At 43.0% G+C, this 48,853-nt stretch carries 50 protein-coding genes; 5 read left to right on the top strand and 45 right to left on the bottom strand.

Features of this window, described 5'->3' with window-relative positions:
• The first annotated feature begins 253 nt into the window (after positions 1-253).
• Entirely contained in the window at positions 254-664 is a 411-nt protein-coding gene (locus DXA54_RS22305; RefSeq protein ID WP_005868911.1) for a PcfK-like family protein, read from the top strand.
• Between the two features lies 1 nt (position 665).
• Entirely contained in the window at positions 666-1,913 is a 1,248-nt protein-coding gene (locus DXA54_RS22310; protein ID WP_005868910.1) for a PcfJ domain-containing protein, read from the top strand.
• Positions 1,914-2,012: 99 nt separating this feature from the next.
• On the opposite strand, the gene DXA54_RS22315 is transcribed toward DXA54_RS22310, so the two are convergent.
• The 25 genes from DXA54_RS22315 to DXA54_RS22435 all read right to left on the bottom strand — a co-directional run bounded on the left by DXA54_RS22315 (position 2,013) and on the right by DXA54_RS22435 (position 23,098).
• Positions 2,013-2,498, bottom strand: coding sequence for a hypothetical protein (locus DXA54_RS22315; RefSeq protein ID WP_005868909.1), 486 nt, complete (start codon positions 2,496-2,498; stop codon positions 2,013-2,015).
• A gap of 53 nt (positions 2,499-2,551) precedes the next feature.
• A complete protein-coding gene (locus DXA54_RS22320; protein ID WP_005868908.1) occupies positions 2,552-3,577 on the bottom strand; it encodes a toprim domain-containing protein in 1,026 nt (341 codons plus the stop codon).
• A 135-nt stretch (positions 3,578-3,712) separates the two neighbouring features.
• Positions 3,713-4,132: a hypothetical protein gene (locus DXA54_RS22325; RefSeq protein WP_005868906.1), complete on the bottom strand. Its 420-nt coding sequence runs from the start codon at positions 4,130-4,132 to the stop codon at positions 3,713-3,715.
• 22 nt (positions 4,133-4,154) lie between these two features.
• Positions 4,155-6,101 (bottom strand): type IV secretory system conjugative DNA transfer family protein, encoded by a 1,947-nt coding sequence (locus tag DXA54_RS22330; RefSeq protein WP_005868904.1) that lies wholly within the window; start codon positions 6,099-6,101, stop codon positions 4,155-4,157.
• 11 nt (positions 6,102-6,112) lie between these two features.
• The gene (locus DXA54_RS22335) at positions 6,113-6,496 is read right to left on the bottom strand and encodes a single-stranded DNA-binding protein (protein ID WP_007564694.1); all 384 of its coding nucleotides are present in this window, start codon (positions 6,494-6,496) and stop codon (positions 6,113-6,115) included.
• The gene (locus DXA54_RS22340; protein WP_005868899.1) at positions 6,474-7,667 is read right to left on the bottom strand and encodes an ArdC family protein; all 1,194 of its coding nucleotides are present in this window, start codon (positions 7,665-7,667) and stop codon (positions 6,474-6,476) included. Before DXA54_RS22340 ends, DXA54_RS22335 begins: the two co-directional genes overlap by 23 nt.
• 3 nt (positions 7,668-7,670) lie before the next feature.
• The gene (locus DXA54_RS22345; protein WP_005868897.1) at positions 7,671-7,856 is read right to left on the bottom strand and encodes a hypothetical protein; all 186 of its coding nucleotides are present in this window, start codon (positions 7,854-7,856) and stop codon (positions 7,671-7,673) included.
• Positions 7,857-7,874: 18 nt separating this feature from the next.
• The gene (locus DXA54_RS22350) at positions 7,875-9,347 is read right to left on the bottom strand and encodes a DUF3945 domain-containing protein (protein WP_005868895.1); all 1,473 of its coding nucleotides are present in this window, start codon (positions 9,345-9,347) and stop codon (positions 7,875-7,877) included.
• Positions 9,344-10,456, bottom strand: a complete 1,113-nt coding sequence (locus DXA54_RS22355) for a DUF4138 domain-containing protein (protein ID WP_005868893.1) — start codon at positions 10,454-10,456, stop codon at positions 9,344-9,346. The genes DXA54_RS22350 and DXA54_RS22355 overlap by 4 nt, the downstream gene beginning before the upstream one ends.
• Positions 10,457-10,468: 12 nt before the next feature.
• Positions 10,469-10,654: a hypothetical protein gene (locus DXA54_RS22360; RefSeq protein ID WP_007564699.1), complete on the bottom strand. Its 186-nt coding sequence runs from the start codon at positions 10,652-10,654 to the stop codon at positions 10,469-10,471.
• The gene (traM, locus tag DXA54_RS22365) at positions 10,651-11,934 is read right to left on the bottom strand and encodes a conjugative transposon protein TraM (protein WP_005868892.1); all 1,284 of its coding nucleotides are present in this window, start codon (positions 11,932-11,934) and stop codon (positions 10,651-10,653) included. Before traM ends, DXA54_RS22360 begins: the two co-directional genes overlap by 4 nt.
• Positions 11,921-12,619 carry a hypothetical protein gene (locus DXA54_RS22370; RefSeq protein ID WP_005868891.1) on the bottom strand — a complete coding sequence of 233 codons (699 nt, stop codon included), beginning with the start codon at positions 12,617-12,619 and terminating at the stop codon, positions 11,921-11,923. Before DXA54_RS22370 ends, traM begins: the two co-directional genes overlap by 14 nt.
• A 4-nt stretch (positions 12,620-12,623) precedes the next feature.
• Positions 12,624-13,679, bottom strand: coding sequence for a hypothetical protein (locus tag DXA54_RS22375; protein ID WP_005868890.1), 1,056 nt, complete (start codon positions 13,677-13,679; stop codon positions 12,624-12,626).
• Between the two features lie 6 nt (positions 13,680-13,685).
• The gene (locus DXA54_RS22380; protein ID WP_005868889.1) at positions 13,686-14,282 is read right to left on the bottom strand and encodes a hypothetical protein; all 597 of its coding nucleotides are present in this window, start codon (positions 14,280-14,282) and stop codon (positions 13,686-13,688) included.
• Positions 14,283-14,287: 5 nt separating this feature from the next.
• Entirely contained in the window at positions 14,288-14,509 is a 222-nt protein-coding gene (locus tag DXA54_RS22385; RefSeq protein ID WP_005868888.1) for a hypothetical protein, read from the bottom strand.
• On the bottom strand, positions 14,502-17,108 hold the full coding sequence (locus DXA54_RS22390) for a TraG family conjugative transposon ATPase (RefSeq protein WP_005868887.1): 2,607 nt from the start codon (positions 17,106-17,108) through the stop codon (positions 14,502-14,504). Before DXA54_RS22390 ends, DXA54_RS22385 begins: the two co-directional genes overlap by 8 nt.
• Positions 17,105-17,416, bottom strand: coding sequence for a hypothetical protein (locus DXA54_RS22395; protein ID WP_005868885.1), 312 nt, complete (start codon positions 17,414-17,416; stop codon positions 17,105-17,107). Before DXA54_RS22395 ends, DXA54_RS22390 begins: the two co-directional genes overlap by 4 nt.
• 12 nt (positions 17,417-17,428) lie before the next feature.
• Positions 17,429-17,773: a hypothetical protein gene (locus DXA54_RS22400; protein ID WP_005868883.1), complete on the bottom strand. Its 345-nt coding sequence runs from the start codon at positions 17,771-17,773 to the stop codon at positions 17,429-17,431.
• Between the two features lie 18 nt (positions 17,774-17,791).
• Complete coding sequence (locus DXA54_RS22405) at positions 17,792-18,136, bottom strand: hypothetical protein (protein WP_005868881.1); 345 nt, start codon at positions 18,134-18,136, stop codon at positions 17,792-17,794.
• Positions 18,133-18,345 (bottom strand): hypothetical protein, encoded by a 213-nt coding sequence (locus DXA54_RS22410; RefSeq protein WP_005868879.1) that lies wholly within the window; start codon positions 18,343-18,345, stop codon positions 18,133-18,135. The genes DXA54_RS22405 and DXA54_RS22410 overlap by 4 nt, the downstream gene beginning before the upstream one ends.
• Before the next feature lie 18 nt (positions 18,346-18,363).
• Positions 18,364-18,942 carry a conjugal transfer protein TraO gene (locus DXA54_RS22415; protein ID WP_005868877.1) on the bottom strand — a complete coding sequence of 193 codons (579 nt, stop codon included), beginning with the start codon at positions 18,940-18,942 and terminating at the stop codon, positions 18,364-18,366.
• 309 nt (positions 18,943-19,251) lie between these two features.
• Entirely contained in the window at positions 19,252-19,845 is a 594-nt protein-coding gene (locus DXA54_RS22420; RefSeq protein ID WP_005868875.1) for a Crp/Fnr family transcriptional regulator, read from the bottom strand.
• Positions 19,846-20,089: 244 nt separating this feature from the next.
• Positions 20,090-21,220, bottom strand: coding sequence for a hypothetical protein (locus tag DXA54_RS22425; protein WP_005868874.1), 1,131 nt, complete (start codon positions 21,218-21,220; stop codon positions 20,090-20,092).
• A 692-nt stretch (positions 21,221-21,912) separates the two neighbouring features.
• Positions 21,913-22,395, bottom strand: coding sequence for a DUF3408 domain-containing protein (locus tag DXA54_RS22430; RefSeq protein ID WP_005868873.1), 483 nt, complete (start codon positions 22,393-22,395; stop codon positions 21,913-21,915).
• A gap of 4 nt (positions 22,396-22,399) precedes the next feature.
• Positions 22,400-23,098: a ParA family protein gene (locus tag DXA54_RS22435; RefSeq protein WP_005868872.1), complete on the bottom strand. Its 699-nt coding sequence runs from the start codon at positions 23,096-23,098 to the stop codon at positions 22,400-22,402.
• Between the two features lie 403 nt (positions 23,099-23,501).
• On the opposite strand from DXA54_RS22435, the gene DXA54_RS22440 reads away from it, so the two are divergent.
• From DXA54_RS22440 to DXA54_RS22450, 3 genes are read left to right on the top strand one after another with little or no spacing between them, the layout of a single operon-like run.
• Positions 23,502-23,840 (top strand): plasmid mobilization protein, encoded by a 339-nt coding sequence (locus DXA54_RS22440; RefSeq protein WP_008770294.1) that lies wholly within the window; start codon positions 23,502-23,504, stop codon positions 23,838-23,840.
• Positions 23,837-25,237, top strand: coding sequence for a relaxase/mobilization nuclease domain-containing protein (locus DXA54_RS22445; RefSeq protein WP_005868870.1), 1,401 nt, complete (start codon positions 23,837-23,839; stop codon positions 25,235-25,237). The genes DXA54_RS22440 and DXA54_RS22445 overlap by 4 nt, the downstream gene beginning before the upstream one ends.
• Positions 25,238-25,264: 27 nt before the next feature.
• A complete protein-coding gene (locus DXA54_RS22450; RefSeq protein WP_005868869.1) occupies positions 25,265-26,248 on the top strand; it encodes a hypothetical protein in 984 nt (327 codons plus the stop codon).
• 44 nt (positions 26,249-26,292) lie between these two features.
• Here DXA54_RS22450 and DXA54_RS28275 read toward each other — a convergent pair whose 3' ends face one another.
• The 20 genes from DXA54_RS28275 to DXA54_RS22565 all read right to left on the bottom strand — a co-directional run bounded on the left by DXA54_RS28275 (position 26,293) and on the right by DXA54_RS22565 (position 48,685).
• Positions 26,293-26,448, bottom strand: coding sequence for a hypothetical protein (locus tag DXA54_RS28275; protein ID WP_005868867.1), 156 nt, complete (start codon positions 26,446-26,448; stop codon positions 26,293-26,295).
• A 611-nt stretch (positions 26,449-27,059) separates the two neighbouring features.
• Complete coding sequence (locus DXA54_RS22460) at positions 27,060-27,707, bottom strand: hypothetical protein (protein WP_005868866.1); 648 nt, start codon at positions 27,705-27,707, stop codon at positions 27,060-27,062.
• Positions 27,708-28,062: 355 nt separating this feature from the next.
• Complete coding sequence (locus tag DXA54_RS22470) at positions 28,063-29,403, bottom strand: sugar phosphate nucleotidyltransferase (protein WP_005868865.1); 1,341 nt, start codon at positions 29,401-29,403, stop codon at positions 28,063-28,065.
• A gap of 5 nt (positions 29,404-29,408) precedes the next feature.
• On the bottom strand, positions 29,409-30,545 hold the full coding sequence (locus DXA54_RS22475; protein ID WP_005868864.1) for a glycosyltransferase family 4 protein: 1,137 nt from the start codon (positions 30,543-30,545) through the stop codon (positions 29,409-29,411).
• Positions 30,542-31,120 carry an acyltransferase gene (locus DXA54_RS22480; protein WP_005868863.1) on the bottom strand — a complete coding sequence of 193 codons (579 nt, stop codon included), beginning with the start codon at positions 31,118-31,120 and terminating at the stop codon, positions 30,542-30,544. The genes DXA54_RS22475 and DXA54_RS22480 overlap by 4 nt, the downstream gene beginning before the upstream one ends.
• A complete protein-coding gene (locus DXA54_RS22485; protein ID WP_005868862.1) occupies positions 31,101-32,015 on the bottom strand; it encodes a glycosyltransferase family 2 protein in 915 nt (304 codons plus the stop codon). Before DXA54_RS22485 ends, DXA54_RS22480 begins: the two co-directional genes overlap by 20 nt.
• Before the next feature lie 27 nt (positions 32,016-32,042).
• Entirely contained in the window at positions 32,043-33,131 is a 1,089-nt protein-coding gene (locus tag DXA54_RS22490; protein WP_005868861.1) for an EpsG family protein, read from the bottom strand.
• The gene (locus DXA54_RS22495) at positions 33,128-34,228 is read right to left on the bottom strand and encodes a glycosyltransferase family 4 protein (RefSeq protein WP_005868860.1); all 1,101 of its coding nucleotides are present in this window, start codon (positions 34,226-34,228) and stop codon (positions 33,128-33,130) included. The genes DXA54_RS22490 and DXA54_RS22495 overlap by 4 nt, the downstream gene beginning before the upstream one ends.
• A complete protein-coding gene (locus DXA54_RS22500) occupies positions 34,215-35,117 on the bottom strand; it encodes a glycosyltransferase family 2 protein (protein WP_005868858.1) in 903 nt (300 codons plus the stop codon). Before DXA54_RS22500 ends, DXA54_RS22495 begins: the two co-directional genes overlap by 14 nt.
• 234 nt (positions 35,118-35,351) lie before the next feature.
• Complete coding sequence (locus DXA54_RS22505; RefSeq protein WP_005868857.1) at positions 35,352-36,527, bottom strand: glycosyltransferase family 4 protein; 1,176 nt, start codon at positions 36,525-36,527, stop codon at positions 35,352-35,354.
• A gap of 2 nt (positions 36,528-36,529) precedes the next feature.
• Entirely contained in the window at positions 36,530-37,864 is a 1,335-nt protein-coding gene (locus tag DXA54_RS22510) for a glycosyltransferase (RefSeq protein ID WP_005868855.1), read from the bottom strand.
• Positions 37,861-39,393: a lipopolysaccharide biosynthesis protein gene (locus DXA54_RS22515; protein WP_005868853.1), complete on the bottom strand. Its 1,533-nt coding sequence runs from the start codon at positions 39,391-39,393 to the stop codon at positions 37,861-37,863. The genes DXA54_RS22510 and DXA54_RS22515 overlap by 4 nt, the downstream gene beginning before the upstream one ends.
• A 564-nt stretch (positions 39,394-39,957) precedes the next feature.
• Positions 39,958-40,401, bottom strand: coding sequence for an acyltransferase family protein (locus DXA54_RS22525; RefSeq protein WP_005868848.1), 444 nt, complete (start codon positions 40,399-40,401; stop codon positions 39,958-39,960).
• On the bottom strand, positions 40,388-41,656 hold the full coding sequence (locus tag DXA54_RS22530) for a nucleotide sugar dehydrogenase (RefSeq protein WP_005868845.1): 1,269 nt from the start codon (positions 41,654-41,656) through the stop codon (positions 40,388-40,390). Before DXA54_RS22530 ends, DXA54_RS22525 begins: the two co-directional genes overlap by 14 nt.
• 22 nt (positions 41,657-41,678) lie before the next feature.
• Positions 41,679-42,656, bottom strand: a complete 978-nt coding sequence (locus DXA54_RS22535) for an SDR family oxidoreductase (protein ID WP_005868843.1) — start codon at positions 42,654-42,656, stop codon at positions 41,679-41,681.
• Positions 42,657-42,894: 238 nt separating this feature from the next.
• Positions 42,895-43,611 (bottom strand): tyrosine-protein phosphatase, encoded by a 717-nt coding sequence (locus DXA54_RS22545; RefSeq protein WP_005868841.1) that lies wholly within the window; start codon positions 43,609-43,611, stop codon positions 42,895-42,897.
• Between the two features lie 87 nt (positions 43,612-43,698).
• The gene (locus DXA54_RS22550) at positions 43,699-46,089 is read right to left on the bottom strand and encodes a GumC family protein (protein WP_008782414.1); all 2,391 of its coding nucleotides are present in this window, start codon (positions 46,087-46,089) and stop codon (positions 43,699-43,701) included.
• Positions 46,090-46,105: 16 nt separating this feature from the next.
• The gene (locus tag DXA54_RS22555) at positions 46,106-46,897 is read right to left on the bottom strand and encodes a polysaccharide biosynthesis/export family protein (protein WP_120080692.1); all 792 of its coding nucleotides are present in this window, start codon (positions 46,895-46,897) and stop codon (positions 46,106-46,108) included.
• Positions 46,898-46,910: 13 nt separating this feature from the next.
• The gene (locus tag DXA54_RS22560) at positions 46,911-48,032 is read right to left on the bottom strand and encodes an MraY family glycosyltransferase (protein ID WP_120080694.1); all 1,122 of its coding nucleotides are present in this window, start codon (positions 48,030-48,032) and stop codon (positions 46,911-46,913) included.
• A 74-nt stretch (positions 48,033-48,106) separates the two neighbouring features.
• A complete protein-coding gene (locus DXA54_RS22565) occupies positions 48,107-48,685 on the bottom strand; it encodes a UpxY family transcription antiterminator (RefSeq protein WP_005868833.1) in 579 nt (192 codons plus the stop codon).
• Between the last annotated feature and the right edge of the window lie 168 nt (positions 48,686-48,853).

Below are 48,853 nucleotides of genomic sequence, written 5' to 3' on the forward strand. Positions count from 1 at the left end.
AAAAGGTCTTTAAATCTAGCTGAAGCATAAAATTAGAAGTTTAACAAACTAAGTAGCAGAAGTATATGCAAATCATTCAATTTGTTTTTTCGGTCATCATCGCTCTTTGTGCAGTGGCTATGTTTGTCGGAGCGGTAATAACGCCAAGTCCGATAAAGGTTGTGTCGGTTACGTTGTTGGCTCTTATTTGCCTATTCTCCTTGTTTCTCGTGAAATTGGCTTATTGTGAAATGAAATCTAAAAATGATATACTATGAAAGTGTCAGAACAATTTAAAAGTACCATCAAGGCATACCTTGATAATATGGCAGCGGTGGATAGTCTGTTTGCTCCAGTCTATCAAAAACCTACAAAGAATATAGATAATTGCATTACCTATATTTTAAACCAAGTGAAGAAAAGCGGTTGCTGTGGTTTTAGTGATGATGAAATTTTTGGTATGGCGTTGCACTATTATCAGGAAGATAATATTGAGGTGGGTAGCCCATTGAAATGTAATGTAGTCGTAAATCATCATGTTGAATTGTCAGAGGAAGAAAAGAAAGCGGCTCGTGAGGCTGCTATCAAAAAATTGCAGGAGGAAGAATTGGCAAAGTTGAAGAAGCGTCAACAAGCTAAACGTGAGAACAACACCGAAGTACAAACCCAGTTAACTCTTTTTTGATATGAAACCCAAGACAAAATTACAAATGGAAATCGTGAATGGGAGCAGGAAGTTAGCTCCCGTTTCAGAGGCTCAAAAGCGTTATGCCTATAAACATTGCTTTGTGCATTATTTCAAGCGTGATGCAAAGGGGAATTGCTTTTGTTTGGATTGTGGGCATACATGGCGGGATAAGGAAGATAAGAAAAACTGTAAATGTCCTCATTGCGGTATGAACCTGAAATTGGAGAATAGCAGGAAAAGGACGGCTGTATATAAAGAATATTTTTGTGTGATTACTACATACAAGCAATATCAAGTTATCCGTTTTTTTATGGTGGACTGCCGGCTGAAAAAAGGGTCTCCGGCTAATTACTTTATAATTGAGGCGGTACAGTGTTGGATGAATAAAGAGGGCAAGACAGAAACGCTGTCTTTGCTGCGGGGCATGTCTATATTTTATTACGATGCATGGATATATGGAAGTTCTTTGGAATTGCGTAAGCGGAATGTGCATCATGACCGTATTTATGATATTTGCCCGGCAGTTATCTATCCGAGAATGAAAGTGATACCCGAACTTACGAGGAATGGATTTAAGGGTGCCTTTTATGATATTTGTCCGAGTTCCTTCTTTATGACATTATTAACTGATAATCGGATGGAGATATTATATAAGGCAGGGCAAATGAATTTGTTCTTGAGATTTTTAGAGAGAAAATACGGTATAGATAAGTATTGGACGTATGTAAAAATCTGTTTAAGACATGACTATGTGATACATGATGCGGACTTGTGGCTGGACTATGTGGATATGCTGATAGAAAATAAATTGGATGCGAGAAATCCTCATTATTTGTGTCCGTTGAATGTAGAAGAAGCGCATGATTGGGTGATGGGGAAATGTAAGAAAAAATATTCTGAAAAGGATGAAAAAGACTATATTGCTGCCAAATCACGTTTCTTTAATCTTTCGTTTGCGGATGGAAATATTATGGTTCGGGTATTGGAAAGCCTTTCGGACTTTTACAAAGAGGGAAAGTTGCTGCATCATTGTGTATTCAGCAACGCCTATTATAAGAGAGAAGATTCGTTGATAATGTCGGCAACGGTGGATGGAAGGCGCATGGAAACGGTGGAGTTTTCACTTAGCAGGATGGAGGTGTGCCAGTGTCGTGGAAAGTCTAACCAATTATCAGCCTATCATGACCGGATTCTGAATTTGGTACGGGATAATATACCGTTGATAAGGGAAAGGATGGTAGTGTAATGAATAGCCCACACATCTAAATGTGTGGGAGTTCTTTTTTGGAAGACGCCCAAAAAAGAACCCCAAAAAACGTTGTCGCTACACATCGTTACGCTCGGATTATTTGCTTGTCGGCTTTAGTTTGCCGATACATTTTTCCATGTCGGGGGACAATAGGAAAGAAGCCGTCTTTTTCTGCTGCACCCCTGAGTGTGGCTGGACGATGGCATACCTGCATTTTAATATCTTGCCGATAACTTCCGTACTGTCACGGTGCAGGTACATGGCTTTCATGGCATCCGTTGCTTTCAGGCTTTTTTCGGCTTCCATATAGGCGGAAAAGGACGGTTTGAATAAGGCACGGGGACTTTCCGCTTTCTGTATGACAGCGGATAATTGTGCGCTTTTGTTGTTCAGGTAGCACAGGCTGTCCGATACGGTGACGTCTTCTGTTTCCAACACTTCCAGTAGTTCGAACTTTAAATCCGTCCAGGTGCCGTGAGAATCTGTCTGAACCCATTCCGCAATGGCCTTCTCATAGCCGGGTTTGCTGCATGAGGAAAAGGCAATGAGCAGCATACAAAAAAATAAATGCTTGATATTCATATTGATCTGATTTTATAGGTTGTCGTATTATGTGATGGAGCAAATCTATGAGGTTACTGGCCGTCCTCCGTGGAGGAACAGATGCCACACGAGATTTTCAGATCATCGTTCCAATCCTTGTTTTCCGAAAGTTCGACGTTCTTCAGTTTCCGTACCTTGTTGCGGAGTTCATCGTTACTCAGGCTCTCGACATCAGTCGTATCGCCATGAAAGTAACGATGCAGCCATAGAGTGTACTTGTGCCCTTGTTTGTCGTTGTCAAAGATGCTCCGGAGCTCCTTTACCTGGTTCTTGTCAAGAATCAGGCGTAATAGCCTCATTTGTCCTTCCGTGAATGTCCCTTCCGTAGATACATATACAAGATTGAGGTCGTTTCCGGAATGGCGTAATTGATAGTGGGAGATACAGTCTATAAATGACTCCCCAATGTAGAGAATGTCTATCGGGCGGCTTTTGTCATGGTTGCTGGTCGCCAGACAGTCGAACTTGCCACCGATAATCCCTTTGAATGTTTCATTTCGTTGAGAAATGGCTTGCACACCGTTTTCATTGTACATCTTGATGCACACGTTGCGGTAAACACTCCCTTTGTTCTTTACCTCACGGATAAAGAAAGTGTCTTTGAAGAACCGGCTTTCAATGCTTTCTTTCAGGATACCTCTTTTCTGGAGATAATTGCCCTTGTAGGGTTGTAGCTGGCTCAAGTAGAATTGAAGTTCGTCCGCTCTCATGCTTGTGTTACCTACTTCATACCGGCTTTTTTCGGGTGTCGTGATGCGGTTGGTGTTGATGTAGTTCTGAAGGATCTCCCCCACCTCGCGCAAGGACGGCATTTTTCCGGTTGTTTCAAATAGATGTTCCTGCATCAGATCCATGATACTGCGGCCACGCACGCTGTCACTATGCACGTCCCAATAGGTGTATTGGTTCTGCGAGTTCCGCTTGATGACGATGGTATGCGTTCCGTTGCTCATTTTGGGACAGGAGTTGGAAGAGCCTTCCACGATTTTCCATCCTAGTTCCAGCAGGAAATCGGGCAGAGAAATGGTTGTTTTTATCTGATTGAAATCGACTTTCATAACGTTGACTGGATTAGTTGAATCTCATTTTATCTGAGCTTAGATTATAAATGAGAAAGATTATCTTTCATAAAGATAAGAAATATCATCTAAATATGGAAGAGAAAGTATATGTTTTTTGATTCGTCTGCATTTTTATTTCAAGGTACTGTAAACCAAATCAACAGTAGTGTCTATACCGGGAACGGCCTCCAACTGTTTGCTCTGGTTGAATACGCTTTCCCCGTCTTTTTTTATCTGCATGGTGATGATAGCACTCTCTTTTGAATAGAGAATGCCTTGCACGGTAATTTGGCTGACAGGCTTTTCCGTGCTGTATTCCGCTTTATCGGTGAAACTCTCATCTACGGAAGCTGCGGAGGTACCGGTGCGTTCGTTCCTGAATCTCACGCCGTCAAGATTATATATATGCACACTGCCTTTGGGTGAGGAACCGGTTACGGCTACGGTGATGTGATACATGCCGGCTTTGTCTGTTTCCGATTGGATTTCCTCTTTGTTGCATGAAGCGGCCAATAAGCAGGCTGCCGCTAATAATGAATGAATTTTTCTCATGGTAGGATTCTTTTGTTGAATGTTATCGGATGATTTTTTGTTCTGTCTTGTGTGTCCCGGTTGGCGGAACTGCTGACTTTTCTTTTAATTTGTCCTCTATCTTTTTGAGGATGGCGTTGACATCTTCAATGATTTTGATGTAGTTCTGCTGGATAATCTCTTCCAGGATTTCCAGTTCCATCTCTTCTTTGCCGTTGCCCAGTTTGACCGGTAAGGAGAAACGGGGTATCTCCTTCTCTTCAAAACGGCACATATCCATCTGCACGCTGAAGAATGGCGGCTTGCCTCCGGCAATCTTGCCAATGAAGTGTCCGGCTGCTTGTCCGGCAATGTCCCTTGCCTTTAAGACTTTTTCTTTTTGCAGGCTCTCCGTGACACTGTTATTGCCACCGGCTTGGTGTGAATAAGATTCTTGCGCTTCTTTCTTCTCCCCAAGCAAGTTCTCGATGTCTTTGGCGGTCTTCTCATTTCCGGTCATACCGTAAGCCTGCGTTCCGCAGGAGGCTTTCAGGATGTTGGCACTTTTCTCTCCATAGTCCCTGACCGCTTGGTTGAAGTCCTGAACGGCGAGAATGGTAGCGACATTGTGCTTCCGGGCGGTTCCGATGAAAGTGTCAATGCCTTGCAACAGGATGGTCGGAAATTCATCTACCATGAATATGCTGGTCGCTTTGCCGGGATTGTTCATCTGTGACATCAAGACGCTGCCGATGCAGGAAATAGCAGGGGAAACGGCTTCCTTGATGGTGGGCGCATTGCCTACGCATAACAGCGTTGGGTGTTCCTTGTTGGTTATATCCAAAGAGAACTCTTCTTCGGGAAGTGGCGACAACACCCAGAAGATGTATTTGTTGTTCAGGAGTACCAACGGAGTCTGTGCGGATGATACGGCTCCGGCTGTCTGCTGTTGTGCACCCAGTTTCCAGGCGGTCAGCATGGAGGACATGTTCAATGCGATTTCAGGATCTTCCGACAGCCAGTGGAATACTAGGTTGCTGTCAGAAAGGGCAAGGGCTATCACATGGGGCAGCGTACAGATACCAAGCTTCCTTTCCTTGAAACATTTATAGGCGATTGAATAGACGTAGTTGATGGCATTGTTGGCCCAAAAGTCGGTCTTTTCCTTCCAGCTTGCTTCCAGATTCTTCATCAGTGTCATGATGATATTGCGGATGAATAGCGATTCGTTTCCCTTTGACATGTATTGCGGAGAAAGTACGTTCACCCTGACCGTGCGTGACATATCCACAAAGTTGATATAGGCGAAACGGGGTGTTTCCATCCCCTTGTTCCGGAAATGTTCGATGCTTCCGTATGCGATACGTGAGAGGATGGGTGACTTGTCCTTGGTGGGATCACCCTCCCAATCGTACACGAATCCGGCATAGTTGCGCTCGGCGCACTGGTAGATGATTCCCTTGATCCAGCTCTCTGATTTACCGCTTCCCGGACCGCCGTCGATATAGACATTCTGCTGCGGCTTATGGATGACCAGCGGCCCGGAGGCGGTTTCAAAGCGGAAGTAGAAAGCCGATTCTTCCCGGCTTAACCCGAAAATGCTATCATCGGATTGGGCATGACGCCGGATGAAATAAGGCAGAGTCTTGATGACAAGCAGCGTGTACGCTACGAATAGAATGGGAAATACAAATAGGTTATACCACGCTGATAACCGGCTGAATCCGACAACCAGCATGGATGCCGTAACCAGTGTCATACTGGTGTAAACCCATTTCTTGTTTTCGTCTTTCACTTTGCCAACCGGAAAGAGAAAAGCGAGGCCTCCGATCAGGATAACGTAGAGAAACCGGAATAGGATATCCTTCTCCATCAGCCTTTCCCACATGGCCGGATTACGTAGTGGAGCGTATAATCCCGTAACGATAGCCCACTGAAACAGTACGGCTGTCCCGATGAGCGTGGATAGCAGGATCAGGATGAATGACAGGTCTTTCTTCTCTCTTTCCATGGCCGTTGCTGTTATTGGGGTTGTCCGGATGCCGTTCCGTCACCGCTCTCTTTTTTCTCTGCCTTTCCCAGTAACTCAATGCGTGAGACGGTCAGGCTGACGGATGGGATGTGGCTACCGTCATCCTTCTGGAATACATCGGCATACACATCGCCGCAGACATATACCTGTGTCCCTTTTTTCAGATACTCAAAGACTTTACTCTCGTAATTCACGAAACAGCATACCCATAGGGTCTGTTCCTCGTTGTTCACGTTCTTGTACTTGGTGGATACATGGAAGTTGAATCCTTTTCCGTTCTTGTTCTGCCGGGCATCCGCACCGACATAACCGATAATTTGTCCTGTAAACATAATGATGGTTTTTAAAAGTTTATAATCCGAGCTGTGGCTCATTCATATTTTTCATGGCTGGCTCCGCTTCCATGGAAGGCAGCGAAATGCCGAAAGTGCTGTGTAGCGTTTCAAGGTTGTCGGCTGTAGGATGGTTTGCCGCAACACTTTCCAATAACCGTGATGAAGGGGTAAAACCTTCGTTTTTCATCTGCTCCAATACCGGACGGTTGTCTTGCAGGACGGCCTGCGTGAACCGTTCCTCCGGTGTGAGGTACTGTTCCATCCGTGCGGTATGTTCCTGAATCATATTGCTGGCTTTTCCTACATCGGCAAGGATGTTGTAGATGAATTTGGGATCTTCTTTCAAGGCTCCCAGCCAGTTTTTTAGATACATGGCATTTTCTTCCCGGATATGGGTGGATATTCCCAGGCTTTGCCCGACGGTAGCGGAGGTGAGTTCGGCAACCAGTTCCTCTTTGGCATATTGCTTGTCTCCGAAAATCACGCCTTTTTCCCGGTTCAGATGCTCAGGTTCTCCAGTCGAGTGCGCCATCTCATGCAGTAGTGTGGAGTAGAAATTCTCTCCGTCCTTAAACTGCCCCTTCAGGGGTACGACGATATGGTTATCTTCTCCCCTTGCATGGTAAGCACTATTTCCTTCCTTGGAATAAATGGGGCAGATCCATTGCTGTTCCCGTACCATCGCATCAATCAGAGGCACGGTGAGCATCCCTTGCTCGTCCTTGATGGCCGGTATCTTGAATTGCTCCTTCAATGCTTCCCATTTCTCCGGTTTCGTTTCCTGAAGATTGGTCTGCTGTACGTTGAACACATTGTATGTCTTCAGAAACGGCGTGACCTTATATTCCTGCTGCTCGTTTTTATCCAGGTTCTTATATACGTCGAAAGGTATTTTCTTTCCGTTCTTGTCTCTTACTGAGAAATTCCAGTAAATGACTGGGAATGACTTTTCTCCTTTCAGTATGTTAAGGCCGTTGTCTTTGGCTTGCATGAAGGTCATATAGACCGGCAGGCTGTACTGCTCTTTTTCCGAAAGTAGAAACAACATGAAGGAATTTACTCCGTTGTAGGTTCTTCCCTCGATATTTTGCGGAAGTCCCCCACCCTTTATCCCGAACCAAGGCTTTTGCCAGTTGTCTTCCACCTGCTTTATCTTTTCGATCATCAGTTCGGCGAAACGCTGTAATGCTTTATCACTTGCTGTATCCATGATTTATTGGTATAGATTTCTGTTCTCGTAATCAAGCAGCCATTCTCTGGCCGTTTGGTTGTTTGTCTCTTGCTGCTTGGCAGCCATCTCTTCTTGATAGGCTTGTGCAAGCTCTTCCTGTGCAAGTAGAAACTCTAAGTCACTGATTTCTCCTGCAATGTTTTTCTGTACTAATTCATCGTAATCCATAATTCCTGATTTTTTAGGTTATAAGTCATTGAAAGCCCGGTTGATGGTGCTGGCTATCGGACGGGCCATTTCCTTGCTGTTGTCGGGTTTGGGTGTGCTGGCCAGTTTGACATCTCCCAGTGTCTTTGTGCTGCCTTCCATCCCGAAAATCTTTTGTACGGCTATCAGTGTGTTGGCTTGCACACCCGTTTCACGCATCCGGGTAAGGTCTTCTTGAGTGAGCCGGTACCCTTCTTTCTGTATCTCTTGGATGACATGAAAGTTGTCGGTCTGTGCGGCATCCAACAGACGTGCGGCCTGCCTTTCATGTTCGCCCTGTTCTTCCGGCTTGGTGCCGAACAGCTGGATGACTTCATGGGTTTGCCTTTCATCCAGACCGTGTTCCTTACCGATTCCTTTGATAAACTCTTCACTGGGTTTATATCCTTCCTCTTTGAGCTTCCCGATTTTTTCAAAGTCATGTTTGCCCACCGCTTCCTTAAACTCGGCTTCCATATTGCGCCCCTCTTCGTGTTTTTGCTCTTTTGCAGCTTCTATGTTGGCCGCATGGGCTTCCAGTTTGGGGGTCATGGCCTTGATCAGCTCTTGTGCCTTGCCGGGAGTGATACTCTGTATGTTCTGTATCATGACTCCTTTCCTGTCATCCGTCAGTTGGATGTCGGCAATGAAGTAGCCTTCCGGACTGTGCAGCAGCTTGTTCTCCAGTGCATGGCCGTTGGCGAGCAGGTATTTGTCGGCTTTGGTTAACTTGTAGCCGCCATATTCGCTGGTCTGCCCGATGATGTCGGGAATCTTGATTTCCTGGTTGGTGCGCAGGATGACGGAGTTCAGATCCCGGTCAACTTGCAGCAGGATGTCCTTCTTATTTACGGTGATGGGTACGATGTCACCGGCAAGCAGCTGTTCTTTCTCTTTCTTGCCCAACTTCTTTCCCAGCACCTTGTCCGGGATAACCAACGCCTCTTTGCGGTAGAATACGGAGATTCCGTCATCGTTGAAACGGAGCTTCCCCGGTTTGCCGTGTATCTCCATCAAATCAGACATGACACCCTTTTCCAGCTTGGTGCCTTTCCCGTCGAGGATGTTCCCTTGCTTGTAGGCGTATTCATAGAGCGACTGTCCGGTGTAGCATACCTTCAGGCGATGGTCGATGACGGTAAAGCCGTCCTTGTCATGTCCCTTCAGGTTCTCCCACCGCTTGATGCTGATGCCATCCTTCTCCAGCTCGGCGACATATTTAGGATCATTGGCACGTTCCTTGTCAAAAAGGGCGGATACACGTTCTTTTGATTGGTCACGAAGGCTTTCATCGTACTTTGCTCCGGCTTTTTCCCTGATTTCGCTTACGCTCATGCTCAGCTCTTCCCCGTCTTTGCGGAACCGGAAATATCCGTCCCGGTATTCGGTCTGATAGCCCAGTGATTCGGCGATGCCGCCGAACTGTCCCACGTTGTCGAACATATAGGTGTCTAATGCTTCTCTCAGTTTCATGGCTGTGGCTTGTATAAGGGTTCTGCGGAAAGGATGTATTCGTTCAACACGGCCAGCTTGATGTGCCGCCCGCCGTTTCGCTCGTAAATCTCGATCTCGAATACCTTATCATCGGGTATCGTGAATTTGTCGAAACCAAGTATCAGCCGGTTCCGGCTCTTGCCCTTGATTTTCGTATCAAAATCTTTCTGATAGATAGGTTCGATGGTCGTTTCTTGCTGGATGGCGTTCTTGCTCTTCTTTTGGTCACGCTGGAAACATTTGACAAACTCGATGTCGTAGTCGATGTATGATTTGTTTTTCAGGTCAAAGATGAAAAACATGAAGTCCTCATGCACATACAGATTGGCCATTGACAACTCAAACTTGTTCTCGATGACCCCCAGGCTGTAGATGTTGCGCTTCTTGGTGCGCAGCTCTTGGATGCATCTTTCCATTTCCTCGCTGTTCACATCCACATGGGCGGTATATTTGCGCTGGTCATCAAAATTGTAGGTGAATACGGAGGTATTGCCCCGTTTGATGGTGATGTGGTAAGTGTTCATGGCCTTATCCACCACAAACAGGTTGGAATATGCCACGGCATCTTTGGCGGTTGATACTTTCAACTGGTTGTTGTAGGCGGCCAGAGTGAAGGACACCTCGTTGCCGGGCGTTCCGTAAGCGATGTCCTCCGGAAAGAAGAACTCGGCCAGATGGAGGTCGCTGACTTCTGCCTGATAGTCATGGTGCTGCCATTTCCCGTTGTCCTCGTAAATGTTCGGGTACGAATCCGTGCCGCCTTCGGGAAGGTAGCGGATGTGATAGGTGTAAACGCTTCCGTCGATGCAGACTACGGTCAGGTTGGTCTCTTCGGTGAATCCTTCCGCTTGCGCCGAGAGCCTGACGATATGGGGCGCCTCTTCTACCCGGCTGGCCATGACAAGCTCCTGTTCGCCGATGGCGATATCAGATACTTGCACAGGAAATACCAGGTGTTTCACACAGTCGAAAGAGATAAAGATGTCTTTTTGGCTGATGGCTTGTTTCCGGGGAGTGCCGTTTTCCTGAGCGAAGAGCGGCAGACTGCACACAAAGCAGTAAAACAGTAGATAAATATATTTCTTCATGTTGTCGATATGTTAAACGGTTCTTGAAAAAAAGGCGGTGAATACGGTAATGCCCCATAGAAGAAGCAGGGTAATGCCGAAAGAAACGGTCAGCGGACGGATTTCTTTAAAGGCTCGTCCGTTCCGGCGTGATACGTAGATCCGATAGCCGAAAAAGACCGCTGACAGCGCAAGCAGGTAATTGAGAATGTCTATCATAATTTGTCTATCAATGTTTGAAGGGGATGATTTTTCTTGTTCGTTTTCTCTTGTTCCATTTGCTCATAGAGCTTCTGTAACTCCGCTTGCACGGCTTGCCTACGCAACTTCGATTCCTGACTCTCTTCTTGGATATACATTTCGTAGTTGGACTTGAGATGTACCTTCACTTGTGAGAGGCTCATGTTCAAGATTTGCTTGGCTACCTGGGTGGTGGCGTTGACTACGCTGGTCACTTCGCTGGCCATCGTGCCGATGGAAGAGAGCGGCATGTCAATGTTCTGTACAAGACCTTGTTCCATACGCTTGGCTGCACTGGCTTTCAGGTTATTGGGCAGGTTCAAACCTTCCATGGCATCATTGTCGAAGACAACCACCGATACGGGATTGAGGTTGTCTCCTACCTTCAGGTTGCTGACTACCACATCGAGGCGGTTGGCTCCCAAAGTGGCGATACCGTAAAACAGCGTGTTGGCCGGTATCTTCATGCCGGATAGGGTTACGTCCTGAAGCAACCGCATCCGTACCGTACTGCCCGTGACTACGGTCTGGTCGCCGTGGATGCAAGCCCTGAAGAGGTTGCTGTTTCCCGGTGCGGAGGTCGGTTGGCGGCGTACCCGCTTGCCGTTTTCGGCATGGTAGATCGGGCCTTTTTGCATCAGGCTGTCGGCGGATGGATGGCCGGAAGGGTTGGCAGCGGCTTTCTCCGTTTTTCCCTCTTGGTCATAATTGACAATCCGTTCATACATGCGCTTGCGGTATTTGTCGGATTCTTCCAGTTCCTTGCGGATGCGTGAGTTCTTCTTGGCTTCCCGGATAATCTCGTTGAGCGCCTGCTCGTCCTCCAGTCCGTCCAGTTGGCTTTCCAGCTGATGAGAGAAGCGTCCGTTCCGGCCACCTCCGTATTCTGCCATGACTTCGCTGTACGGATCGTTCTGCATACGGCGGATGCGCTCCAGTGTGGCACGGTCATACCGCTCCTGCTGGTTTTGCAGCTCGAAGTAAAAATCAGATCCTTTGACCTGAGACTCTTTCAGGATGCGTGCCTTCTCCTGCTCTTCCAGTTTGTCCTGCTTATAGGCTTCCATCTTGTCGTTCACCTTGTCGGCCATTTCCGACTGTGGTTCCAAAAAGGCTTGCGAGGCGGCCTGTCTGTCACTCCCTGACGGCACGTTCCCGTCCTCACGGATGAAGAATACATAAAGGAAGAGGATGCCCAGGATTACCGGGATGGCCATCAACAGCTTGTTCTTGTCTTTGATAAGTTTATTCGGTTCCATGGTCGGTTGGTTTAGAGGTTTCTGACTGGTTTTCATTCTTGCCCGGAGAAGCTGCCTGCGATGTGTTGGTGCCGTTGCTTTCCACGGGTTCGGAATAGCGGACAATCCAATCTTCTATCTTGGCTCCGTGCGCATTTTCCTCGCTGCGGGACAGCATATCATAGATGGTGAACTCCGCTTCGATATTACGTGAGATGCTTCCCCGTGCCCGGTACCCGGTCTGCGTGAAGATTATCTTTCCGGAAACGGGTATCGTTTGTGTGTTAATCTCTACATCCTTGATGCGTACCCCGTAACGGATATTCTTTTGTATGAGTGAGTTCAGCATATTCACATCGTTGTACTCGTTCAACAGCTCCTTCCCCTTGTTGCCTATGAGGTTGAGCGCAAGCGAAATGTTCTTCTCGTAGCTGCTCTCGTCAAAGGCATACCAGTGGGTTACGAAGGTCTTTACATGGTTCATGTATTCGTATTGCCGCATATCGCTGGCAGACAGGCTGCTTGCCTCATAGACTTCTCCCTGCCTGTCGATGACGAGAGCCTGGCCGTATGCTTTTTCTATTTTGTTGATAAGGAAGATGATACTGCTGGCAAAAGCGATAGTCAGAATGATGCAGTACCCGGCTGAAAGCCGGATAGTCAGCTTGACCGCATCATCTGCTCCTTTGAATTTCATCAGATTCATAGTTCTATTTTTTATTGTTGTCGTTTATGAAACTTGCCCCGATAGAGGCGGCACCGCCTACGTTGGTCAGCTTGCCGCCTGCCGCTGCGCCTCCCATCAGGGCGATGGTGGCCGCCGTGGTGACGATTGACACGGTTTTCGAAATGATTTTCCCGGCATCGCTGTGTCCTACGATTTTGGAGGATAGCCAGAAACAGCTGCAATAAGCACCAATCAGGGCGAGATCCATTCCTAAATATTGTATCTGCTGCGTAGCTGCGTCCACCATGTCGGCACTTTCCGTATAGATGGCCTTGAAGGTCTGCCATATGATTTGGTTCAGAATATTGATGACGGTGAATACCATACAGGCGGAGCAGAGCGTACCGAACCAGATACTCAACTGTTTCTGAAAGACCGGCAACATGCTTACGGCAAAGACAAACGGGCCGAGAATGACCAGTAGCTTGACAATGACCACGCCGATACCCAAGATGACTACTTGTATGATTCCTACCAATAGGGCGGAAATGCCATGAAGCACAAGGGTGGCGAGGTTGGCGGGGTTGAGCAGCTGCACAATCTTCTCCACGCTGGAGCGTACACCGGTCATTTCGTCCTCTTCCATCTTTTTATCCAGTTCGTGCTGCATGGCGCCGGTGCTGTCTTCTCCGGCTGCTACCTCCGACTGGAGGCTGTGTTTGTCGTATTCGGCAATCATCTCTCCTTGTTCGATGGCTGATTGTGCCATGAACTGGGCAAATTCCTGCGCACGCTCGGAGGTCAGCGAGGTGGCTTCGTTGATTACTTCCATCGTGCCTACGATGGTTTGGGCGATGGGGGTGTATATGCTTAGGCAGAAGAACAGTACCAGGCAACGGGCGATTTCCATCATGTCGGGAAATTTGTCCTCATTCGGGCTTAACAGCTGGCTGGCTCCGTGATAGAGATAGTTGTATGCTAGGTTGCAGATAAAGCAGATGACACCAACACCGAAGGCGATGACTGTCATTTGCGAAACGAGTTCCATCGTCAGACCGTCCGTGATCTGAAGTCCCCAGAGAAAATTATCTTGATTCATAACGCTTTAATTGGTGTGTCGTGTGAAAGCGGCCAACCGTCCCTGGTAATAGGTCTTCCGGTTATGCCCCTTCATGGATTTGTAAATGACCGTGGAACGCACGGATTCGTTAAACTCACGCATCTCTTCGGCGGCTTTTTCCACCGATTCCTTCACCTGCTCGATAAAGGACATGCGCCCTTCCGAGTTCATCGAGAAGTAACTGGTCACGGTGGCCACCTTGAACAGCAGGTCGGTACTCAGGCTCAGATTGACGGTCACACGCTGAAAGTTGAGAAATTTCAGGCAGTGGTAATTCGATCCTACGTTCAGGTAAAAGCTGTAGTCGCTGCTCAGGCAGGCTACGTCGTCCAGCAGGTCGGCAAGCTCTTTCAATGATTTGAGTTCCTTCAACTGGTCGATCTTTTGCAGGCCGAGCCGCAGTTCCTGGGCATCGATCATTTCATTGATTTGTGTAACCCATTTCTTGACATTGGCGATCCATTCCGTTGAGTTCAGCAGGGTGTGGCCGGGATCATGCACGACGAACTGGGCATGAACACTGCCGGTTCCCATCAGCCCTATCGAGGCGGCAAGTCCGAGTATGAGAATGATTCTTTTCATGACGGTTATTTGTTGGTGATGAATAATAGGGTGAATATGACACATACCAGCCAGGCTGTCAGATAGCTCTTGGCATTTTCCTTTTTCGTGGCGAGTGCCCATACCACGAAAATGAGCGCAACGCCCAAAAGTGCGGCGGCAATGCTTCCGGCAAGATTGTATGCGCTGCCGTTGAAGTCGGTTGACCAGCCTAGAAGGGCGGTCAGCCCTTGGGTGGCGTCATCCATACTTTTTCCTCCTTTCCTCCAGATAGCGGTTGATGGCCGTATAGGTCGAGCCGCTTTCGTTGAACAACTGCTTCAGTCGTACTACTGTCGCCTGGCGCGAATCGAAGGCTACGGCGGCGAAGTCGGACACCTCGTTGCGGAAGATGAAGGCATCGTTCGACATCTTGATGAAAAACTCTCTCCAGCGTTCCGTGCGCTGCAACGACTCGATCATATAGGCCTCTTCGTCCGTGATGGAAAGCACGGCTTTCACTTCCGGCAGGTTCTGCCGGTGTTCTGAATGGTCGAGGATAATCTTGGTCGCGCAGTTGATGATGATGGAGTCCTTGATACTGGACGGCATGTTTTTCAAAAACAGGATGTTCTGTGCGGCCAGCGTGATGCTTCCCTCCTTTTTACGGAAGGTTCGGTACAGGTAGGCGATGAAGTCTCCGAATTTCTCGTCTTGCAGGAAGTCGAGTGCTTCGTCGATGATTAGCTCTTTGGCAAACCCCTGGCGTTTCTTGATTTTATCCACGATCATTTGCAGGGTGATGATGGCAACGAGTGGAAAGTACTCTTTCTTAGAGGCATCTTCCATATCGAAGGCTATCAGCCGGTCATGCACGATATCCACGTTCTCGGTAGCGTTCAGCAGGAATGACAGCTCTCCGTCCGTATAGGGTTCCAGTAAAAGCAACAGCTCCTCTATCTCGAATTTCTGTTTCTCAAACTCGGTCATCCGTTTGCTGAACACTTCCTTCAGATAAGCCCGGTAAGTTATCAGCGTCGGGAAGATACGCTCATGCTTCTCTCCTATTGAAGAATTGTTCACATAGTCGTAAAATCCGATGACGGATTTCCTGAGAATGGCGTTTTCGGCAGGCAGCATGGGTTCACGTACCTTCCAAATGTAGCTGATAATGGCGACGATGGTCTTTATCTGGTCATCGGCAGACTCGGCATCCGTGGTGTCGATGTACAGGTATTTGCCGTTCTTGTCACGGTCACACAAGAAGGGGTTGAACGCAAATTTCTTCTGCTCGGTAGAGTCGAAGTATTTGCCCCGGTTCAAGGCTATCATCGAGCGGTAAGAGCCGCCGATGTCAATGATCATCACATCCCGGCCCAGCTCATAGCTTTGCAGGATGTAATTGTTCAGCCAGAAAGATTTACCGGAACCGGACGGGCCGATAACGATGCGGTTCTTGTTGTTCAGCGCCGGATAATCCCAGAGGTTTATCTTGGCGGGAGTACCGAAACGGTCATGGTAGATATGCCCTTTCTCGTCCGAAAGGTACATCCCCTCTTTTTGCAGATAGCAGATGGCCTGCTTGGTCGTGTTGACGAAGCCCCGGTAATTGGCCCTGGCATTGCCGGGTATGTTGCAGAAGAACAGGTTGCACAGCTCGGCGTTCTCCACATAGCACGAACTTTGGTTCATAAAGCTGAAGCCTTGCTGTACCAGTGCGGTTTTCCGCATGAGCGAGGTGCGGTCTGTATCGTTCAGCACGACATTGAAGGCGGTATAGGCGGTCTGGTAGTCGAACTGGGTAATCTCATCGCAGAAGGCTGCCTGCTCGCGTTGCTTCTCTGCCGCCGGAGGGTAGAAGTTGGTGATGTAGTTCAGCGCGTCTTTCTCCGCACCGATGGCCGTTACAGTGGCATCTGGATCGGTTATCTCTATCACGATGTTTACGATGTGGTTGAACGGCAGGCCAAGTCCTACGGGGTACAGCATCGAGCATTTGCTCCGTATGCTGTCCGGTATCTCTATGTTTCCCCCGTATGCCTTCGACTTGCCGGTGTGCGGCACGGCCAGTTCCTGAAGATGCTCGCCTTCGTTGGTCAGCGAAAGGATGGAAACGTGCTGCTGCCCTATTTTCATGCTTCCGCTTTCACTGACAGCCATAGGGTTGACGCTCTTCTGCGTGGCATCGTTTTCCGGTGTCTCGTAAGAGAGGTTGACGTAGTCGTAGATGGCGTTGTTCAGTTCCGTATCATCCATCTTGCGTATCTCAAACTGCTGGATGGACGACAAACCGTTCTCAAAGTTCATCAGAAAGGCTTCCATTTCTGTCAGCCGTTGCTGATATTCCTTATAAGGTTGCTTGAACGGGTAGTGCAGCTTTCGCATCAGCGAGGTGCCCGATGCGCTTTTGCGTATCTTACCGTTTCGGCTGCCGTTCGTGAACGTCACATACAGGTTGGTGTAACTGTTCAGTATCTCCTTGCCGTTGAAATGACGGTTGTTCTCCGCTATCAGGGCATTGGAAGAGTATTCTGCATGATGGTATCGCCCCGTATAGTAGAAATTCTGCTGATGGATGACCGTGCCTGCCGGAAGCAGCTTCAAAAGAGCCTCCAACCGCTCATGGATGTATTGCGCCTCGCTTTCCGACAAGGTGAACACTTCGGGCAGAAGCAGCCGGTAGCCGACGGTGATGTCACCGTTCCCGTTGATGACGGCGTTCTCCGTGATGGTCTGGATAGGCAAGACACTTTCCAGATCCACGGATTTGTCCTTCACCTCTATCTCTGTCTGCCGGATATACAGCAGAGCAATCAGCAGGCACAGCGCACAGATTAGCAGGGATATGAGTATGATGATTCCTATCATGGTTGCTGTTTTAGGATGAATTTGAAAATCTGCCGTTTGTCCGTTATCTGCCGGGGGGTGGCGTTCTTGATCCGGAGGCCGGTCAGGTAGTCCGGGTTACCGGCCTTGTGTTCCTTTTTCAAGGTTTGGAACAGCAGACCGGATAGAAACAGAATGGCGGAAATGATTCCGATGATGAGTATCGGGTGCAGCTGCTTGAATATGCTCACGATGATGATGATGGCCGTCAGCAGCATGAAGATGGCGAACTGTCCCGATGACAGACCGAAGAACTTGATCGGCTTGTTGATTTTACGCATGGTTCTCATGGCTCTTCGTTTTTAGATAATCAGGAAGGCTACCATGATGACTACCACGGCGATGATCCAGCCGAGCAGGTATTCCTTGGCATGGGGATTGTTCGTGGCAAGCGAATAGATGACAAAGACCAGAGCGATGCCGAGTACCGCCGCCAAAATGTATTTGGCTACGTCCAGAATGGTGTCCGCACCCTCTTTGGCTTTGTCTGTCACTTCGGATAGGCTGTTAATCTTCAGGCCGCTTTGTGCCTCCGCCACTTGTGCCGTTCCCAACAGCGTGAAGAATATGAGAAAGGTGAAGATAACCTTTCCATAGCGGTTAATGACTTGGTTCGCTTTTTCTCTTACATTTTCGATTGCTTTCATTTTGTTCCTATTTTTTAATTAAACATGAATCGTTTTCAGTCTCTCCCATTGCACATCCTTATACTTGATGGATATGGGCTCTTCTTTCGGCTGTTCCGGCAGTGGTTTGCCTGAGTAGTAGTAGGCTCTTCCATGCAGGTACATATCGGCTATCTCGGCAGCCAATTCCTCTTCTTCCAGCTCAGGCTGAAATACCACGCAGATGACCGGACAGGCTCTCTCCTGCCCTTCCTTGCGCACCGCCTCCCTTATCGGCTTCTCTTTCTCCTTTCCGGAAGAAAGTGCTTTCTTCTTTTTCCGAAAGTAAAAGTGAAGCGTGACACAGGCGAGTATGGCAACCAGTATCAAATCCACTACGTTCATAAGAGTTGCCAGATAATGAGCCAAGTGACCAATGCCGTGATATAGGTGATGATGGCCTCTTTGGTGCGCTCGTGGTTACTTATCAGCTTTTTAAGTACCGCTAGTCCGGCACATAGAAAGCCTACCCCTATCAGCATGGCGCCTATTTCACGGTATAAGGAGATCAGGCCGGATACATTTGTATCGGCTAACAATATGATAATAAGCATGGTGATATGATTTGTCGGTTAGTAGAGCAGTATCTTTATTCCTACGTTCCAGACAGTGTTCCACTTGTCAATGGATAGGGGATTCCAATGTTGTTGTATGCGGGCAAGCAATGCCGTTCGGGGCAGGATGAATACTTCCAGTTCCGTTTCCAGTTTCGGGCCGATGATGAAGTTGTATTCCTTATCGGGGTGGCGGACGTATTCTGTACCGATGAATCCTCCCAGGCCGATGCCCCAGTAAACGGATTTCAGGTTGCAGGCCAGGGTTCTGTAATAACCGCCGTCCACAAAAAAGTCCTTACCCTTGTCATGTATCGTTTCGGGAATCGTTTCTTCCGGGTTCAAGGTAGAGACTTGCGGTAGGTTGGCTGTATATTCGTAAGGTTTCTCAAAATAGCTAAACCCGGCTTTCCAATAGCTTGTCCGGTTGATGTATCTGGAAAAGGACAGGTTGTAATAGTTGCCTGCATTGCCGAACAGGTTAGTGCCGTAGTTCAATTCAAGTGCCGGGATGTTCTCATAATGGCGTTGCGCAAAAGCGCTTACGGTGCATAACAGCAGGCTAAGGCTGATAGCAGTCAGTCTGATGTGTTCCATGGGAATTACTCTTTAGGTTATTAATGTTATATATTTTTCTATTTGTCTCATACGGTGTTTCCAATTTACGCGGATTCCTGTCGGCAGAACCGAATCAAGGTGCTTATCGCGTTGTTTTCGCTCCAAACATATAGATTATATACGGGAGGACAAATTTTATGAAGGGCTTTTAAAGGGCCTTTCGTGTTTATTTAATGTGCATTAAAAAATACATGTGCCGTAAACCGGCAGGTGTGGAATAATTCTACAGAAAAAAGCCGGATAGGATTAGTTGTGTAAAACTGTCCTGCCCGGCTTATAGGGTTTGGTTTATATGCGCTTTCGGATGTTGCTCAATGCTTGTGGCGTGATGCCGATATAACTTGCTATGTCTTTTAAGGGTATTGAACGTAACAGCCATTTTTCATTGGCCAAAAGCGCTTTGTAACGCGCTTCGGCATCCAGTGTGTAAAACTCCTCTTCCCTTATTATTTTGCGGTTGATGGATCTTACCAAATGTATTCTGGCCAGCTTGTTGAAATTGATGGATAACTCATATAGCTGATGAAGATCTTTTTTGGGCAATCTCCAGATCTTGCATGGCTCCAATGCCTTGATATTGTAGTGGGCATGGTGTTCTTCATGTGAAAGGAAAAAATTGATGAACTCTTTGGCTTGGATAAACCGTGCTGAAATCTCTCTATTCTCTTTGTCCGGAAACCATAACCGGACGATGCCGGATTCCAGATAATAGAGGTAGCATACTTCCTCGCCCCTGGTGACGAGGTGTTCTCCCTTTTTGATATGGATAAGCTCGAAATGAGCATCAAGATACGCCTTTTCTTCGTCTGTCATCCGCACGTGAAGATGGGCGCCCATTACCATGAGCGTCTCATCTATCAGGGTGGCAATTGTTTGAACCATTGAATTTGTTTTATGTTTATATAAGGGTACGGAAACGTACCCTCTAACATGGACGTGGCGTTCCAACAACAAAGGCACGCCCCGTACCAGTTTCATACTGGTACAGGCATGCGCCTGTTGTTGTTAATTCCTTAACGATAGATGCCACTCTTTTGTTAGACAGACGGACGTATGTAAAAAGCGGGCTGCCAATTTTCTGACAATCCGCTGCAAAGATACTATTTTATGGTTTTTGTTCCAACTTTTAGGGATTTAAGTTGACGGCAAGGTCTTCTGGACGAATGCCTACTACCTTTATATAGATATCCCGGTAGATGTTCTCCTTAATCTCCTTGTCCTCTTCAGAATAAAGCCATGCGGTAAATTCATGATAATATTCGCCGGTTCCCAATTTAAAGAAATCCTTATATTGATAATGTCTGCTCACGGGAATGCCTTTCTTGTTTAACAAGAAGCATGATTTAAGCGCATCGTGATATTGCGAGGTCAGTATCGCCTTTATCTTTTCGTCGAAATATTCCAATGTTTCCTGGTCAAAGAAAAACTGTACGGTGTAGGGCCACTTCTCCCCTTTTCCTTTGATGTACTGGTATTGGAATTTGGTTCTCTCCAGCTTTTTGTTGATACCGTTTAAGATGCTGGTCACCTTCTTCTTCCGGTCATGGTTGTCCTTTACCGTTACATCAAATTCCTTGGCAAGTTGGTCAACCGTAACGGTGAAATAAGGTGCTTGTCCTTGGTCAATCTTATACTTGATCAGGTAAATCATTTTCGCCAGGTTCAGATAAAACTTGCGGTAGCCTTTGCGGTTGGGCAGGTTACGGTAGTCTTTCAGTTCCAGCAGATTGTATTCGGTAAGCAAAGTATTCATCAGATCTTTGCTCAGATGCACGTTGTAATTCCGCTTGGTGCGCTTTTTCGTGCCGAAGTTATCCTTTATCTCAAAGCGGTCCAGTATTTGAATGAACTTATATTGCGTCTTGCCGTTCATGGCGTATGCTACACTGAGGTTGGATGTCCCTAAACGGTATAACGCCGCTTCAAAGGTGTTCTCTATCGGATGCTCTATCTTTTGGCCGTTCTGTTCGGTGATATATACCGGACGTTGGTTGCTGAACAGGAAATCAAGCTGCTTCTCGGTCAGTTTTCGTTGCAACTTGGTTCGTTCATACCCCATGACCTCACAAAAATCGTTGATGGAGAACCAGCAGTCGCCGAACAGATCTTTCATTTGTGAAGATGCCACGTAAATGATAATGTCAGACATGACAGTGCCGCCTGCATCAAATAGAACTTCCAATACTTTCGTGTTGGAAGACTCGCTGAGAGTCCTGGGGACTCTGCTCAACTCTTTTTGTGTATTACTTTCCTTCATAGGCGGACACTTGTTGTTTACTGATGCAAAGATACGTTTTTTTACGGAGATAGTGAATCTAACTCCCTATAAATGAAGATTCCAAAGCATTTTTTTCGTGCTGTTTCTTGATTTAGTTGTGTAAAAGTGTCCCGACTACGGCTGTTTCCGATCCCCCAGTTGTGTAAAAGTGTCCCGAATGGCCGGTTTAGTTGTGCAGAAGTGTCCCGGATTCCTGATTTAGTTGTGTAAAAGTGTCCCGAATGCAGATTCTAGTTGTGTAAAAGTATCCCGACTTTCCTGTTCAGTTGTGCAGAAGTGTCCCGAATAGTCGGTTAGTTGTGCAGAAGTGTCCCGGTTACGAGAAGATGCCAGTAAGTGCTAACTTGCAATAATATAGTTGATTATACGGAAAACCTCCCTTATTAGTTGTGTAAAAGTGTCCCACAAATACTTAAATCCCTAAAAACCTAAATAAAACGAAGAAATGATTTTGTTACCGTATTCTTACTTTCGGAAAAAATTTTGAGGTGGAAACAAGTAGAGGTTTGAATTCTTTAACATATTGTCCAGGATAATAGGCAAAGGGATTTTTCCGCAGTTGTGTAAAAGTGTCCCGGTTCAATGCCGGCCTTCACTAAAACGGTGTGCAAAAATAACGCCTGCCCGACGGATGCAGTCGAACAGGCGTATATATTTTTCCGAAAGTAGAATCAGATGCTCATATACTTCTTCAGTATCGCTTGAATCTCCTTGTTATGGCTGGTCAATATGTCTTCAAGAATGTTGTTTGCGATGTTGTGCATTCCTAATCCAGTGGCCATAGCAATCTGCTTCAGCTTTCTGTGGGTTTCGCTGGATATCCGGATTACTTCGGTGTTCTTTAATTTTCGCTCTTCCAGATATTCCGAGAATTTTTTTCCGCAGACTTTGCTTTCTTCTGTTTTTGGAGAAGACTGCACGGAAGGTTTGGATTCCGGCTTTTCCATTTGTTCCGGCTGAGGTTCTTGGACGGTTTCTTTGACTGGAGCCGATTCTTTCACCTCTTCATGGATGGGGTGCTCAATCGCAGGTTGGGGGATAGTGCTTTCCGCAACACTTCCGATCTGCTGGATTTCCTGCTCTTTCTTACTGGCGCTTTGCAGCAAGAGTTTTCTCATGGCGGCTGATGATGTCCTTTCTTTGTTGGTTGCCATAGCTTTATTCTCCTATATGGTTACAGATTAATTCCAATACCTCTTCACAGAAAGCATCACAGGGATGATGGTACGCTTTACTCAGCGTACTTAAATTGCGTTGATAGTCAACCCTTGAATCCTTGATGTAGTTTTGCATCAACTCGAAAGGCAAGGTTTTTTTATTTTTCAAAATTTCTTTGAACTCCAGCACATTCGGAAGAACACGGTTCATAACACCACGCACGGTAGTCTTTTTACCAATCTTTCGACGGCTTTCGATAATCCCTTCATAGATGTTATAGTAAAAGGTCAATGTAGGTCTTAAATCGGTCTGGTTCGGTTCGAAGGGAATGATGATCACGTCAACGAAGTGCAGCGTTTCAACTACACCGTTTTGTTTCAGGTTACCCGGAAAATCGACAAGTATAATGTCGTAATTGTCCTGAAGGAAATCCAGTTGGTTGATGAACTCTGAGGAAGAGATATTGATAACCTCATATTCTTCTTCCTTTTTCATGATTCCGTCCTCGGCTTCGTCCTCACGTAATTTTCCGATAGTGTTCTGCATGTCGTCGATATCCACCACGGCAATGGATAAGCCCCCCTCTTCGTTTGACTGCGAATGAATATAACCTGCAAACAAAGCTGTCAGCGTAGACTTCCCTACCCCGCCCTTGGGATTCTCAAAAGCTACGACTACTCCTGGTAATATTTGTCCCATAATGTACGTTTTTAAGTATGTGCGCAAATATATAAATAATAAATTAAATAATTGCATACTTTTATAATTAATTTATTATACACTTTTTTACTTAATTGTATAAGTAATTACATATATAAATATAAATATAAATATGTACATACTTAATCTTATAATTAAGTATGTATGTTCATACTTTGTAATAATATAATTAGTAATTATGTATTTTGTAACTAATGGCTTTCCGTTCGCCTGTTACAATGTGCGTAGTTACTTTGTAACAAAGTGAGCGGTTAATCTGGATTAAGAAATCAAGACTTTTGTCTGGTTTTGTTTCACAGCTGAGTATTATTGTATATCTTTGCTAATGCAAGGTATGTTTTTGTGGGTACAAAAAACCTTGCGACAGCCGAGCTGCCGACCAATGTTCGTTACACTCACATACTCTGTATATATGAAAGAGAATCGAGATATAAGTATAAAGATCCGCTTGACGGAAGCCGAGAAAGAACAGCTTCTTCAACGTTCAAAGGAAGAGGGAAAATCCCTTTCTTCCTTTATCAGAGAGTCTGCCTTGAAAGGCAGAAGCATATCGAAAACCGATGTGCAAATGATATATGAACTTCGTAAAATAGGAGCCAATATCAACCAGCTTGCCAAACATATCAATACGCTTCCGTCCGATGAAAATATATTGTATTCATTGGATCGGATTAACCAATACCTTTCGGATGTAGAAACCATTAACCGGAAATTGTTATGATAGCCGAGATACAACCTTCTTTCTCATCCCACCTGTCCATGAGCCGGAAAATTGAATACCAGCTTTCCAAGGTCAAGGAAGGAAACGGAAAAGTGCTTTACACCTCCACTGGTGACGAACTGGCCGCCATGCCAGCCTACATGAAACTTATCTCCCAGTTGAATGACCGGGTGAAACTACCTTATGCGGAATTTATTCTGAGCCTCTATCCGGGAGAAAGCCTTTCCGATGAACAGTGGCTTTCTCTTGCCGGGGAATATATCGAGAGGATGGGGTACGGAAAGTCCTGTTATGCCGTTGTCCTAAATACCGACAAGGCACACAGCCATGTGCATGTGCTGCTGACCACAATTGATGAAGAAGGCAAAAGCATTCCTTCCGGAAATAATTACAGCCGTTCCGAAAAGATCTCAAGGGAACTGGAGCAGAAGTACGGTCTGTTGCCTTTGGAAAGGGAAGGAGGCAAGAGAACCACGTTGGGAGAGGCGCAATACCGTAACTATTATTTCGATGCGGCCTTGAAGAAAGCCATGCGTAGTTATAATTACAAGGATAAGGTATCGGCTGTCCTGGAACAATCCGATACATACCGGTCTTTGAATAAACCCTTGCAAGAAATAAAATTGGCCAATGAAGAATGGCGTGTCCTATTGGGGGATGAAAGCTATGACAACCTTTTCGCATTGCTGGAAAAAGGAGGTTTTTTCAACCCCTTGTTCAAGGATGAACTGTTACAACAGCTTGACCGCATCTACTCTTTTTCCGAAAGTACATCCGATTTCCGAAGGAACCTGGAACAAGAAGGATTGTATATGCGTCTGGTCACCAAGAAGGACAAATCCTATTATGTCTATGGCATCAAGGATTCAGGCTTTTACCTGAAGGACGTTTCACTTCCTCAGAAATATCGTTTTGGTAATATTCGTTTTGATGGCCGGGGCATGAGCGCCGATGAACAGAAGCATTATCTCTATGACCATGTGTTTAAGGCATTGAACGCTTCTTTAGGCTATGAGGATTTTAAGAAAAGGTTGGCGGAAGAATCGATCCGTGTGACGGAACATGTAAACAGCAAAGGCGCATACGGGATTTCCTTTTATATGGAAAACGTGGAAAATGCTCATGTCTTTAAAGGTGCGGATCTTTCCCGTAAGCTCACTTATCAGAATATCCAGAAGCATTTCGATGGTGTGGCTGTCGGTCTCTCGCCACATATCGATAGGGTAGGGGAGTTCCGTGAGCGGGTGGATCGTGAGGCTTTCTATATGCAGGGTGGGGGAGTTATGGCCATTCCGGAACTTGACATTACCGGCAGCGGGAAGAAGTCGCAAGAGGATGATCTCATACCGTCCAAAAAGAAACGGAAACGCAAGAGTGGTCCCGATTTCTCATTATGATGAATACTAACTTAATATATTTGCTTTATGAATTATCAGACCGTTTTACAGAATTATCATCCCACTGAACAGGGGGATTTCATGTTGAGATATGAGATAGGTGGCCGGGGATATGTCGTTTACTCACCGGAGAAGGATGCGTTGTCTTGTATTGAATTACATGGCTTTTCCGAGCTTACTCCTTGGCAATTGGCTTTTGTTCTTTCCTTGGATATGCAGCAGATGAAAGAACAGGACGAGCTTTCTCTCTTCGTATGTTGTAAGCGAGAAAAGCTCTTGTCTTATCTTTTCGATGTGGAGGAAAGCGAAACCGTCTTGAAGACAAAGCACGTGTCCGGTTGGCAGGGCTATCTGATGATGGATATCCATAAGCCGGACAGGGTACGGAACGTGTTCCAGTTCCATCCGGAAACGAAAGAAGCCCGTTTGGTCTTTGATAACCGTTTATGTGTCGCTTCCCTTCGTGAGAAAGAAAAAGGAAAGCTCATCCATCTCTGTTGGAGTCCTTCTGTCTTTGCTGCCATCGATAAGGGAGGAGAGCGTACCGCACCGGCTTATCTGTTGGCTTCTGATGCTGCCTTGTTGCATGGGTATGCCATGAAACAGATTGCGGAATGCTTTGCCGGTACACCGGTTGAAGAACGGGTTATCGGTATTCATGTAGGGGATAATGTCTATGAGGCCTTGTCTTTTGTGTGCTATTACGTCCGTAACGTGCAGGATGAATATTTGGTTATTCCTGAGCGGAAAGATGGGATGGTGATTCTTGAAACCCCGAAATGGAATCCGATACGCCAGGCTAACTTCGTGGCTTCACTGAACAAGATGGCGGTTGACCAGGCGAAGAAACGCTATCCGGAAATGGAGGTTCCGAATGAACGGCCATTCACGTGCCTCTCTTTTGCCCGGAAGTCTTTCGTCTATTTCCCGGATCTGAAGGTGTATCAGGAGGTGTTCTTGAAGATGTATTTGGGGTTGGTGAGGTTACAGGAGGTGCATTTGCTGGGGTAAGGAACAATTGCAGTGCTGCTTATAAAATAGTGGCACTACTATTGTTAGAGTACTTCTATCATTCCTTTGGTTACGGCATCGGCCAGTAGTCTTTTTACAATCCTGCCACTGGGAGGATTGGTTATCCCAAGCGTTATCTCAACCCTGTTTGATAGAGGATGATAGTGCAGGTATTGGAGGATTTCATCTTCAATAGTCATGTTATAATTCTTTTATCGGGACAATTTTGCCTGATATTTATGCTTTTGTTTATTGTTCTGTCCCGATAGAGATTATTTTGGATGGACAAAGAAACGCTATCCAGAAATGGAGGTTCCGAATGAACGGCCATTCATGTGCCTTTCTTTTGCTGGAAGTCTTTCGTCTATTTCCCGAGTCTGAAGGTGTATCTGGAGATGTTTTTGAAGATGTATTGGGAATTGGTGAGGTTACAAGAGGCGCATTTGTTGGAATAAGGAAAAGGGTGCATCTAATGCCCAATTTGAAAGGATCACCTGCTACAGATAACTGTAACAGGGATATTATCCTTAAAAAAGTGAGTTAGATACACCATTTTAAAGTGCTTCTGTTATTTCTTTGTTTACGGTGTTGGGGAATAATCTTTTTATTACTCAGTTATAGGGAAAATAGGTCTGATATTTATGTTTGGATTATATACTTTGAGGATAAGTGAAGAAAGATATCTGAAGGTGGATTCTTTTATTTAGAGTTCCTTTTAGAATAAGATTTCGCCAAACAGAAATATATTTAGAATTGTTTCTCATAAACCTCAATGCTGCAACATTGAAGTCCAATCTGTAAGCTTGATATCTTATACATTTATTCTTATTTCCAACTTTTCATATAGCACAACTGCCTTTATCAGAGGCAGATTCTCCTTGCAGAACCATGGAAAATCGATACATCTGAAATCGACATGGCTCTCCTCCAGCAGATTGAGAAAACGGATGTCGTCTATCATCCCTTTTAAGGAAACGAACAGGAGAGGTATCTTTTTTCTTTGGCAAAAAAATAGCGCCTTCTGTAGTTCCGCATATGCGATGGCTTGTTCATCCTTGCTAGTGGAATCATTTCTCTTGTCAAAAAAAGACAACTGGACTTTTAATGAATTATGTTGTTGGAGGTATTCCGCCAGCTGTTGCTGTGCTTCAGGAGAGCTGGCATCTCCATACAGTATTATATCACTATATTGCTTCATATCGGGTATTTGTTCCGGTTGTACGCTCCTTTTTTCCAAAGGCACCCCTGCATATTCTTTCAATAGATGCTGCTTCGTGATCTTTCGGGGTTTCTCAACGGAGTAGAATGCATATCTGAATATAAACTGAGTCCCTTTCTTCTGTACGGATTCCTGTTCCAGGAAAAAAGAATTCAGGCGTATCTTGTTTTCTTGAAGGATATGTTTGGGAATATCTTCCTGATAGATATCGGTCATGTATTGAAGGATGGTCTTTTTCATTAGAAAAATCAATGAAAAGGTTCATTACCAGTATTTATAATAAGTTTTTCCAACCCATTAATTTTTGCGTAATGCTGTTTCTGCGGTTTAGAATCTGAAAACGAAGCTACTTTCGCAAGATCCTGTGTCCGGTATATATACTTACTTACATATGGATAGTGATATTTTATCATTTTACCGGCAAATACATTCCGAATGTTTTCCACATTGAGTACAATCTTGATCTTGTTGATAATAATCAATGCTATAGATTATCATTTCTTTTTCAATATGGATATCAGGTTGCCTAATTGAGGTTCGATAACTTTCTTGTAAACCAACTTCATTCTTTTGTCAGAGGTTTTAACGAAGGATTTTACCATTTATAGTCAAATTGTTCAATGTCTTCTTCTGCAAGTAGATTTCCGGACTGCACCTCGATGAACGTCAATTCAGAGATAGCCCTGACTGCATGTTTAACACCTTTCTTGATTGTAATCGTATCGCCTCTGCTGATAACCGACCTGATATCATCGAGTACCAGTTCTCCCTCGCCGTCGATAAACGTCCAGACTTCATCGCGATGGCGGTGTACCTGATAGCTGATACTCTTACCGGATTTGATTTTCAGTTGCTTGGTAAGTGATTTGTAACCGTCGGAAAACTCGGCGGTATCGACAACTTTGTATTCACCCCAGCGACGTTCTTCGAACATTGGCCGATGTTGTAGGCAGTCAGCGTAAGTTTTGATGTTCTCGCTTTTATCTTTGTCCGAAATTAGGATTCCATCATTTGATGCTGCGATAACTAGATTCCGTGTGCCAATGCACATGATTGGCAGTCCAAGTTCGTTGATGACGTGGGTATTTTCGGATTCTTCATCCATGACAACATTGCCCATGGTGTGTTCCGATAGTTCATCAGTCAACGTATTCCATGTACCAAGGTCTTTCCACTCTCCGGCAAAAGGTACGACGGCTACCGACTGCGCTTTTTCAGCGACTTCGTAGTCAAAACTGATTTTCGGAAATTCCCCATAGCGAGAACGAATTTCTGAAAAAGTGTCGGTTTTGATGTGTCGGGTTACAATATCTGTCATATACCCCAACCGAAAAGCGAATACGCCTCCGTTCCAGAAAGCACCCTCTGAAATAAGTTTCTCGGCAGTTATCATATCTGGCTTTTCCGTAAAGCGTGATACTTGAAATATTCCTTTGTTCTGTACATCATTGACTGGCACTACATATCCGTATTTTGCTGACGGATATGTGGGGTTAATTCCCATCAATACTAGTTCGGCTACATTGTTTTTCACTGCATCCGCTATCCTGCGAATCGTTTCAAAATAACCTGTTTCGGTATAAGGGTCGCAAGGCATGACGATTATAATCTCATCGGTGGAACATTTTCGTTTGTAGGCCAAATACGAGCTTGCGAGAGCGATAGCCGGGAATGTATCGCGACGCTCCGGTTCCGTAACTACAGGAATCTCTTCTCCAAGCTGGTTGATGATGATATCCCGTTGTGACTGGCTTGTTGCCACAGTAATCGAATCACAGATGCCGGTTTCTCGTAATTGCCGTACCACCCGCTGCACCATCGACTCTTTCGAGCCATCGGGCGCAGTCAACAGTTTGATAAATTGTTTTGACCGTGTATTATTGGAAAGCGGCCATAGGCGTTTACCAGAACCGCCGGATAACAGTATGATTTGCATAGATGTTATTTAATTCGATTTTTAATTTGCCGATAGTATTCTTCAAGCATCAATTTCCAAAATTTATTGCGTTCGTAACGTGATGTAATCATTGCCCTTGCATTCTTTGCCATTCTTTTTACCTCATTAGGATTATCCAAAAAATATTTCATGGCTTTATACAATGCGTGTTCGTCTTGTGGTGGAACAATTATTCCATTTTTGTTTTGAACAATTATTTCATTACAACCATTGATATCTGTAACGATTTGTGGTAATTCCAAGGCCCCAGCTTGCATGACAACATTAGGGAAACCTTCACGATAGGAGGGAAAAACAAAAGCCTCACACCCCATTAGATAGGGACGAACATCTTGTTGAAAGCCGACAAACTCAATGTGAGAATTTGTGCTAATCTCTTGTTTTACCCAATCATCAACCGGATAAAGGTTTTCTTCCATAAAGCCGATTAAACGTAATCCTATGTTAGGATAATCTTTCTGTAATCGAATAAAAGAAGCTACTAATTCATTGATTCCTTTCTCATAAAATATACGACCTACAAAACCAAACGTGAAATCGAAAGTTGAAATCTTAATATCTTGTGTAGCATTTCGCGAATAGAATGCCGTATCAATTCCATTTGAACCACCATTACCGATAACAAGCATTTTTTTAGGATTGCCGATCCCCATTGAACAAATAATATCACACATCTTTTGTGAATTGGGATATACATTTGTGGCACAAGCGTAAGTTAACCGTTCCGTAAAACGAAGAATTTGTTTTTTTATGCCCGTAGCCGTCGTCAATGGGAAGCCTGTTACCGTGTGCATACGGATCGGCACACGTGCTATCCATGCTGCTAACATACCCAAAAGACCAGCTTTGGGGGTGTGCGAGTGAACAATAGTCGGCTTCTCTTTGATAAAAAGTTTTACCAATTGGAAAAGAGTTATTAAATCGAAAATCGGATTTATGGCTCTTGACATTTTTACCGGAATACAACGTGCCTGTTGCTTCTGTAATTCCTCCCAACCTTCTCCTTTAGGGGCAACGGCAATGACATCGAAATATGCGGAAAAATAATTCAATTGACCTTGAAGTTGCCGGACTTGAAAATAAGCTGAATTTGTTATTTTGAATAATTTCTTTTTTTTCATTGAAAAGATTTTATTTTTTTTGCAGGAACTCCCCCATAAATAGAGAATGAGTCAACACTTTTATTAACCAAACTATTTGCGCCTATTATACATCTTGTATCAATGTGAACTCCACATAAAATCCTCACTCCACAACCAATCCATACATCATCATGGATAACTACCGTTTTTTTTAGGATTTCATTATATTTAATAGGTAAATTAAAATCAGAATAAGTGTGAGTACTTGTTAGTATTGAACTTGAATGGGCAATAGACACATTATTTCCGATCATCAATCCTCCGCTACATTCAAAATAACACATCGGATGAATACTGATATTATCTCCCAGTTCTAGTTTCTCTATGTTAGATATATATACATTTTCTTTAATTACAACATTATCACCGCATTTTTTTGCTAGATTTTTCACCAATATGTATCTAATCACAATACCAACTTTTCCTCCAATACCTCTTAAACTTACAAATAAAAAATTATTAAGTTTCCTAGGAAGATATGAATCTACTATAACGAATACCTTAATTAATGGTTTAATCCGTTTAAATAAAGTTCTACCGCTTAGATCCGACATGTCTAATATCTATATAATTGTTTTTTTTATCTTTCATATGAAACAAATAGCCAATAGGCATAAAAATAATATAACTAGAAATTCCTATTTGTTTTATTTTATTTTTCATTTTCAATTTAGAGCAAGGAGCAAAACGCCAGTAATTTATATGAGCTTTTATTTTTTTTAAATATGGAATATCTAGTGATGCCATTTCTGAATAAATTCTCATGGCATAATTAGGTGAATTCATTCTGTTTTTGATTGATGAAACAGATAAACCGTCTGATAAATACTCTGCGATGTATATTTTTTCATTAAAAAATAACATAAGGTAATTTTTTCCAATACGGTTTAGAACCAAACTTTCTGCACAAAATTTTTCTCCGGGTATATCGTCAAATAAATAATTTCTCAGGACTGATGTTTTAAAAACAAACGCAACATCCCCTTTTATATTTTTTATAATCCAATAGTTAATCCAAGAATCTTTTAAAATTTTCCATGTAACCTCTTTCCCTATACGAGAACCATCTGGAAAGCATTTCATACCACAAACTCCAGCAAATTTATCATTATTCTTTATATATTGATAATGAAAAACTATTCGTTCTATAGAGTCTTTTGTTAAATAGTCATCACTATCTACAATATAAAATAATTCTCCTTTTGCATGTAATACGCCATTGTTGATTGCTCTATGTTTTCCACCATTCTCTTGTTTGATGAAACGAATTAATATACGATCTTCATTTTGATAAGATTTTATAATTTCATCAATATCATCAGTGCTCCCATCGTCAACAATAATCCATTCAAAATTTTTATAGGTTTGAGACAACAAACTCTGATATAGATTTCCAATTAAATTCTTCCTATTATATACCGGTGTAAATACAGTAACTAAATCTTTCATAAAAATCTTTTTCTATTGTTTTGTATTTTATTTTATCCACATTACATAAGTGAACATATAATAACATAGAATAATCCATTTTATTCGTTCTCCCTGGTTATTTATTAAGTTATCTTTTAGCAAGGGATATATCAATACTATAGGATAAAGAAACCAAGATAGATAAGCAAATCTGTTATTATACGGTACATGAATGGTCAATAGCCAGAACGCATTACTTGCTATATAAGTATTAAATAAACGGATAAACAATTTGTCTTCGTAGCAATATGTATAGATATATTTCACTCCTGCGATAATGGGTATCAAACTATAAATAATGAAGTCCCAGCGAAATCCAATATTAGAGAACATTTGCTCCATGCCTTTATAAGACATATTCAAATATTCAGACATCCTTTTATCCTGTTCAAACCAAGGAATGTTTGTCAACAAAGTGGAGAAAGAATCACGTGCAACAAGCATAAGCAGGAAAAACGTTCCCCATAAGTATAAGTAGTGTTTGGGATTATTTGAAAGTCGGGTCAGCAAGAAACAGCCAATTGGCAACATGACGGATTGATGGAAAAGACATGCTATAATCCAAACAGGAATTCGTTTAATATCGTTGTTTGGAACAAGAAAAGAGAAGATAACTAACGATGTAGCTATTCCGTTACGCAGTCCATTTACTCCGTATCCCCAAAAACTCAAAGAACAAACGAACAACACTAGTGCTACAGCATATTGTTGTTTGAATCGTTTCTTTAAAGCAAAGAAAACAGGCAATATATATAATGAGCAAAGAACAAACCAATACCCTTTTAAATTGACGAGTTGTGAAAGCCAATAGGTAAGATACTCAAAACCAATATCTCTATCTCTTATAGCAACCGTACCATAGAAGGCTTTCTTTTGGAAAGCCATGGCATAAGCTGAAGTATCTCCAAAGTAGTGATAATCGGTCGGTCGGAAAGTTACATGAACATATACAATCAAGAGTAAAGCAAGGCTAAATATCTGGTTGTTGATATAAGGCTGTCTTACTGTTTCTGCCCTGACCGGTTGAATAGCGATGTAAACAACTAATAGCAGCAACAAGTTGTAATATAAGGCTATATATAGACTAATACTCATAAAATGACATCACAAATTTGGTCCACATAATGTTCCCACGTAATTTTAGCTTCTATGCGCCGACGTGCATTACGACCTTCATTTATAGCAAGAGATTTATCGTCGATTAACTTAATGAGTAAATTCTCCAATTCTTCGTGGGCGTCCTGATGTATCAACCAACCGCCATTATTCTCCTCGACAGCATCGGGAATGCCACCTGTACGAGTACCTATAACGGCGGTTCCACAAGCTTGCGCTTCGGCAAAAACAAGCCCGTATCCTTCTACATTCCTATTATCCGCTTCTTCACGTGTACAGAGAATGAATATATGCGAGGCTGAATAGAAATCGCAAAGTTTATTATCATCAATGAAACCTTCAAATGATACAATATCTGACAATCCTAAATCGGTAACCATCCGCTCAAGTGCACTCTTATATTTTCCTTTACCTCCGAGATGCAATCGCACTTGTTGCTTATACTTTGCCGGTAAAGAAGCTATCGTCCGGATAATAAAATCATGTCCTTTAAATTTTTCCAATCGAGAAATAGAACAGAGGTGTAGCAAGCCATCCTTATATTTTTCACAAGTAGGGCGAAAATGAATTGCATCAACCGCTAACGGAATAGCGATTGTTTTAGCATTTGGAGAACAATGTTTTACTAATGTCTCTGTATAATGACTGTTAGCAATCACGCAAGAGGCGTTTCTTAGTATAAAACGTCGATAAGTAGGCCAAATACAGCGTCGGAAAAAACTCTTTCCGGCAAGATATTCGGCTCCATGTGCCAATATATAGGTTTCTCTGTTTGACAATAGAGACAGCATTCCCTCTGGATGATAATTCCCGGTAATTACAATATCACCGGGAACAGTTTTTTTGCGTAAATACTTCAATGTACGCAACTCCAATATTCCTCTTCTTCCATGCAATCTCACCACATTATTATCCTCCTCTGCATCGGTAGAAGTACTTTGGGGACAAATGACTGTAACATTCAGTCCTTTTTTCTCTAAATATTTTTTCAGTTCAAAACAAAGCCTTGCAATACCACCATTACTTGGTGGATAATCATAGGTTACAATAAAAATGTGTTTGTTAGATGTTTGCATAATGAGTATATTTAGGAGTTAGTTTTCCTTTTTTATAACCTTCTTTATAAGTTTTTGCAAAAAGTCTAAACAGTCCGGGATTGCGGTAAGTAAAAGCGTATGATGCAACAAGACGCAACAAATAGATGTAAGCAGTCGGCCTATGATACCATTTGAGATGACGGCTAATCAATAAAGCCCGGTTATGTACTAATGAAGCAATATAGCGATTGATATCCAGAACCCTGCAACCGCCTGTATCAGCAGCCAAGTGCCATACATGAGCATCATAATTAAAAAAAACTTTGTATCCAAGTTCCTTTACTCGTAAACATATTTCGGTTTCTTCATATAGAGCAGCTCCATAATTCAAATATTCATCAACACCACCAACTTCTAAAAATATGTCTTTTTTTATGCTATAATTTCCACCTCCGCCATGATCTACATATTCTTTATGATTAATGTGGAATCCCCGTTCTGGAGTTGCCGTATAGAAATGGAACTTGCCTACATTTTTCGATTTGGGATTATTCTTATATTTTTCTGTAATTCCCCCTGCCACTACTGCGATATCAGGTTGTGACAAGAACTTGTAATGCTCTTTGAGCAGGTTGCAGTCACACTCGATATCATCATCTAGAAATAGGATGTAGGCGTATTGTGTGTGTTGCACACCGAAATTACGAGCTTCAGGTAGCCCTCTAAATTCAGTCACATGATAGTACTTAATCAATGTATCACTATCTTTTGCACGACTATACATAGTACTGTCAATGGCTGCCGATTGGTCTACAATAATTATTTCATACGGCTCCCCAAAATCTTGCTCTATTAAGCAATCAACTGTACTTGCCAGATAATCAGCCCGATTAAGTGTGGGCAAAATAATGCTTATCCCTTTTTGCATAAGGCGTTTATGAATAATATGAATCAAGAGTTAAGAAATTAATCACTTCGTTTAGGAATTATACTCTATCAGAAATTTCACTATAATGAAGCATTTCTATATTTTACGTAGTTGTACTGAAATGTTTGACTTTCTTCAAGATGGCAATACAAAAAAAGCCTTAACTCCCCTTCGTATGAATATGTGATTTTATAAATAAAAAGTCCGTTTAAATTTTCTAATAAAGCAGTTGAGTTAGGATTCTTCTACATGATGTTTGGAGCTATCTCTTATAACTCGATTGTAAAATTCGATGTTTTGTGCCACTATCTCGTTGGTGTTGAATCTAGCAGTTGCATTTAGATAAGCCCTGTCGGCTTGTTCACACCTATAAATGGGATTCGAGATTAGCCGTTGCAAAGCCTCTGCAAATTCATCGATACGTTTCACCCTGCATTTGCAAACACAGTTACTGTCTCCTATAATCTCTTGAAAACAATCGATATCGGAACAAACAATTGCCTTCCGCAGTAACATTGCCTCCAGTAAGACCAAACCGAAAGTTTCTGCATGGCTTGGAAATATGCAAATATCGGCACTGTTAGCGTATGACATAGTCTTGTCATAAGGTAAGCGACCTAAATACGATACACAACCGATCGATTGCTTTGAAAAGAGAGATTTGCATTTTTCCCATGTCGAAGAACCATTCACTACTGCATCCTGTCCGATGAGAATGAGTTTGACATTGTCGTTTTGCTCGCATATCCTGTTGAAAATAAGAGGCAAATCAAGTACCCCCTTTTTCTCAACAATTGTCCCCCAATAAAGTATCGTTATTGTATTTTTGTTCATGTCACTAGATGAAAGAGGGGGCATGTTTATATCCACAGGATTATATATTACACATTTTCTCTTATTCGAAGACAGACTGAATAATTTATCCGTCAGGTCGAGAGCCTGTCGGCTAACTCCTATATAGGCATCAGAATTACGCAAAGCATTATATTCCATAAGCCGTACGTTCCATGGAGTTTTGTTTCCAGACAAATGATCGAAATACACATTTGAACCATGTAATCTTGTAACTACTGGTACAGATAAACTACAAAAAGCCAAAGGTCCCTCCCAGTCGATAGATTCAACGAGGTCGATGCCAATCTTTGCCACTAATAGATTTAACTTTTTATTTAGATACCTTCTATTGATAAAAGAAGAAAATGGAGACTTATGAGGCTGGTTTATAGGTATCACAGATATACCATCGTCCCACACAGTTTCTGTAAACTTATTGCCCCAATACACAACTGATACCTTCACACCAGTCTCACTCTTAACGATAAGATGAGACAAATGTTTGATAAAAATTCCGATTCCGCCACATTTCATACCCAATATCGGATATTCTGTAGTTAAAAACGCTATATGCATCTCTATTGTATTTTTTGGAAAATATCAATGAAAGATTTTGTTTGTTGCGATGCCAAGTAACGGCGGCAATATTCTTTGTTTGCCGTCATTGGAAATTTTTCGCTAAATACTTGTTTGATGACAGTAACACCTTGCTGAGGAGTATCTATAAAAATACCTATGCCTGCTTTTATCAATTCGGTTCGTGCTTCGCTAGTCATGGGCACCATTGCTAATACAGGCACTTGTAATGCGATATAATCGACCATTTTTGCGAAATTAGTCCACCATAAAGCCGTGTGTCCGGGAATAAGTACTGCTGCTTTTGCATTAACTATCAATTCATACAATTTACGCTGCGGTACATGATTGATATATTCCACGTTGTTACAGATTCCCAAATCATTGACAAATTCTTCCGTTTGTTTTTGATTGATATTCTTATTACCCACAATTTTAAGGGTGCAACCCTTGCCTTTTAATTCCTTAGAATTGACAGCTTCGGCAAATATTTTCAAGAAATTATCTTTATATTCATGGAGGTATTCACCCACGAATATTATATAATTCTCTTTTTCTCTATTTTGAAAAGAAGGCAAATAATCATCATCTACTCCAGTTGGAATAAAATATGATTTATTTGAGTATCGTCCCTCATATAAATCATTAAATATATTCAGGTATGCTCCCGACAGACCAGTAATAGCATCAGCGTATTTAAAAGTATCTTGTTCAATTTTCTTTTGCTTGGCAAAAACAGGAAAATAATCAGAATACATTCGCTTAGCGTATGTGGTAGGATCCCTGAAATCAGCAACCCATTTTACTCCGGTTAGATGTTTAAGTCGCATACCGATTCTATTTGAGGTAAAAGGCAGGCAAGTGGTATATATGATAGATATATCATGTTCTTTAATTATTTTTCGTCCCATCCTCACGGCACTTCTTTCCCAGAATCTAAAGCGGTCGGGAACTTGAATCCATCGGTCTAGTATATATTTATAAAACTTACCGAATAAAGATTGCTTGTTAGAGGTGACTGTATCCGTGCTTTTTGACTGTGCACCAATAGTTTTTGCTTTGGCTGTAATGGCTTTGAGTGAAGTATCTTCTCCTCCAAGCAACATTCTAAGGCCGCGCAATGTCGGTTCTATATAATTGGCTTGATAAATAGGCACGTCTTGGACTTCGTCCAACAAATCAGGATCTTCTAAATATAGATAATTACGATTAACCGTCAGTACTATCGGATTCCAACCTGTACGTTTAAGATATTTTACAAGTTTAAATGCCCTAAATACCGCAGCATGAGTCTGTGGCGGAAAAAAAGGAGTAATTATAAGTATGTTTTTATTCATCGTTTTAATTTGTTTAAAATCAATGCTTTTACTTTTTTCTTATTTTCTTTGTCTAATAGCACATAATAGGACAGAACAACCAATATTATTGAAGAACTAAGAGCCACGATAATCACTCTTGTAAAGGACTCAACCAAGATATGTTGTATGAGTAGGATTGCGGTAAAAGAAGGAATACTTATGAAAAGATTCACTACCATCGTTGTGAAGAAAAAACGTATCGGTTTGAAATCTTCAACATAATGATGGAGTGTATATGAGCAAACGATATAAATCAATAATGTGCTCACTATAGGCAATCCAAAAGCCCAAGTCAAGCCGATACCTTTACTAAACAATAACCAAAGTATCGGAATGACTGATAATGATACTGTCCCCGCCATAAATGAATAAAATTTCAAACGTCCGACAGCTTGTATTCCAATATATATAATATTATTATTCAATGATATGAAGCTTGAGACTATCAATAAAATACAGAATTCAATTGTATATGGAGGAACTTCCACGAGCCATAAATTCATTACATAATGTATTTCAGAGATAAAAGGAATAGCAACCAACAGATATAACACATTTGCCAAACAAGTAGTTTGCTTTAGTAATTGTATCATGGCATTGAAATCGGTCAATGCGTATTGCTTTATAATTTGCGGCCTCGAAGCCATTACCAAATTGGTTGATACTTGTTCAATCATCAGTTGCACAGTTGTTGCCAATCCGGCTGCGGCATTAACAGCTGTACTGCCAAATATATTAAGCAACATATTTGTTCCCTGTTGACGAGTAGTAAAGCAAATATTGGAATAAAGATTCCATCCTGAAAAGCTAAACAGAGAACGGCCGATAACCTTATTCCATTCCCAATTAATCCGGCATTCGTCATAATGCCTAATGCAATAAATGCGATATGTCATTGCAATCAAGAATGAAGATAAGAGCATAAGTCCTCCATATAAAATGAGCTTATCACATACTGTAATAAGTAGAAGTGTAGCGATCAGCAACTTCAACAGTGATCCAACAATTTCCACAATAGCATACACGTCCATTTTTTCGTGCGAAATAAGAGTCGCATTGTATGGAACTTGAGTGATGCTGACCATTGAGGAAATTATTGAAAATTGATACACCCAAACAGCTGCACTCATTCTCTCATCTGGAATGTTCAATTTTTCGAATAACAGCCAAAGTCCGACCGTTTCAGCCAAAAACAAGACTATAATTGCAATTCCTATATGTAATATAAAGGCTGTATTGAATGTTTGTTGGAGTTGTCGAGGGTCATTTTTGGCAAGTTCGACTGTAAGAAAGCGTGAAGTCGCTCCACTCATCGTTACATTCAAAAAGCTAAATAGGACAACAATACCGCCGACAAGTCCATAAATGCCATAATCATCTACACCAAGTGCATTTAACACGATCCGTGATGTATATAGTGATACAATCATGGACAGCAACATACGTGCATAAAGTGCCACTGTATTCTTGAATATTTTTTTATTATTTACGGACGATGTCTTATTCATAGCAAGCTTATGATCTTCCTAATACAGACGGAATGTATCTTTTTATTAAGGTTGTCGCAAAATAGCATATTGCAACAATGAGTGCAAATTCCAATATGGTCCAACTGTAGTTTACAAGATGTAACTTATTGCGCACGATCCAGAATGTATCTACAAATAATATATGTAGCCCCAATAATGCCAAACTGTTAATTCCACACCAAATCAATATTTTATCCAATGGAATAAGTTTCAGCTTTCTCGAATTAAAATATGAATTGATAAACCAATAAAAATTCATAATAAAAACCATTGAAAGCAACAATAGATGCAATGGAAAATTGTTTGATTTTAAGTCAACGTAAGAGGGAAATAGAACGATGAAAACAATGGCGATAATAAGCAAGAATAATGAGTATATCGGTGAAACCTTCATGCCGTACCATTTGTTCCGCATGAAGCAAAAACCAAGATGGTAATAAATCAAGGTAGACATTGTTGTGTCAATAAAATATGGCAAATCAATGTTATTAGCATTTAACCAATATCCTACTCCATATAATAATATACATAATGCGCTGATTGTTAATGCTTTATTGTAGGGGTGATTTTATGTATCAATAAATAAACGAATGAAACCTCGAACAAACAAATTAAAAACCAAATTACATGAAATAAAATAAAAGAGTTTTCATCACCGAGAAAACCATCAAACATACTCGTTACAGGGAGCGAGATCGCTTTTGCCCAATTATGAGTTTCGTTAAGTTTCAAAACGAACAAATATGCGAACAACAAAAAGGCAAAAAAGGCCCAAGGAATCAGTAATTGTCTGGTCTTTTTTGCAAAAAACTCTCTCAAACTGATTGGACGAAAGAAACAGCCTGACACAAAAAAGAAAAGGGGCATGTGAAAACTGTAAATAACGGTTTTCAACATGTAAGGGATTTGTATATGACCAAGGATGACCAATAAAATTCCTCCCCCTTTCAATATGTCAAAGGAGACAATCCGATTAGAGTCTACCATCTACAACGTTTTTTTCAAAGATAGCTTTAACATCGAATATGACGTGTTGAGCATTTAGTAACGTTTTTACATCAAAGCCTATAAACTGTTCGTGTGCTACAGCTATAATTGCCGCATCGAATTTCTTATCCAAAGGATGTTGGTTCGTTACCGAGATTCCATATTCTCGCATAACTATATCAGGATTGGCCCAAGGATCATATACGGTGATATGTACGTTATACTCTCGCAAAGCATTGTAAATATCTATAACCTTTGTGTTCCGCACATCAGGACAGTTTTCTTTAAAAGTAAACCCTAATATGAGGATATGAGAGTTGAGCACCTGTATTCCTTTCTTCAGCATCAATTTCGCAACTTGGTTGGCCACATATTCCCCCATACCGTCGTTCATTCGGCGACCGGCTAAGATTATCTCAGGATTATAACCGTGACGTTGTGCACATTGAGCCAAATAATACGGATCAACTCCAATGCAATGGCCTCCAACCAGCCCAGGCTTAAATGGCAGGAAATTCCATTTGGTAGAAGCTGCTTCCAGTACATCCTGTGTATCAATGCCCATTTTAGTAAATATCTTGGATAGCTCATTCACAAATGCGATATTGATATCACGCTGTGAGTTTTCTATTACTTTGGCTGCTTCCGCTACTTTCATCGTAGGAGCGAGATGTGTACCGGCGGTAATTACAGAAGCATATACCTCATTTACTTTCTTACCTATTTCAGGCGTAGAACCGGAAGTAACCTTTTTGATTTTTTCTACTGTATGAAGTTTATCTCCCGGATTTATACGTTCAGGGCTATAGCCAGCAAAGAAATCTTCATTAAATTTCAATCCGGACACTTTTTCCACAACCGGGATACATTCGTCTTCTGTAACACCTGGATAAACAGTAGATTCATACACCACAATATCCCCTTTGGAGATTACCTTACCAACAGTTGTGCTGGCACCGTAAAGCGGAGTCAAATCCGGATTGTTGTTTTTGTCTACCGGAGTGGGAACGGCAACTACATAAAAATTGTAATCACGGATTTCCTCTATATTGGCAGTACACTTAAAACCATTGGCAAGGGCAGATTGGAGTAGTTCATCTGACACTTCGAGTGTCGCATCATGACCTGCCATCAAAGCAGTCACACGAGCTTGGTTCATGTCAAAACCTATCGTTTTATACTTTGTCGAGAAAAGACGAGCCAAAGGGAGCCCTACGTAACCAAGACCAATTACGCAAATTTTAGTTTCATTCATAATTTCATCTGTTATTATTACTTTAAATATTCTTCCAATACCATTTGACAGCCTCTTTCAAACCGTCACGCATACTGTATTGAGGATTGTAACCTAAAAGGGATTTTGCTTTATCAATACATGCCAAGGAATGGGGAATATCCCCCAAGCGGTTGGGACCATGAATTATTTTCACGTTGGCAATTTCGGGGTCAAATTCACTCAAAAATTCTTTCAAGTAACCGACCAACTGGTTTAATGTGGTGCGTTCTCCGAAAGCAGTATTGTATACTTGGTTGGTTGCATTCGGATTTGTCGTGGTCATAGCCAGCATGTTCATTTGAATCACATTGTCTATATAAGTAAAATCGCGGCTATATTCACCATCTCCGTTAATGACAGGACTCTCATGAGCCATGAATTTCTTAACGAACAAAGGAATCACCGCAGCATATGCCCCGAATGGATCTTGACGACGACCGAAAACATTGAAATATCGTAAGCCGATACATTCCATTCCATAGGTTTTGGCAAACACATCGGCGTAAAGCTCGTTTACATACTTTGTTATGGCATAAGGCGAAAGCGGTTTACCAATCACATCTTCTACTTTGGGAAGAGACTGACTGTCTCCATATGTAGAAGAACTTGCTGCATATATAAAACGCTTTACATTGGCATCGCGAGCGGCTGTCAGCATATTTAAGAATCCCGATATATTAGTTTCATTTGTAGTTATAGGATCTTTGATAGAACGTGGAACTGAGCCTAATGCTCCTTCATGCATAACGTAATCTACATTTTCTACAGCTTTCTTACAATCGTTCAGATTCCGTATATCTCCTACGATAAGTTTAAACTTATTCGGATATCGTTGTAGAAATGGAAAAATGTTTTCAGGTTTACCTGTGGAAAAATTATCCAAACAGATTACATCATAGTCGTGAGCCAATAAATACTCACATAAATTGGAGCCGATGAATCCCGCTCCACCAGTAACTAAAACTTTTGTTAATGACATATGGATTGTTGTTTTATGTTGAAGTTGCAAGCCTATTGCTTGATAGGGGTGTAATGATTTATTTTAAGACTGGTTTGGATAAAAGAGAGATTGTGTGTATCTGCTCCAAGTCGATTGTTACAATTTCCATTGAATTCCAGCCTGTTGGATTTTTTTGTATGTATTTTATGCAAATCCACCTAGAGAGAAAAAGTTAAACAGAATCTACAGGTCTTAATAACCGATAATTATAATCTATTTAAACTATAACAGTCTGACTATCAATTAAACAGTTTTGTATATTTTTTGTAATACTCGTACAAATGAACTTTTGAAATATATTGTAATTGTGAATGTCCGTTCCTATATGAGTAATAGCCTTTTCTTTTAATAGCAGCATGGCTTTTTTCTTAATCCGGTTGCCATACATACCCGCTATTGACGGAAGATTGAACTGAAACTTCACTCCCATGTCTTTTAATTGTTGATAATCCGACTCACCCATATAAACATACCGTTCCGGATGGGCAAGAATGGGATAATAGCCTTTAGCCTTGATGCGGAGCAGAATGTTGTTCAATCCCATCGGAGGGTTAAAGTAGGAGGTTTCCACCAGTAGATGGTCACCGCTTTCACCCAAGGGCAGCAGATCGTTCTTTTCCAACCGTTCCTCGAAGAGGTTGTCAAGCATGTTCTCTGAGGCCAGATGCAGTTTTATCGGACCGCTATAGGTGGCTTGAAGTTCAGCGTAACGCTCCCGGAGGTGCAGTGTGGTGTTGGGCATATCTTCCATGATATGCGGTGTAAGCCATACGGATTTTATGCCCAACTCTTCATACAGGCGCAGTATTTCCAATGCTTCTTCCATCGTCTGCACACCGTCGTCCACACCCGGCAGAATGTGCGAGTGACAGTCGGTAAAATTCTTGAATATACCGCTATCTTTCAGCGATATACGTTTCCTGAATGGCCACACAATGATACGAGTATTTTTATATAAAACATTTTATTTTTTTTAATTAATAATCATCCATTTATCCCCACCCTGTTTTCCGTCGGAACCTTAGTGGTATCCTGAGCCGTAACCGTAGTGATAACCATATCGATAGCCATAACGGTATCCATAGCGACCGCCACTTCCCTCGGTCCCGTTCAAGATCAGGGACATGTTCTTGTATTTTTTCTCCTCGTAGATTTTCTCCAATTCAGCAAGCATACTCCGTTCAAGTAATCCTGCACGAACTACGAAAACGGTACGGTCGGCCAGTTTCTCAATAATTTGCGTGTCGGCCACCAGTTCAACGGGCGGACAGTCGATCAGCACATAGTCATATTGCTCCCTTACAGTATCGATTGTCTGCTTTAACCGCTCGTCGAACAATAATTCCGTTGGGTTAGGAGGAATCGTTCCCACGGGTAGTATATCCATAGATTTATGTTTCGGATCGGGTACGATGATCTCATCCAGATTATCGATACGACCTCCCAGATAGTCGCTCAATCCCTTGTCAGGAGAGTCGATATAGGATGATGCAGAGGCGTGGCGCAGGTCTCCGTCGATTACCAGCACTTTTTTTCCTTTGATGGCAAGGCTCACGGCGATGTTCATGGTCAGAAACGATTTGCCGCTGCCCGGATTGAATGAGGTCATGATGATGACATTCGAAGTCTTGTCCTTGCCGGTCATAAATTCCAGGTTGGTACGCAATACGCGGAATGCCTCGTTGATGATGTCACGGTTGCCCTCCTTGACGATAACGGCCTTGACTTCCTGCGGTTTCTTTCCTAATATCCCTTTTTTCTTTCTTGTGAACAGCGGAATTTCACCGATGAACGGTATAGTCAGGTTTTCCAGGTCTTTCCTTCCCCGTACACGGGTATTCATATTCTCGCGCATGAAGATAATGACTATCGGAATGAGCAGCCCCAGAGCGAATGCGACCATAAAGATATTTTTATGCACAGGGGATGTCGGCAACATGCTGCCGTGTGGCGGGGTAACAATGCGGGTATTATAAGCCGTGAACGCCTGTGAGAGTTCGTTCTCTTCACGCTTTTGCAACAGGAATAGGTAAAGAGCTTCCTTTACCTTCTGTTGGCGCTCCACCGAAAGCAGGTACTTGGCCTGTGTTGGGTTGGCCGCTATACGTGATGTCGTCTGTTGCTCCGTCTGCCGCAAACTTTTTATCTGCGAATTCAAGGTCACTATCTGATTGTCGATAGATCTGATTATCGCCCCACGCATGGATGCCAGAGCCTGATCCATATCCACGACCAGCGGATTTTCCGTGCTGCTGTTCGCAACCAGACTGTTGCGCTGCAACAGTTGCTTGTTGTATTCGGCAATCTGCGATTCAATATTGGCGCTTTCAATGCCGGAGTTGGCCGGAAGCAGTTGGGTACGGTTGGCATCGTTGGCTAAATAGTTCCGGATGTAACGGGTCATATAAAGCTGGTTGTTCAGGGACAGGATCTGCGCGTTGGCCGCACTGCTTTGAGCCATATACATACTCGATGCCGCCTGCACGTCGGGCAACAGATGTTCTGACTTGTAAGAGGAGATATCCTCGTCCACATTTCCCAGTTCCCGTTCGATTACGCCCAGACGCTCGTTGATGAACATTGAGGTGCTGACAGCGATCTGGTTTTTGTCCTTCACCCAATTCTCGTTATAAACGGAAATCAACATGCTCAATACATCTTCTGCCCGCTGTGTGGAGTTATCCTTGAATGACAAGTCTATGACTGACGCTTTCTCGCTGTTCAATGAAACGGACAGATTGGACGAGCAGGAGTTGACGGCGTTATACAGACTGGATTTGCCTACATATAATGTATATGCCTCGCCTTTCACGTAATTGGGTGTTGTATGGATAATGATTTTTCCCAATGGCGTAGTGATGGAGTCGAGCAAGCTTCCCTTTACGTCCTTTTCTTCAAGATCTGTCCCGTTACGTATAAAGTCGGATAGGTATAACGTACCGTCCGGCTGTATTTCCAACGTAAAACCGGCTGATTCATTCTCAGGCAAGTCATTTATCGTTACATCCACCGGTAATGTCAGTCCATAGGCTACCTGACGGTGGAATTTTCCCCGAACGAAGTAATTCATATCCAGACGCAACCGTTTAACCACTTCGGTCATTAAAGACGGTGATCGAAAGGTGATGAGTTCGTTATTCACATTTGTACCGGATTGAAACAGCCCGAACTCCGAGAAGGATTCCAAATCCGAGGAGACCGACTTGCCTTTGGAATCCTCTTTGATCAATACCGAAGCGGTACGTGTATATACGGCAGGAGTGCGTAACAGATAGGCAGTAGCGGCACCGATCGTTACCGCTAAAGACAAGACGAACCACTTCCATCTTGCGAGGCACAGGTATAACAGGTCCTGTATTCGCAGGAAATCATCCTGCTGCCCCGGTTTTATATTCTTTTGATTTACGGTCATCATATCTGATTCTATATTATTTTACAATCAACACGGTAATGGTCGTCAGCAACGAGGCCAATGACATCCAGAAAGAGGCTGAGCGGACGTTATTGCCGTTGACGGTCGCCTGCCGTGCTTTCATTGAGTTGGGTTCCACATAAACGATATCGTTCTGCTGCAAATAATACACAGGAGAGGCATAAAGGTCATATCCCGAATTCAGGTTGACCTGATACAGGGTTTTTTTCCCGTTTTCCTCCCGTTGTACCAGCACGTTTTCCCGTTTCCCATAGACGGTAAGGTCCCCGGCCATGCTTAAGGCCTCCAAAAGTGTCAGCTTGTCCTTTTCGATATTGAAACGTCCGGGGGTGGCAACCTCGCCCAACACTGAAACGGTCAGGTTCATAAACTCCACTGTAACAACGGGGTCTTTCACGAGATTCTTTGAAACCAATTCCTCTTTTATATACGAGGCGATCTCCGCGCGTGTCATTCCTGCCACATGGATATGTCCCAGCACAGGAAAATCAATATCCCCATCCTTATTTATTGTATATCCTGATATTCCCTGACTATTGGATGTACCTGATGTCGTACCAATCTGTCGGGATATGATCGGAAGGTTGAAAAGGTTCATTAATAAGGGGTCTTTGCTGTTGACCTGTATGGAAATCTTGTCTTCTGGACGTATCCGGATTTCCAGCGGGTTCAAGACTTGCTCTGCGGTACCCCGTTTCAGGTCCGTGAAATAAGCGACTTTCGGCGTGGCACATGATCCCAGCAGGAAAGCCACGGTCAATAAGAATAAAATGTATCTGATTTTCATATTTCATTGATTTTTATTTGTTGGTTTTCTGTTCCGATTGAAGTTGTCCGATAGATTTCGTCAGCCTGATGTTGGCAAGAGTCCATATCAGGATATCGCCCTGCACGATCCAGTTCACATTGAGATAAAGGGACAGAAGAATATTGAGCAGTATGAATATAGTTGACACGGAAACAATGATGATCATGGTATTGCGCTGCTTTATTCCGAGAGCAAGCAGCTTATGGTGGATATGGTTCTTGTCCGGCAGGAACGGGTTCTTTCCGTTGCGTACCCGATGCAGGTAAACCCTGACCACGTCACAGCATGGAACCAGCAAGGGTGAGAAGGCCAGCACCATCGGATGTACATTTCCTGTATTATCGTCTAGTCCGCACATGGTCAGTTTGAGACTGAGGAAACAGAGCATCATGCCGATGGTCAAACTGCCTGTGTCGCCCATGAAGATCTTCCTTCCGTGTTTGGCGTTCCCGAAAACATTGTAATAGAAGAATGGTACCAACACTCCCAATGTGGCAAACGCCAGCATGGCATAAACATACTGATGGAGCATAAAGAAAGTCAGTCCATAAAATAGGCAGGCGATACTGCATAGCCCGGAAGCCAGCCCGTCAATGCCGTCAATCAGGTTGATGGCATTGATGATGAAGACCACGATCAGGATGGTCAGGGGATATCCTAACCATAACGGCACCGCATGGATGCCCAGAACACCGTATAGGTTGTTGATATATACCCCACCGGCAATAAGCATCACGCCGCACAGAATCTGGATGACAAACTTGGCACGATAACGGATACCGATCAGGTCATCGGCCATGCCAACCAGATATAGTACCATGATGGAGCAGAAAGCAAAAGCCAAAGAGCACACGTCGTTCCCGATTTCGGACAATATCTCCGAATGTCCCAGCACCATATTGATTCCTAGCAACAGGGCTATGGTGAAAAACACTACCGGCTTGAATGCGATACCACCCAATCGGGGCACCGCACAATGATGTACCTTCCGCTCATCGGGAAAGTCGAACAATTTCTTACGGAAAGCGATTAGCAGAATCTGGGGAATGACGATACCCGCACAGAGAACACAAAGCAAAAATGCCAGTGAACAATTTACAATCCAAAAATACATATATTCAAATATTATTTTATTTGTGTAAGGCCACGAGGAAGGGGAACTTCATCATCTCCTTTTTGTGTCATCTCTCAAAATTTGTCACAATCGGAATCATTGATGACTTCAATCAAATCGGGATGAACTTCTACCGATATACCCATAATCCCTTCAAGCATCACAACCACCCGGCGGCGACGTTTTCCTTTCACCCGCATGAATACGCCCTTTACTCCATTGAACTTGCCACCGTAAATACATATGTGGGTACCTTTCCGTATGTCAATCTCTTCCGGTTTATAATAAATAGTGTTTTCTTCATACTGCGAGGCAATCTTGATAAAGCTCTCCATTTGCTTATCCGGCACCACGATATATTTCAGTCCCGTGCTTTTCTCCCACATCATGAATTGTAAGAAATTATATTTTTTTTTGAAATCCGTGATCTGTTTTCGGGAAGCATGCACGAAGACGAGATTCGGGATGACTGGTACAAGCCTTTTGGATTTCACTCCGTGATAGACCCTTACGGCATAGTGTTTCGGTATGAAATACTCTAGACCATCCTTGCCTTTGAGCATCTCTTCCGCCTTTTTCTCGTTTTTATAAGCGCTCATGGCGAACCATTGGATTCTAGTTAGATCTTCCCTTGTGGTTATGGGAGTACTCATTCGTCGTGTGTTTTTTAGTTATTACGGCAGGTCAAGATATACCCATAGTTCATCCCAACTTATGTATTGGTCTGTATTATAGTAATTTATGTCTTTTTTGGCTGTCATATCAACCATTCATGCCGTCTTTTATCTTGCCGCATTCCTATTTTTCTCCATAAGAGAAAT

It is taken from the genome of Bacteroides sp. OF03-11BH, from assembly GCF_003604005.1.
In the GTDB taxonomy this organism is placed as follows: domain Bacteria; phylum Bacteroidota; class Bacteroidia; order Bacteroidales; family Bacteroidaceae; genus Bacteroides; species Bacteroides ovatus.

Excerpts from the sequence above, each read along its gene's own strand:
- DXA54_RS22355 (WP_005868893.1), bottom strand. The coding sequence starts at position 10,456 with ATGAAGAAATATATTTATCTACTGTTTTACTGCTTTGTGTGCAGTCTG.
- DXA54_RS22385 (WP_005868888.1), bottom strand. The coding sequence starts at position 14,509 with ATGGATGACGCCACCCAAGGGCTGACCGCCCTTCTAGGCTGGTCAACC.
- DXA54_RS22500 (WP_005868858.1), bottom strand. The coding sequence starts at position 35,117 with ATGCAAAAAGGGATAAGCATTATTTTGCCCACACTTAATCGGGCTGAT.
- DXA54_RS22430 (WP_005868873.1), bottom strand. The coding sequence starts at position 22,395 with ATGGCAACCAACAAAGAAAGGACATCATCAGCCGCCATGAGAAAACTC.
- DXA54_RS22415 (WP_005868877.1), bottom strand. The coding sequence starts at position 18,942 with ATGGAACACATCAGACTGACTGCTATCAGCCTTAGCCTGCTGTTATGC.
- DXA54_RS22425 (WP_005868874.1), bottom strand. The coding sequence starts at position 21,220 with ATGAAGGAAAGTAATACACAAAAAGAGTTGAGCAGAGTCCCCAGGACT.
- DXA54_RS22460 (WP_005868866.1), bottom strand. The coding sequence starts at position 27,707 with ATGAAAAAGACCATCCTTCAATACATGACCGATATCTATCAGGAAGAT.
- DXA54_RS22380 (WP_005868889.1), bottom strand. The coding sequence starts at position 14,282 with ATGAAAAGAATCATTCTCATACTCGGACTTGCCGCCTCGATAGGGCTG.
- DXA54_RS22485 (WP_005868862.1), bottom strand. The coding sequence starts at position 32,015 with ATGAAAGATTTAGTTACTGTATTTACACCGGTATATAATAGGAAGAAT.
- DXA54_RS22325 (WP_005868906.1), bottom strand. The coding sequence starts at position 4,132 with ATGAGAAAAATTCATTCATTATTAGCGGCAGCCTGCTTATTGGCCGCT.
- DXA54_RS22315 (WP_005868909.1), bottom strand. The coding sequence starts at position 2,498 with ATGAATATCAAGCATTTATTTTTTTGTATGCTGCTCATTGCCTTTTCC.
- DXA54_RS22395 (WP_005868885.1), bottom strand. The coding sequence starts at position 17,416 with ATGAGAACCATGCGTAAAATCAACAAGCCGATCAAGTTCTTCGGTCTG.
- DXA54_RS22530 (WP_005868845.1), bottom strand. The coding sequence starts at position 41,656 with ATGAATGAAACTAAAATTTGCGTAATTGGTCTTGGTTACGTAGGGCTC.
- DXA54_RS22440 (WP_008770294.1), top strand. The coding sequence starts at position 23,502 with ATGTTCGTTACACTCACATACTCTGTATATATGAAAGAGAATCGAGAT.
- DXA54_RS22400 (WP_005868883.1), bottom strand. The coding sequence starts at position 17,773 with ATGAAAGCAATCGAAAATGTAAGAGAAAAAGCGAACCAAGTCATTAAC.
- DXA54_RS22310 (WP_005868910.1), top strand. The coding sequence starts at position 666 with ATGAAACCCAAGACAAAATTACAAATGGAAATCGTGAATGGGAGCAGG.
- DXA54_RS22555 (WP_120080692.1), bottom strand. The coding sequence starts at position 46,897 with ATGAAAATCAGATACATTTTATTCTTATTGACCGTGGCTTTCCTGCTG.
- DXA54_RS22335 (WP_007564694.1), bottom strand. The coding sequence starts at position 6,496 with ATGAGCCACAGCTCGGATTATAAACTTTTAAAAACCATCATTATGTTT.
- DXA54_RS22550 (WP_008782414.1), bottom strand. The coding sequence starts at position 46,089 with ATGACCGTAAATCAAAAGAATATAAAACCGGGGCAGCAGGATGATTTC.
- DXA54_RS22515 (WP_005868853.1), bottom strand. The coding sequence starts at position 39,393 with ATGAATAAGACATCGTCCGTAAATAATAAAAAAATATTCAAGAATACA.
- DXA54_RS22480 (WP_005868863.1), bottom strand. The coding sequence starts at position 31,120 with ATGTCGGATCTAAGCGGTAGAACTTTATTTAAACGGATTAAACCATTA.
- DXA54_RS22560 (WP_120080694.1), bottom strand. The coding sequence starts at position 48,032 with ATGTATTTTTGGATTGTAAATTGTTCACTGGCATTTTTGCTTTGTGTT.
- DXA54_RS22475 (WP_005868864.1), bottom strand. The coding sequence starts at position 30,545 with ATGAAAAAAAAGAAATTATTCAAAATAACAAATTCAGCTTATTTTCAA.
- DXA54_RS22435 (WP_005868872.1), bottom strand. The coding sequence starts at position 23,098 with ATGGGACAAATATTACCAGGAGTAGTCGTAGCTTTTGAGAATCCCAAG.
- DXA54_RS22420 (WP_005868875.1), bottom strand. The coding sequence starts at position 19,845 with ATGGTTCAAACAATTGCCACCCTGATAGATGAGACGCTCATGGTAATG.
- DXA54_RS22410 (WP_005868879.1), bottom strand. The coding sequence starts at position 18,345 with ATGCTTATTATCATATTGTTAGCCGATACAAATGTATCCGGCCTGATC.
- DXA54_RS28275 (WP_005868867.1), bottom strand. The coding sequence starts at position 26,448 with ATGACTATTGAAGATGAAATCCTCCAATACCTGCACTATCATCCTCTA.
- DXA54_RS22405 (WP_005868881.1), bottom strand. The coding sequence starts at position 18,136 with ATGAACGTAGTGGATTTGATACTGGTTGCCATACTCGCCTGTGTCACG.
- DXA54_RS22305 (WP_005868911.1), top strand. The coding sequence starts at position 254 with ATGAAAGTGTCAGAACAATTTAAAAGTACCATCAAGGCATACCTTGAT.
- DXA54_RS22525 (WP_005868848.1), bottom strand. The coding sequence starts at position 40,401 with ATGGTAGACTCTAATCGGATTGTCTCCTTTGACATATTGAAAGGGGGA.
- DXA54_RS22470 (WP_005868865.1), bottom strand. The coding sequence starts at position 29,403 with ATGCAAATCATACTGTTATCCGGCGGTTCTGGTAAACGCCTATGGCCG.
- traM (WP_005868892.1), bottom strand. The coding sequence starts at position 11,934 with ATGGAACCGAATAAACTTATCAAAGACAAGAACAAGCTGTTGATGGCC.
- DXA54_RS22370 (WP_005868891.1), bottom strand. The coding sequence starts at position 12,619 with ATGAATCTGATGAAATTCAAAGGAGCAGATGATGCGGTCAAGCTGACT.
- DXA54_RS22340 (WP_005868899.1), bottom strand. The coding sequence starts at position 7,667 with ATGGATACAGCAAGTGATAAAGCATTACAGCGTTTCGCCGAACTGATG.
- DXA54_RS22535 (WP_005868843.1), bottom strand. The coding sequence starts at position 42,656 with ATGTCATTAACAAAAGTTTTAGTTACTGGTGGAGCGGGATTCATCGGC.
- DXA54_RS22450 (WP_005868869.1), top strand. The coding sequence starts at position 25,265 with ATGAATTATCAGACCGTTTTACAGAATTATCATCCCACTGAACAGGGG.
- DXA54_RS22490 (WP_005868861.1), bottom strand. The coding sequence starts at position 33,131 with ATGAGTATTAGTCTATATATAGCCTTATATTACAACTTGTTGCTGCTA.
- DXA54_RS22375 (WP_005868890.1), bottom strand. The coding sequence starts at position 13,679 with ATGAATCAAGATAATTTTCTCTGGGGACTTCAGATCACGGACGGTCTG.
- DXA54_RS22565 (WP_005868833.1), bottom strand. The coding sequence starts at position 48,685 with ATGAGTACTCCCATAACCACAAGGGAAGATCTAACTAGAATCCAATGG.
- DXA54_RS22495 (WP_005868860.1), bottom strand. The coding sequence starts at position 34,228 with ATGCAAACATCTAACAAACACATTTTTATTGTAACCTATGATTATCCA.
- DXA54_RS22505 (WP_005868857.1), bottom strand. The coding sequence starts at position 36,527 with ATGCATATAGCGTTTTTAACTACAGAATATCCGATATTGGGTATGAAA.
- DXA54_RS22350 (WP_005868895.1), bottom strand. The coding sequence starts at position 9,347 with ATGAAACTGAGAGAAGCATTAGACACCTATATGTTCGACAACGTGGGA.
- DXA54_RS22390 (WP_005868887.1), bottom strand. The coding sequence starts at position 17,108 with ATGATAGGAATCATCATACTCATATCCCTGCTAATCTGTGCGCTGTGC.
- DXA54_RS22320 (WP_005868908.1), bottom strand. The coding sequence starts at position 3,577 with ATGAAAGTCGATTTCAATCAGATAAAAACAACCATTTCTCTGCCCGAT.
- DXA54_RS22510 (WP_005868855.1), bottom strand. The coding sequence starts at position 37,864 with ATGAATAAAAACATACTTATAATTACTCCTTTTTTTCCGCCACAGACT.
- DXA54_RS22445 (WP_005868870.1), top strand. The coding sequence starts at position 23,837 with ATGATAGCCGAGATACAACCTTCTTTCTCATCCCACCTGTCCATGAGC.
- DXA54_RS22345 (WP_005868897.1), bottom strand. The coding sequence starts at position 7,856 with ATGGATTACGATGAATTAGTACAGAAAAACATTGCAGGAGAAATCAGT.
- DXA54_RS22360 (WP_007564699.1), bottom strand. The coding sequence starts at position 10,654 with ATGATAGACATTCTCAATTACCTGCTTGCGCTGTCAGCGGTCTTTTTC.
- DXA54_RS22330 (WP_005868904.1), bottom strand. The coding sequence starts at position 6,101 with ATGGAAAGAGAGAAGAAAGACCTGTCATTCATCCTGATCCTGCTATCC.